This is a genomic window from Acidisoma sp. S159, from assembly GCF_009766125.1.
In the GTDB taxonomy this organism is placed as follows: Bacteria; Pseudomonadota; Alphaproteobacteria; order Acetobacterales; family Acetobacteraceae; genus Acidisoma.
The window spans coordinates 832123-889645 of sequence record NZ_LMUG01000059.1 but is presented as its reverse complement, the minus strand read 5'-3'; the positions used below and the strand labels follow the sequence as shown (position 1 = coordinate 889645).

The window sequence follows — 57523 nt, the reverse complement described above, 5'->3', positions numbered from 1 at the left end:
GCGCGGCAGATGCCGGCCTCGTCGAGGAAAGCCGGATTACGACCAACGATTTGCGCGACCGCCACGCGCCCGGCATCGACACCCCCACGCTCCAGCCCGCCGGCCACCGCCGCGACATGAGTGTGCAAACTGCGCTGCGCGAGCAGGCTGGAGGCGAACAGCGCCAGCAGCAACAGGCCCAGCCAACGGCCGAGCAGACGCAGCGCCAGCACCTGCAACAGGACCATGGCGAGCACGACGATGAGGAGGATGAGCAGCAAAGCCGCCACGCCGCGAAAGCGCCGCCGCGCATCTGACACTACGGGATCGTTCACGCTGGTATCGAGCCGGGCGATCAGCGCACCGACCCAGGAAACGGGATGGCGGATGCGGCGAAACAGCGTGTCCGGATAGCCCAGCGCCGCCTCGAGCGCGACAGCGCCGAGGGTCAGCGTGAGTGCCGTCGCGGTCACGCGGCGCGCCGCGTCCGCACCGGTGGCGGCGGCCACACCACCACCACCGCACCGAGCACGAGGCAGCCGATGGCGATGCCGACCAGCCGTTGAAATCCCGGCGTGATACTGGTCGCCGGGCCTGGTCCCTGCACAAGAGTCACGATGAAGGCGAAACAGAACTGCGTGCCGACGTAGGAAAGGCCGGAGCGGCCGCCTTGAATATGGACGCCGATACCCACGCCCAAGGCCAGCGTCAGGCCATAGAGTGGCAGGCTGTCGCCGGCGAGAGGCAGCAACAGCAGCGCCAGCAGGCCGCCCATGACGCAGCCGAGCACGCGATAGACCGCACGCTGATAGATCGCGGCTATCCCCTCTTGCTCCACGACGGTCGCCGGCATGATCATGACGATGAAGGAAGTGACCGCCGTCGCGGAAATGTCGGTGATGCTGAAGGCGCGCCAGACCAGGGGCAGCGACCCCACCGCGATGGCCGCCCGGCTCGCATGCGCCAGGATGGCGGCATGGTCACGGCGCCAATTCTCATCGAGCAGGCGGCGCAGCGTGAGACGGCTGCCGGGCGAGGGCAAAGGCTGCGGCGGCGGCGCGCTGGGCTGCCGGAACAGCTCGAACAAACCCGAGACGACGATGCCGCAGAGCGTGCCGATGCCGACCTCCGCAATCCGCGTGCTCGCGAAGTCTATCGTGTCGGCGGGTGACGCGAAGGCCGCGGTCATGACCATTGCCGCGGTGACACCGAACAGCACCCAGGCATAGCTCGCGACGCTGACCGTCGATTGGTAGACGCAGACAAAGGTGACGACGACGAAGGTCACCATGAGCAGCGGGACCGAGGCGGATGTATAGCGGGCGAGGCCGAAGCCGAGTGCAGCGCCCGCCAGGGTGCCGAGCATGCGCTGGCCGCCGCGCGGCGCTGATTCTCCGAAACTGGTACGCATGACGAGAAAGCCGCTTAGCGCGGCCCAGGCATTGTCCTCGAGATGAAAGGCGCAGGAGACGGCGGTCGCCAGCAGAACCGCAAGCACAGCTTTGACCGGTTCGCGCCAGGTGCTGAGATCCGCCGCCAATGCCCGCGTTTCCTGCCAAAGCGCGCTCGGGATCGGACGCAGCGCGTCGAGGGCGGGAGAGGACATGGCCGATTAGAAGAGAATGAAGACGCGGGCGTCGGAGCCCATGAAGCGCTCGTCTTCAGGCGGTGGATTATCGAGGGTGAAGCGCACGGGCAAGCGGCGGGCGAGCCGGATCCAATCGACGGTCGGGGAAACATAGGGCAGCAGGCCGGGATCCTCCTGACTGCGGCGGATACCGGGCGCGACCCCTTGCACGCGCGCCCGGAAAAAATGCCAGGGCTGCGTGTCGAGCCAGACCCAGGCGACGGCGCCGGGATGGAGATGACGCAGCACCGATTCCTTGTAATTCGCGACGACACGCCAGCCATCCGCCGCGATCAGGGCGATCATCGGCGTGCTGGCATCCGCCATATCACCGACACGCAAGGTGAGATGTGCCACTCGCCCGGCGACCGGCGCGACTATTTTCGTTCTTGCGAGGCGCCAGAGCGCGATCAGCCGGTTGGCCTCGGCGGCGCCGAGCGCGATCTCGTGCAGCCGCAGCGTTTGTTGCGCCGCGATCACCGCGGATTGGGCAGCGCGGAGCCGGTCGGTGGTGCGCTGTTCGGTCGTCTGCGCCTCCTGCAGAGCCTGCACGGAAGCGAAGCCCGCATGATTCAGGCTGGTGGCGCGCGTGAGGTCGGATTCCGCGAGGCGCAGCTGTGCCAGGGCGCCGGCTCGCGCGTCGGTGGCACTTTCCAGCAAGGTTTGGTCGATTGGCAGCTGCGAACTTGCCTGCGCGGCGTCCGCCGTGGCGCGGTCGAGTTCATATTTGTAGGGCGTGGGGTCGATGGTGAAGAGCGGCGCTCCGGCGGCGACCAGTTGATTGTCCTGGATATCGACGGAAGCGATCGGCCCGGTCACCTGCGGCGCGATGGAAACGAGGTCGGAGGTGAGGAAGGCGTCATCCGTGAAGGCGAAGACATAGCCCGAGCCGATCCAAAGCAGCAGGATCGCGATCAGGCAGCCGAAGATTGTCAGTATGCGGCGGCGATACGGCGAGGCGCGCGGCGGATCCGGCACTACCGACACCGGGGTCGCTTCGGGGATGGTGGTGACGATGGCCGGTTGTTGCGGGTTGTCAGCCATGTCCCTCGACGGCTCCGTCTGCCGGCCGCAGATTATGGGGCCGGCCGTTCATTGCAACGCCTGGTTGAGCAAAGCGTCGATTTGACCGGGATCTTCCCAGCTTAATGTGACGCCGGCGACATCAACGCGCTCCCGCCAGGCTGGCGGCAAGCGAACGGCGTCCTTCGGCGTGGTGACAAGTCTCAACCCGGACGCCGCCGCGCGTTCGAGCAGGCGGGCTAGATCCCGCTCGGCATAGGCATGGTGATCGGGAAAGGCCTGCGTGGCGCGGAGCGAAACGCCCGATGCCCGGAGGCCGGCGAAGAATTTCTCCGGCCGCCCGATGCCGGCGAAGGCGAGATAGTCAGTGCCGGGCGCGAGATCGCCGAGGTCCTGCACGAGCTTCGCCGCGAATAGCGGAATGCCGGATGGCAGCGCCGCGCGGGCGTCCTTGGCATCCTCGCCGATCAGGACCGCCGCTTGGCAACGCGCGGCCGCTGCGGCGATGGGTTCCCGCAGTGGACCGGCGGGCAGTAGTCGTCCATTGCCGAAGCCGGCGCCTCCATCGATCACCAGCAGGCTGCAGGATTTGAGCAGACCCGAATTCTGCAGTCCGTCATCCATGACGATGGCGCTGGCCCCCGCCGCCACCGCGGCGCGCGCGCCCGCCGCGCGGTCAGCCGCGATCCAGGTAGGCGCGCAAGCGGCGAGCAAAAGCGCCTCGTCCCCGACTTGCGCCGCGTCGTGGCGCTCCAGATCAACCCGCAGCGGTCCTTTCTCTCGCCCGCCATAGCCCCGCAGCAACGCGTGAGGCGTGAGCGCGCGGGACTGGAGGCGCTGCAGCAAATCCAGCGCAACAGTTGTCTTGCCCGAGCCGCCGACGCTCGCATTGCCGCAGCAGAACACCGGCACCGGCGCGCGCCACCCTGGCTTGGCGACGCGCCGGGCGGTCATCCAGCCGGTCACCATGGAGCCCGGGGCGAGCAGCCGTGGCAGACAGCCGTCCCGCGCCCAAAATTCCGGCGCCCTCATGCGAGTTACGCCGCGCGTGGTGTCGCGAGGTCGCGCAGCATCGCCGCGACCTCGGCCGGGATGGTCGAGAAACCGTCCAGGAGTTTCGCGCCGCGCTCGCCGCTGGCGGTGGTGCCCCAGGGGTCGCGCAGCCGCGCATCGACCCACGGCGCGATCTCGTTGGCGTTCGGGATCTCGGTAAGCGCGCCGCCCTCCCGCAGCAGCGCCACGGTCTCGGTGAAGTTGGCGGTGTGGGGTCCGATGCCGACGGCGCGGGCGAGGCGGGCGGGCTCCGCCGGGTTCTGACCGCCATGCGGGATCAGGCTGCCACCGACAAAGGCCACCGGCGCCAGCCGATAGATCAGGCCAAGCTCGCCCACCGTATCGGCCACCCAGACTCCACCGCTCCGGGGAGGCGGCGCACCGAGGGAGCGCTGCGGCGCGCCGCCCGCCAGTTCGGCGATGGCCCCGCCGCGCTCCGGATGGCGCGGCACGATGATGGTGAGAATGCCGGGATGCGTCGCGGCGAGGCTCTGATGCGCGGCGAGCACCATCTCGTCCTCGCCACGATGAAGGCTTGCGGCGATCCAGACCGGCCCGCCGATCAAGGTGGAGAGGTGGGACAGTTCCGCCTGATCCACCGGCAAGGGTGGCGCCGCGAGCTTGAGGTTGCCCGGCGGCAAGATCCGCGCATCCGAGGGGGCGATTGAGGCGAAACGCTCGGCATCGCCCGCGCTTTGCGGATGAATGAGCGCGAAGCCGCTGAGCAGTGCCCGCGCGGTTGCCGGCACCATGCGCCAGCGCGACAGGCTGCGCGCCGAAAGCCGCGCGTTGATGAGCATCAGCGGGATGCCGCGACGCCGCGACGCGATGAGGAGATTCGGCCAGATCTCACTTTCGACAAAGCCCGCGGCATTCGGCCGCCAATGGTCGAGGAAACGACTTGCCCAGGCGGGCACGTCCAGCGGCACGAAACGGTGGATGACGCGCTCTGCCAGCCCCATCAGCGGCAGCCTTTGAGCCAGCAGCCGGGCCGCCGTGACGGTGCCCGTGGTGACCAGGAAAGTGCCAGGATCCCGCGCCAGTACCGCCAGCACCGGCAGGATCGAGGCGGTCTCGCCCAGGCTCGCGGCATGCAGCCAGAACAGCAGGCCGTCCGGGCGCGGCAGGCTCTCGATGCCCTCGCGCTCAGGCAGGCGGCCAGCGATCTCCTTACCGACGGCGAGGCGGCGGCGAAGCATGATACGCAGGGCCGGCGCGGCGATCCGGCCGAGGCCCGACCAGGCGCCGAGAGTAAGGCTCATAGGCGGGCCCGATCAGACATTGCAGAGGCGATCGCTCTGGCGGGAGACCGCGTCGATCGCCGCCGCGATCATCGGCACGAATTCGGCCCAACCCTGGCGCGGAACGAGGATCGCGGGACCACAGACAATGGCGCCGCGCCCGAAGGGAAACGGCACGACCATGCTGTCCCAGCTCGGCAGCCGGAAATGCCAGCGGCATTGGGCGGCGGCGGGAACCACCGGCACGCCCGTCGCCGCCGCGACCTGCGCCACGCCAAAGGCCGCGACCTTCGCCGGTCCGCGCGGGCCATCCGGGGTGATCGCAACGTTATGCCCTTCCCTCAGTAACAGCAGCATCCGCCGAAGGCTCTCCCGCCCGCCTGAGGATGAGGAGCCGATGACTGTATCGAGGCCGAAACGGCCAACGACCCGGCCGATAAAACGCCCGTCATTGTGGCGGCTGACAAGGACATGCGTACGCATCCTGATCCCCTCCTGCTGCGAGCGAAGGGCGAGGCGCGGCATCATGGGTAGCCGCTCGTGCCAGAAGGTGAGGATGCAGGGGTGACGGTTTTGGAAAACAGGTTCGAGGTGCTCCAGGCCCTCGAACTGCCACTGCGTGGTGCGCAAAACGAAGGCGAGATAGTTCCCAAGCGCCAGGGCGAAGAACCCCTTCAGCCAGGGGTGCCGCACGATGACCTTGAACGCCTTAGGGGTGCGGAACTTCGTGTTGCGGCTTTTCGCCATGGCGCGGCCGGTAGCATGGCGGGTCCCCGGCGGCAAACGACTGATCTCCCAATTCCTTTGCCACGGGTCATTTCATATCGATGTTGCATCCTTATGCCGCCCGCGAGATGGTGAGGCATGACGGCGAACCGGCGCTTCCTGTCCATACTCACGCTTGGGGCGGTAGTGCTGTCGCTCGCGGCGGTTTGCCGCGGACCGGAATATGACGAGGGCTACACGGCATTCGTGACGGGACGCGAGGCCCGGCCTGATTGGCCGCGGACGCCGTTCCGCGTGGCCGAGATGCGCGCCGCATTCCTCCCCGCACCCACACCGGCGGCAATCCTCGAAATGCTGCGGCAGACCGATGTGCATCCGCCGCTTTATTTCTGGCTTGCCTGGGGATGGCGTCGCTGCTTTGGCCCCGATTTGCGCGTCACGCGAATGCTCTCGGTGCTGCTCAGCCTCGGCGCGCTGGCGCTGGTGGGTGCGACCGCCCGGGTCACAGGATTGCCGCCGGGGTTGCCCATGCTGCTCACACTGGGGTGCTACGGCTTCGTGGGGAGTGGTGTCGTTGCGCGGGGCTTTGCCCTTGCGCAGTGCCTGTCGGTGGCGGGGCTGCTGCTGGCTTTGCTGGCGCGGCGGAAGGACCGTCCGGCGCTGGCCCTTGCGAGTGGCGCGTCGCTGGGGGCGGCCTCATTCACCAACTATCTCGCGGGTTTTCCGGCTGCCGCCGCCTTGCTTTGGAGTCTTTCCCGCCGTCCGCGTGGCTTGCTGCAAAGCGCGGCGATGTTTGGCGGATTGGCGCCCTTCCTCGCGTCCGATTTTTATGTCTTCGTCGCCCAGCGCGGCAGCCGCATCGGCCAATTCGAGCCTTTTGCCTGGGCTCAGCTGCCGGCTGCCTTCGGCCGCGCCATCGGTGGGGCTCTGCTCGGCGGGCTGCCGCTTTATATCGGCGGCGTGTATCGGGTTACGGCCACCGGGTTGCTGGCGTTGCTTTTGGGCACGATGCTTTCCATGCCGGTGCTGCGGTGGCGCCGTGTCGAACCGCGCGACGCGCGCGACCTTTGGGGGATGGCCGCGCTTGCCGCGCCTTTGGGCCTTGTCGCGATGGGCTGGGCGGCGGGATCCATGCCGGTCGAGATCCGTTATCTCACCTTCGCGCTGCCGCCTTTCGCGCTCATGCTGGCGGCCGCGCTGCGCGAAGTGGCCGTCGCTCGGTTGTTGTGCCGCGCGGTTCTGGCGGCGCAGGCGCTCAGCGTCGCTGGTTTGATCGTGCGGCCCGAAACGATGCAGCCGGAGGGGACTGCGGCGCTTGCCGCCGTGCGTGCCGCCGGACCGAATGGCCTGGTTCTCCTCCCGCGGGGCAATGATGGCGTCGGTCTTGTCGCGGCCTTCGCCACCGCCGCACCCAACGGGCTTCGCATCGCGCTGCTCGAACCGGGCACGGCAATAGCCGTGTTGCGTCGCGCAGCGCTATCGGGAGGACGTGTCGTCGTCGTGCTTCTCGCGGTCGATCGAGACAGCCGGTCCGTGAGCGGCGCAATCAGAGCGGCGACGGCCGCCGAGTGCAGGCATCCGGCGGGACCATCGGGCGCCGAGTTGCTGATAGTCTCCCCTGGACTGACCTGCTTTTCGCACCTCTAAATCAAGGCATGGTCGACGCGCGCCGATATAAAGCTTCGTTTATGTCTACAGGCAGGGCACGGTAACGGCGGAAACAACCCCTTGCCTGTGTAAGTTTACCTCTGGCCAGCTATCAACGCCTCCGCCGGCCGCACCACCTACATTCCTTGCAACCAGCGATAGGTTATCCACGCTGGGAGCCAGAACGGAGCGGTCAAGAGCGCGACCACTGTGAGTATAACCCGATAAGCGTCGCACCCCTGGTCGTCCGTTAGAGCTGGCTTGGGCGCCCCCAGCGCGGCTGCAGACGATGAGCGACGGTCGATTTTCGTGTCCACACGTATGGTCCCGTAACGAGCCAGTAAGTCGGTCGCTGCTGAGGCTGTGCCGCGCTCTCGCCACGGTGCGCGCAGTCTGGGGCAACCGCATTAATGTGGCGTTACCGGTGAACGCGCAGCAGTAACCGCGTCAGCCTCGTGGCCGCCTTCGCCACAGCAGCGCCGCACGGGCGGCGAGTGGCGCTGATGGATCCGAAGACTGGGGCCAGGGGGCCGAGTGGTCACTCGAGGACAAGCGACAAGCCCGTCATCCCAGGCTAGGAAGCTTGCCGCTCCAGGCTGTCATAGCCCTTGATGCGGTAGATCAGCATTGAGACAATCCAACCGGCGAAGAAAACGCCGATGATGGCGAAACCCAGATTGCTGAAGTTGCCGTTGAGCCTTTCGACGGCCCGCCAGATCGGGCCCCTCAGCTCGAATTGGCCGGCTAGCAGTCCGAGCACCTCGATGCCGCCGATCAGTACCGCCACCGCGATCGAAACCAGCGTGATGGTGAGGTTGTAGTAGAGTTTCCGGATCGGCTTGACGAAGGCCCATTCATAAGCACCCAGCATCAGCACCCCGTCCGTGCTGTCGACAAGGCACATCCCCGCGGCGAACAGCGCGGGGAAGACCAGGACAGACCATAAGGAGAGGCCTTTCGCCACCTCATGGGCGGAGATACCGAGGAGGCTCACCTCTGTCGCGGTGTCGAAGCCGAGGCCGAAGAGGAGGCCGATGGGCAGCATGTGCCAGCTTGACGTCACCAAGCTGAAAGCCGGGCCGAACAGGCGGGCAAGCAGCCCGCGTTTGTTAAGCAGGAGGTCGAAATCCTCGTCCACGTAGCGCCCGCCATGGCGGACGTGCCGGAAGGTTCGCCAGACGCCTTGCAGAATCACGATATTCATCGCCGCGATCAGGAACAGGAATAGCGCGGAGACGCCGGTCGAGAGAAAGCCGCCGACACTCTTCCAAGCTGCGAACCTTCCCTCGAGTGCTGCCGCCGTGGCGGCGACCGCCGCGGCCACCACCACCACGACCGTCGAATGGCCGAGTGCGAAGAACAGCCCGACCGAGACCGGACGTTTCCCCTCCTGCATGAGCTTGCGAGTCACATTGTCGATCGCGGCGATGTGGTCGGCATCGACCGCATGGCGGAGTCCGAAGCCATAGGCCAGCAGGCCGGTCGTCAGCAGAAAGGGCTGGCCGTGGAAGGCGGCGAAAGCCCAGATCCAGGCGCCAATGTTGACGACGCCAAGCAAGCCGAAGAGGCCCGCGACGCGTCGGCGGAGATTCCCGGTGGCGGGACGATAGGCAATGAAGGCAGACACCGAGATCCTCTCGACACATCAACCGTCCGCGCGGTCAGGCCTGACCACCGGGCCACCTTATGCCGAGGACCAGGGCCGTCTCATTCAGGCGCCCGCGGGAACCATATCGGCCAGCCTAGGGGGGAGTTCACGCGTCACGCAAGGCTCGACCGCCGGGAGGCGGCCCCATGCTGTGCCCCACGCATAGTGCGATGAGGAAATATGCAAGCATGACCCACCGCGCTAACCCCGCGGTAACGCACACACCCTATAAGAGCGGGACTGCCCAAGACGGCCGATATGAGAAGGCCGAGCGGGCTAAAATCCGGCGGTTGAAGGATGACGTTACTACAACCTAACGATTTGCGTGGCGCTCCTTTGGAGAAGGACCAGATCGCTCGCGACGACTGCAGTTATATCCTACCCCGAAACGATGACCATCCTTTAGCCTATGTTGGAATGCAGCGATTGTTCAGAGCTACCCCTTTCTCTCGTGTGCGGGTCGACGAATTCGTTAACGATACATGGCGATTACATTGACACGCCGTAACCATTAGTGGCTCGCGTCAATTTCGTAATGATTATTCGCGCGAAAGTTTATGTTTTGGGCAACCGAGAATGAATCTCGCTCTCTCTTAGGGAGATGGCCAAGCGAGTCGAGATTACGTCTTCACCCTTTCCTCACCGAACGGTCAGGGCGCTGATATCTTTTGAGCTCCTTCAACGCCCCGGACTACGCCGTCGCTGCACTTGATAAGTAACTGGAGACGTGGACTTACTACCGTCACTGCTCAGCAGCTTAGTCGAATAATGACTATTTGCGTTCAGACTTACGATTCCCACTCTCCATGACCGAATCGCCTCCCCTCTTTGGGAGCAACACCGCCAGGTACGATACCCGAGCCTATGTTTTCCTCCCCAAACGACTAAGACCTTCATGACTATACAATGCCTTCCAAACTCAGCACTACTCCGTTGCGTCAATGACGAGTGAATAACCTTGTTGCTCACAGAGAGTAATGTCAATTAACTCCCGGTAATAATCACTAAACGGACTTACTTAAGTAATGATTATGCGCAGCTCGCTTCTAGAGTTGCCGCAAGCGTTTATCTACGCCGGGAAGCATTTCGCTTATCCCACTTATGTGTGGCGGTCATATACTATGGCTCAATTCAGTACTATTGGTGCCAAATGGGCAGCGGGAGAAACCGTTACCTGGAGCTTCGCCGATCAGGCCGAAGATGGGATCAACTTTTCTTCAAACATAACCGACGGCGCCCAGCAGGCGGCGATTGAAGCCGCTTTTAACGAATGGTCGAGCGTCACTGGTATTAAGTTTCAGGAGGAAGCACCAGGCCAAACCTCCGATATCTACTTGGGCTATGCCGACAACAACAGCGCGAGTGGCCTGCTGGGGATCACTAGCCTGGCATGGGACGCGAACGGCATCATCAACGACGGCTCGGTCGTCATCCGCCTCGAAGACCCGAACGAGATGCCGCTCGCCAGCGTGAACGGCGCGCTGCTTTACGAGCGTCCCAGCGGAAACAGTGACACGGACACAACGCTCAACCAACTTGCTCTTCATGAGATCGGCCATGCGCTCGGCTTTGGCGTTTCGAGCGACCCCAACTCTATCGAGAACGTTTTCCTGACCTCGGCCAATCGTGGTTTGAACCAGACCGACATCGATGGCGCGCGATTTCTCTACCCTGCAACCGCCACCGCAGCCAACGCTGTGGCGGCGGCTGCTTCGTCGACTCCGGCCAAGGTCGTCCCGCAGCTGACAAGCTTCACGGTTTCCAACCAAAGCGGGACCTCTATCGTCGCCGGGGACACCCCGACCGTCGGGCTGAGCTATGTGAAGTCGCAGTTCATCGACGGTGGCGCTCTGACGGGCGAGGCCGTGACGGCGAATGGCAATAACGTCTATATTCAGACAGGCGCTGGATCGGACGCCATCAAGGTTCAGGGCGGCCAGAACTTTATCGATGCGGGCGCCGGCTCGAACTTGGTCGATGCGGGGACCGGCGTTTCGCAAATCTCCATGAACACAGGCGGCGTCAATGTATGGGACGCGATCCAGAACCTCGGCGTCGGTGATCTCGTGGCTCTGTTCATGCCGAACACGCTCAGCGCGACGCCGAGTTGGGGTGGCGTGATGGGCATGGGTGGTTTGGCCGGAGAGACCCTCGCGATCAAAACGGATACCGGCATCAGCGCCATCACCTTCAGCGGCGCCCCATCCTCTGCCGGCTACCAGGTCGGTGTCGTCAATCTCGGAGGCGAGCCCGTGGTGCTGGTCGATCGTGTCGCTTAGGGCAACCCACCATCAATGAGGTGATCGCCGCGACGGTGCGGCGTTCGTCTCGCGGATTACTTCGTCCAGCGCAGAACCAGCGGGTCCAGACGCCGCGCGGTATCCAGAAGCCCGGCCCTCGTCTCGGGGCTCATTGACGGGATTGGATGGCGCGGCGCGTCGCAGGCGATCACGCCGCCCTCTTTCATCAGCGCCTTGCAGGCTAGCAAGCCGCATTGGCGGTTCTCGTAATTGATCAGCGGCAGCCACCGGCCGTAGCGCTCCACCGCCGCTTCCCGGTTGCCGGCCAGATAATCATGAACGATGGGCTTCAGCCCGTCCGGATAGGCGCCCGCCGTCATGGCGCCGGTCGCCCCCGCATCGAGGTCGGCCAGCAGGGTGATGGCTTCCTCGCCGTCCCAGGGTCCCTCGATCGCGTCGCCGCCCAGCCTGATGATCTCCCGCAGCTTCTGCGCGGCATTCGCCACCTCGATCTTGAAGTAGGAGACCTGCGCGATCTCCTTCGCCATGCGCGCAAGGAAAGGCGCGGAAAGCGGCGTTCCGGCGGCGGGCGCATCCTGGATCATGATCGGAATGGTGATCGCGTCCGAGACCTTCTGGAAAAAGGCGAAGATCCCAGCCTCCGGCACGCGGAAGGTCGCGCCGTGGTAAGGCGGCATGATCATCACCATCACCGCACCCTGATCCTGCGCGCGCCGGCTACGCTCGGCGCAGATGCGGGAGCTGTAATGCGTCGTGGTGACGATCACCGGCACCCGCCCGCCAACATGCTTGAGAATGCGGCTGGTGAGCAGTTCGCGCTCTTCATCGGACAACACGAATTGCTCGGAGAAATTCGCGAGGATGCAAAGCCCGTCCGACCCGGCGTCGATCATGAAATCGATGCAGCGCATCTGGCTCGCCAGGTCGAGCGCCCCTTGCTCGTCGAAAGTCGTTGGGACAACGGGAAAGATGCCGGTGTAGCGGCGCTTCAACTCAGCCATGGATCTCGCTCCTCGGACGGGCCGCTACATTGGCACGACCGACCGCCAGCCCGCGAGGGCAAGACAGGCGACCGAGACAGGGCGGCTCTTTTACAGCGGGTGCATGCTGCACGGCGGCCGCCCGCAAGGCAACCGCGGCTATGGCGCTGAACGCTAGCGAATGGCCGGCAATGAAGCGCGAGGCCAATCCCGCCGAGGAAGTCTTTGCATCGCGGCCGTTGACCTTACCTGGCATCCGGGCGACCAATCATCCGCTTAGTCCAGTTTCCGGAGTCCCTCATCATGCGTCAGTCTTCTTTGACAGCCGCCGGCATGCTTGGTTTCCTCGCGCTCGCCGCACCGGCGATGGCGCAGGAATCCTACCTCCCCAAGGGTCTCAGCCGAGTCGATCTGAAAATGGTGCAGGAGGCGGCGGGAAATCTGGCGCCCGAGGGGCCCCGCGAGGGCAGTTGGTCAAACCCCAAAAACGGCCATAGCGGAACGGTGACGTATGTGAAGTCGACGAAGGAGAAGGGCATGAACTGCCGGCTCTTCCGCTACACTTTCGTCACCGGACACACCACCGACCGCACGCCGTATCACCTCAACTGGTGCCGGACGACCCAGGGCAACTGGGCTATCGTGAACTAACGGATACTGCGGTTTCGCCTCACGCTTCGGGCAGGCGCATCCATCCGGGAATCTCGGCCTCCAGCCGCGCCTCGCCAACGCCGAGCATCCCGCCGGTCCGCAACGCTTCCAGCCGCAGCACGGCCATGCCGCGATCGCCCTGACCCGAGCGCAAAGTCCCGACCTCCAACCCGTCCCGCATCACGGGCGTTCCGCGTGGCGGAAGCGTGCCTTCGATGCGAACCGGCACGAGGCGGCGCTTGAGCAAGCCGCGATAGCGGGTGCGAGCCGTCAGCTCCTGGCCCATGTAGCAGCCCTTGGTCCAGGATATGCCATTCAACTCGTCGAAGCCGGCCTCCAGCAATACAGTCTTCTCGCTCTCCAGGTCGCGGGAACCGTCCGGAAGGCCGAGCGTGAGGCGGTAATGGTCCCATTCCTCCGCATCGGCATTGGTCGGCAGCGGCGTCTCGGCGAGGATGCGCCAGCCGGCCTCGGGCAGGCGCGGATCGGGGGCGAGGGCACGAATGTTTGGCGACGCATCAGGCGCGGCACCCCAAGCGACCTGAACCGCGAGCGGCAGGGCAGTCACGGAGACCTTGGCGCGGAGGCGGTAACGCAGCAGGCGAGCGGCGATCATGTCGCGCTGGGCTGATTCCACATCAAGCAACAGGCGATCGCCCGCCGCCAGGACAAAGAAATCGGCAAGCCATTTGCCTTGAGGTGTGAGCAGCGCCGACCACAATGCCCGCCCCGGCGCCGCCAGCGCGATATCCTGCGAGACAAGCCCCTGAAGGAAGGCGACGCGATCCTCCCCGGTTACTTCGAGAACCGCGCGATCGCTCAAGGTCGCGAGCTTCATCATAGCTTCTTTTCCCATCCGCGCGCCGCCTGCTGCCAATAGCTTAGCGTGTGGCCAGCGGCCTTGGCTGCCGCCCAACGCTGGCGGGCCGCGGCGACCGCGGTCTCGTCATTGCCGTCGAAGAGATCGAAGACTCGGTCGTATTCCGCAAGCCGGTCGCTCGACATGCCATCGATGAGGAAAAGGAAGCGCGCCTCATTCGGCGCCTCATCCGCCTCGGTCAGCCAGATCGGCTGGCGCGTCGGCTTACCGGTCGCGGCGCTGCCATGCGGCAGCCAATCCGGATCCGGACAGAGCCAGAGCGCGGAGTCGAGCGCCGCCAGCCGCTCCGCGCTGCCGCAACGGATGACGGCGCGCTGCTTCGCGGCAAGGGTGCGGCCGAGCAACGGCGGCAACGCCTGGTCGGTAGTGGTACGCGTGAGGTGGTAGAAGCCGATCTCCGCCATAAGCGTTGTTTAGCTGCGATCGGGGTTTGTCTGAAGCGTCACGGCAAACCGCATCATCCGAGTCGCAACATCCCTCACGGATGCTCCGGATCCTCGTAGCGCGCGGCCACGAGTTGATCGAGCAACCGGACGCCGAAGCCCGTCGGCCCGGCGCTATACCGCGCATCGCCTTCATCACGCTGCTCGGTGCCGCCGATGTCGATATGCGCCCATGGCGTATCGCCGACGAATTCGCGCATCAGCGCGGCGGCCTGGCTCGCGTCGGGGATGAGGCGTCCGGTATTGCATTGGCGCAGATCCGCGACCTCGGAGTTGAGCGCCTCGCGATGGGAGGCTCCGATCGGCATGCGCCACAGGCGCTCACCCACAACCTCCCCCGCCGCGCCGAGATGCGCCGCCAAGGTCTCATCATTGTCGTAGAGGCCCGCGCGCTCATGCCCCAGCGCGACGGAAACGGCATGGGTCAGGGTCGCGAAATCGACGATGGCGCGCGGGGTGTAGGTCGCGACGGCATAGGAAAGCGCGTCGGACAGCACGAGGCGCCCCTCGGCGTCGGTATCAATGATCTCGATGGTGCGCCCGGCGTGGCTACGCAGGATATCGCCGGGCCGATAGGAGGTGGCGCCGATCATATTCTCCGCCAGCGCCAGAACCGCGATGGCGGGCGTTGGTGACTCGCGGCGCGCGAGCGTGACCATGGCGCCGACGCAAGCGGCGGCGCCCGCCATGTCGCCTCGCATGTCCCACATGCGATCCGCCGGCTTGATGGAAATGCCGCCGGTATCGAAGGTGATGCCCTTGCCAACAAAGGCGAGCGGCGGCAGGTCGAGCTTACCCTTCCACCGCATCACCACGAGGCAAGGCGGGTTCACTGAACCGCCGCCTACGGCCGCGATGAGACGCAGACCCTTCGCCGCGAAATCCTCCGCCGGGATGACATCGAGTTTCAGGCCCAGATCGGTCAGCGGCCGCAGCCGCTTCACGAAAAGCGCCGGCGTGAGAGTGTTGGACGGTTCGGCCACCAGATCCCGGGCGAAACCGACACCTTCCAGAACCGCCAGCGCGCGCCGCCAATGTTTGCCTTCCTTCCTGGCATCCTCGACGACGAGATCGATGCGCCCGATCACCATCGCTTCCGGATCCTCAGCGAAGCGATTGGTGGGAAAGCGCCAGGAGCGCAGCGCGGCGCCCACGGCAATCGCTGTCGCCATTGCGCGCGGCAGGCCGCGACCATCGATCGCGAGACGCGGCGCGCGCGGCAAACTCGACGCCGCCTGAGCGCCGGCGGCTTCCGGGTCAGCGGGATCGAGCCCAACCAGGATCGTAGCCGTGCGCCCAACACCCCAGAGTGTCAGCACCTGACCGGGCACCGCCGTAAATCCTGCCGCCTTGGCGGCAACCGCGTATTCAGGTGGCACGCCGCCGGGCGCGACCGGCAGCACAAGCGGTACCTCGGCCGTCAGTTCGGCAGCAGCGAGCAGGAAGAGCGAAGGCTGCGGCATTCAGCCCTCGTAGTGGTCCCGCACCAGCCGGTCGAGCAGCCGCACGCCGTAAGCGGTGGCACCCTTCGGCGTGATTGCCGTATCCTTCGAGGACCAGGCGACACCGGCAATGTCGAGATGCACCCAGGGCTTGTTATTGACGAAGCGCTGGATGAATTGCGCTGCTACAACCGCGCCCCCTTGCCGTCCGCCGATGTTCTTCATGTCAGCGATGTCGGATTTGATCGCCTTGTCATAGGCATCCCCGAGCGGCATGCGCCAAGCCTTCTCGCCCGTCGCGAGCCCCGCCGCCGAAAGTTTTTGCGCCAATTCGTCGTCATTGCTGAATAGTCCGGCATGTTCCTGGCCGAGCGCCACGATGATGGCGCCCGTCAGCGTCGCGAGGTCGATCATGAAGGCCGGATCGAATTTTTCCTGCGCATACCAAAGCAGATCGGCCAGCACGAGGCGGCCTTCCGCGTCGGTGTTCAGCACCTCAACGGTCTGGCCGGAATAGGTCGTAACCACATCGCCCGGACGCTGCGCGGTGCCGGAGGGCATGTTCTCGACCAGTCCCACCAGCCCGACCACATCGGCCTTGGCCTTGCGCCCGGCGAGTGCCGCCATGAGACCGATCACGGCGCCCGCGCCTGCCATGTCCCATTTCATATCCTCCATCCCGCCGGCCGGCTTGATGGAGATGCCGCCGGTGTCGAAGGTGACACCCTTGCCGACGAAGGCGAGCGGCTTGCGCGGCTTACCCTTGCCCGCGCCGTTCCACTGCATGATGACGACGCGCGGTTCCTGGGCGCTGCCCTGCGCCACACCCATCAGGGCGCCGAAACCAAGCTTGTCGAGTTCCTTCGGCCCTAGAATCTCGACCTTCACGCCGAGCTTCGTCAGGGCCTTGCAGCGCTCGGCCATTTCCGTCGGGTTGAGCACATTGGGCGGCTCGCTGACGAGATCGCGGCTAAGAAACACTCCCTCGGCCACCGCCTGAAGCGGCGCATAGGCGGCCTTCGCCTTGGGAGCATCATCAACAAGGATCGTAAGACCGGCGAGCTTGGGTTTGTCCTCCGCCTTTTCCTTCGTGCGGTAGCGATCGAAGCGATAGGCCCGTAACGCGGCGCCAAATGCCAGATGAGCGGCGTCCTCGCTGCGCAAGCCCTCAGCGGAGACGGCGGCAGTCGCCTCCTGCGACAAAGCGGAGGCAATGGCGCCGCCGGCTTCCTCGGCGACGCTGGCCGTGACTTCGGCTCGCTTGCCGAGACCGATGAAAACGACTCGGGTGAAACCGGCGGCGGGGGAGAACAGCAGGCAGGTCTTGGCCTTCTGGCCTTTGAAGGCGGCGGCCTCCAAGGCCCGCGTGACGCCGCCCGCGCTCGCCTCATCCAGCGTCTTTGCGATGCCGGACAGCGCCTCTTCCTCGGCAACGAGGAGCGCGAGCGCACCCGACTTGGGCAGGGCCGCCCGCGCGAAGGCCATGGTCAGCATCGATGTCACTCCAGAAACCGGGATAGAGGCGTTCAGCGAGTCCGAAGCGGCAAGTTAACGGTTAATGCGCGCTTTGCCAGGGCCGCCCGCGCGTCTATCACACGCGGATGAAATATCGCTATTCGGACGAGTCGCTGCTGGAACTCGCGGCGGAATTGGCCGTGCGCGCCGGCCGGCTCATCCTTGAGTGCCGCGCGCGGGGAATTGCGGTCACCGCGAAGGCGGATCGTTCCGTCGTGACGGATGCCGACAACGCCGCCGAGGCGCTGATTCTGGAGGGACTACGCCGCGCCGATCCGGGTGTGCCGATCATCGCCGAGGAAGCGACGGCGGCGGGCGAGGCGCCCGAAACGGCCGGCGAGTATTGGCTGGTCGATCCGCTGGACGGCACGCGGGAATTCGCCGCCGGGCTCGATGATTTCGCGGTCAACGTCGGGCTGGTGCGGGACGGGCGGCCGGTGCTCGGCGCGGTGGATGTGCCGGCGCGCGGTGCGGTGTTCTGCGGCATGGTCGGCGGCGCGGCCTTTCGGCGCGACGCCGCAGGCACCACAGCGATCACCGCACGCACTGTGCCGGATCGCGGCCTCACTTTGCTGGTATCCCGCTTCCATGGCAGCTCGGTGGTCGATCTACCGCCCCGCCTGCGCGGTCACGCGGTTTACGACAGCATTCGCATGGGTTCGGCCGCGAAATTCTGTGTGCTGGCCGAAGGCGGCGGCGACTTCTATCCGCGCCGCGGCCGGACGATGGAATGGGATACCGCGGCGCCACAGGCGCTGGTCGAAGCGGCCGGCGGCGCCGTTCTGCGCATGGATGACGACACCATTCTGCGCTACGGCAAGCCGGGCTGGGAGAACCCTTCCTTCTACGTCGTCGGGCGACCGTGACCTTCGCGACCCGCCTGCTGCCGCCAGATGCCGCCGGGCTGCATGAGGCCGCCAATATGGTGCGCGGCGGGCTGCTGGTCGCCTTCCCGACCGAGACCGTCTATGGCCTCGGCGCCGATGCGACGCAGCCGCAGGCCGTCGCGATGATCTTCCAGGCCAAGGGGCGGCCGCATTTCAATCCGCTGATCTGCCACTACTCCACTGCTGCCTTCGCCTTCGATGACGTGGAGGCGAGCCCGTTCGCCGAGCAACTCGCCGCCGCCTTTTGGCCGGGGCCCCTGACCCTTGTTCTGCCGCGCCGCGTGACCTGTCCCGTGGCTTTGCTAGCTGGGGCGGGGCTCGAAACCTTAGCTGTGCGCGTGCCGGCTCACCCCTTGGCACGGGCTTTTCTGACGGAGGTCGGCAAGCCGGTCGCCGCACCCTCGGCCAATCGCTCCGGCAGCGTTAGCGCGACGACCCCGGCCCATGTGCTGGAGGGATTGGCGGGGCGCATCGCCGCCGTGCTGGACGGGGGCGCATGCCCGGTCGGCGTGGAATCCACTGTGCTGGATCTGAGCGGCGACCGCCCGTTCCTCCTCCGCCCCGGCGGCACGACGCGGGAGGAGATCGAGGCGGTGGTGGGACCGATTGGCGTTGGCATCCCGCACGCGGTCGCGGAGGCGCATCGCAGCTTGCGCTCGCCGGGGCTGCTCGTTTCGCACTACGCGCCAAACATGCCGCTGCGGGTGGGGGCCACAAGTGTTGCGGCCGAGGAGGCGCTTCTTGCATTCGGGCCACCGCTGCCGGGCGCTGCGCTGACCTATCAATTGAGCGAAACCTCCGACGTGACGGAGGCCGCCGCGCGGCTATTCGACGGTCTGCGCTGGCTCGACCGGGAAGGCAGTGCCTTGGGGCTGCGGCGGATCGCGGCGATGCCGGTGCCGGAAGTCGGCCTAGGTGCCGCCGTCAACGATCGGCTGACCCGCGCGGCGGCACCGCGCGACTAAGGCACGGACGAGCGGCTTGTCACCCTGCCGCCAGCATCTCCAAGATCGCTGCCGCACAGATCCGCGGCGCCTCTTGCGGAATGTTGTGGCCCACTCCCGAAACCACGCGACGGTCGTAGCGGCTCGTGAAATGACGTTCGTGACCTTCCGAGCTGGACGGCGGCGCCACGTCATCATCCGCGCCATGGAAGGTGATGGTCGGCACGCCAATTTTCGGCAAAGCCGCTAGCCGATCCTCCATCGCCTGATAGGCCGGATCGCCCGCAACAGCGCCGAAACGATGACGATAGGAGTGGATCACCACATCCACGAAATCCGGATTCGCGAAAGCTGCGGCACTAAGATCGAAGGTCGCGTCGTCAAACTCCCAACTCGGAGACCACAGACGCCACAGCAGCTTCGCCAAAGCCTCGCGGTTCCGCGCGAGACCAACGCGCGCTCGCTCACTTTGGAAGTAATACTGGTACCAAAGCCGCCGCTCCTGCAGCGGATCCTCCGGCTCGAGCGCCTTGGCGATGTTTTGGATCGCATAGCCGCAGGCATTCACCAGCCCGATCACCCGCTCCGGGTGCAGAGCCGCGAGTATCGTCGCGCTGCGCCCACCCCAGTCGTAACCGGAAACCAAAGCGCGATCGATGCCCAGCCCGTCGAGCAGATCCAGCGCGTCCTGCGCCAAAGCCGCCTGCTGTCCCGAGCGCATCGTCGCCGCAGAAAGAAAACGCGTCGGACCGTAACCACGCAGATACGGCACGATCACCCGGCAGCCGCTCGCCGCAAGCTCCGGCGCCACCTCCGCGAAAGCCTGGGGCGCATAGGGAAAGCCGTGCATTAGCAGAACCGCAGTGCCGTCAGACGGCCCCGTCTCCTCATAGGCAATGTCGAGAACAGCCGTCCGCAGCGTCTTCAGTGCCATGCGCCCACGCCTCTAGCCGCGGTGAACGATGTAGCTTTCCTCGAGCAAGGTCGCGATGGCAGCACCATGCGCCGCGTCGCGCGCCTCGATCATCACCTCCAGCTGCGCCGCCTGTACGGTCGGCGAGGCGAAGAGCCGGTGATGTGAAACGTCGATGATATTGCCGCCCTGATTGCCGATGAGCGTCGCGATATCGGCGAGCATGCCCGGACGATCCGGAATCTCCATGATGACGCGCACCAGTCTGCCGTCCCGAAGCAGATTGCGCAGGAGGGTATTCGCCAGGATCCGCGCATCGATATTGCCGCCGCAGATCGGCAAGGCAACCTTGCGGCCGGCGAAACGATCCGGATAGGTCAGCACCGCGGCGAGCGCCGCAGCACCCGCCCCTTCGGCCACGACCTTCGCACCCTCCGCCAGCATCGCGATGCCGCGCTCGACCGCCGCTTCGGGCACCAGCAGGATCTCGATGCCCATCTTGCCGAGCAATCGCACCGGCAACTCGCCCACATCCCGCACCGCGATACCCTCGGCGATCGTCGCACCACCGACCGAGACCGGCTCGCCTGCCAGGCGCTGCTTCATGGCGCGATAGCTATCGACCTCGACGCCCAGCACCTCGATCCCCGGCTTGCGCGCCTGCACCGCGATGGCGCAGCCCGTCAGCAGCCCGCCGCCGCCGACCGGCACCACCAGCACGTCGAGATCGGGAAAATCCTCGATGAGTTCGAGGCCGAGCGTGCCCTGCCCGGCGATCACGGCGGGGTCGTCATAGGGATGGATGAAGACCATCCCCTCGCGTCGTTCGAGGTCATGGGCATGCTCGGCCGCTTCGGCCAGCATCTCGCCATGCAGCACCACCCGCGCGCCCCAGGCCGCCGTGCGGGTCACTTTGCTGACCGGCGTGAAGCGCGGCATCACGATGGTCGCCTTGATGCCGAGCAGATGGGCGTGCCGCGCCACCGCCTGCGCATGGTTGCCGGCGGACATCGCAACGACGCCGCAAGCCCTCTCCTCGGGCGTCAGTAAGGCGAGCCGGTTGGCCGCCCCGCGCTCCTTGAACGCCCCCGTAGCCTGAAGGTTGTCGAGCTTGAGGATGATCTCCGCCCCCGTCGCGCGGCTCAGCGCATCGGAGCGGATCGCGGGCGTGCGGAGGACTTTGCCGGAGATGCGTGCCGCCGCCGCCCCGATATCGAGGATCGTGAGAGACATAGACCGAGGCGCCGTCAGCCGAAACGGACGGAGAGGATCTCGTAAGAGCGGTCGCCGGAGGGCGCCGGCACCGAGACGGTGTCGCCCTTTTTCTTGCCGATCAGAGATTTCGCCAGCGGCGAGGAGACCGAAAGCAGGCCTTGCTTGATGTCCGCCTCGTACACGCCAACGATCTGATAGGTATATTCCTTCTCCGTCTCCTCATCGACGAGCTGGATATGCGCGCCGAACTTGACGTGATCGCCAGACAGCGAAGTCGGATCGATGACCTCCGCCGCCGAGGTGACCTCCTCGAGCTCCTGGATACGGCCCTCGATGAAGGATTGCCGCTCGCGCGCCGCGTGATATTCGGCGTTCTCGCTCAGGTCGCCGTGGCTGCGCGCCTCGGCGATGGCGCGAATGACGGCCGGTCGCTCCTCACTGCGGAGAAGGCGAAGTTCGGCCTCTAAGCGCGAGAGGCCGGCCCCGGTCATCGGAAATTTCTGCACGCGTTAACCCCGCAGTCCTCGTCCGTCAGGACATCTGTTGCTCAGGAAGCCCGCAGACCGGATGGCCCGGTCGCCGACATCCCATCCCTACATGCCGAAAGCGGCCGAAGCCCGGCCGCGTCCTGCCCGCATCCCTCTAGAAGGGGGAACGAAAGTAGGACTGGAGCGGCGCGACTTCAAGCGGCCCGGCCTTGAGGGCTGCCACGGCATGAACCGCGGCTCTGGCTCCCGCGATGGTTGTAAAATGCGGGACGCCCTTGGTCAGGGCACTGCGGCGGATGTCAAAGCTGTCGGTCACCGACTGCGGCGTGGAGGCCGTATTGATGACGAGCTGGATTTCGCCACTCTCGATCGCGTCCACGCAATGCGGCCGCCCCTCCAGCACTTTGGACACGGTGCTGACCTCCAGCCCCGCTTCTCGAATGCGGGCGGCGGTGCCCCTGGTGGCGACAATGCCGAAGCCCATCTCCGTCAGCCGGCGGGCCAGCGGCACCATGGCCGACTTATCCGCCTCCTTCACCGAGAGGAACACGCTGCCCTGCATCGGTAGGATGACACCGGCGCCGAGTTGCGCCTTGGCGAAGGCGCGGGCGAAGCTGGTATCGAGCCCCATGACCTCGCCGGTCGATTTCATCTCAGGGCCGAGGATGGTGTCGACATTTGTGAAGCGCGCGAAGGGGAAGACCGCCTCCTTCACGGCGACATGGCGGCCAATCGTCTGGTCGTCGAGCGCGAAATCCTTGAGCTTGGCACCGGTCATGACCTGGGCGCCAATCTTGGCGAGCGGCACGCCCGTCGCCTTGGCGACGAAGGGCACGGTGCGGGAGGCGCGGGGATTGACCTCCAACACGTAGATCGTGTCGTCCTTGATGGCGTATTGCACGTTCATCAGGCCGACGACGTTCAGCGCCCGGGCGAGTGCCACCGTCTCGGCGCGCAGTTCCTCGACGATAGCGGGTGAGAGGGAATAGGGCGGCAGCGAACAGGCGCTGTCGCCGGAATGGATGCCAGCTTCCTCGATATGCTCCATGACACCCGCCACGAAGACGTCCTCACCGTCGCAGATGCAATCGACATCGACCTCGATCGCGTCATTGAGGTAGCGGTCGATGAGCACCGGATTGTCGCCGGAAACGCGCACAGCCTCCCGCATGTAGCGGGCAAGCTGCGAGCGGTCATGCACGATTTCCATGGCGCGGCCGCCGAGCACATAGCTCGGACGGATCACCACCGGGAAGCCGATGCGTTCGGTGATCGCCTCCGCTTCCTCGGTCGAGCGAGCGATACCATTTTCTGGCTGAAGCAAGCCGAGGCGGTGCAGAAGGGTCTGGAAGCGCTCGCGATCCTCGGCGATGTCGATGGCGTCCGCGCTGGTGCCAAGCACGGGAATGCCGGCGGCGGAAAGGCGCTGCGACAGCTTCAGCGGTGTCTGACCACCATACTGCACGATGCAGCCCAGCACCGTGCCGTTCTCCTGTTCGCGCCGGATGAGTGAGATCACGTCCTCGGCCGAAAGCGGCTCGAAATACAGACGGTCGGAGGTATCGTAATCGGTGCTGACGGTTTCCGGATTGCAATTGACCATGATGGTCTCGAACCCGGCATCCTTCAGCGCATAGGCAGCATGGACGCAGCAATAGTCGAATTCGATGCCCTGGCCGATGCGATTCGGCCCGCCGCCGAGAATGACTACCTTCTGCCGGTCGGTCGGATCGCTCTCGCAAACCGGCGTGCCGAAGCCCGTTTCATAGGTGCTGTACATATAAGGTGTGGCGGAGGCGAATTCGCCCGCACACGTGTCGATGCGTTTATAGACCGGGCGCACTTTGAGCTTCTCGCGCAGGGCTTCGACCTGAGCGGTGGTCATGGCGGAAAGATGCGCAAGTTGATTGTCCGAGAACCCCAGCGCCTTGAGGCGCCGCAGCGATAGGGCCGTGGTCGGCAGGCCATGTTCCTTGATCTTGTCCTCGGCCGCGACGATGCGGGCAAGCTCGCGCAGAAACCATGGATCGAACTTGCAGGCATCGTGGATGTCTTCCACCGACAGCCCGGCACGCAGCGCTTGCGCCGCCATCAGCAACCGGTCGGGACGCGGTTGCGACAAAGCGGCGCGGAAAGCATCAGCGGTGCCATCGCCCGGCGCCTCGATCGGATCAAGGCCGGAGAAGCCGGTCTCCATGCTCCGCAAACCCTTCTGCAGGGCCTCCGCGAAGCTGCGGCCGATCGCCATCGCCTCGCCCACCGACTTCATGCTGGTGGAGAGCATGGCCGGCGTGCCGGGAAACTTCTCGAAGGTGAAGCGCGGGATCTTGATGACGACATAGTCGATCGTCGGCTCGAAGCTCGCCGGTGTGGTGCGGGTGATGTCGTTCTTCAGCTCGTCGAGCGTGTAGCCGACCGCGAGTTTCGCGGCGATCTTGGCGATCGGAAAGCCGGTCGCCTTGGATGCGAGGGCGGAGGAACGCGACACGCGGGGGTTCATCTCGATGACCACCATGCGGCCATCGGCGGGGTTGAGACCGAACTGCACGTTGGAGCCGCCGGTATCGACGCCGATCTTGCGCAGGCAGGCGATCGAGGCATCTCGCATGCGCTGATATTCTTTGTCGGTCAGCGTCAGCGCCGGGGCAACCGTCACGCTGTCCCCGGTATGGACGCCCATCGGATCGACGTTCTCGATGGCGCAGACGATGATGCAGTTGTCGGCGCTGTCGCGCACCACCTCCATCTCGTATTCCTTCCAGCCGAGCACGCTCTCCTCGATGAGGACCTCGGTGGTGGGGCTGGCTTCGAGACCGCTCGAGACGATGCGCTCGAACTCCGTCTTGTTATAGGCGATGCCGCCGCCGGTGCCGCCGAGCGTGAAGCTGGGGCGAATAACGGCGGGCAAACCGACCTCGGCGAGCGCCTCGCGCGCTTCAGCGAGCGTACGGGCGATCGCGCTTTTCGGGCTCTCGATGCCAATTTCGGTCATCGCGTCGCGGAACTTCAGGCGATCCTCGGCGCGGTCGATAACATCCGCCTTGGCGCCGATGAGTTCGACGCCAAGCCGCTCCAGCGTGCCAGATTTGGCAAGGCTCATCGCGACGTTGAGCGCAGTCTGGCCGCCCATGGTCGGCAGCAATGCATCGGGCTTTTCGCGCAGAATGATGCGCTCGACGATCTCGGGCGTGATGGGTTCGACGTAAGTCGCGTCCGCTAGGGACGGATCGGTCATGATCGTGGCGGGATTGGAATTGACCAGGATCACGCGATAGCCCTCGGCCCGCAGCGCCTTGCACGCCTGGGCGCCGGAATAGTCGAACTCGCAGGCCTGACCGATGACGATGGGGCCGGCGCCGATGATGAGGATCGACTTGATGTCAGTGCGTTTCGGCATTTTCAGGCCTTCTCGTCCATCATCGCGACGAAGCGGTGAAACAGGTGGTGGCTGTCACTCGGGCCGGGACTCGCCTCGGGATGGTATTGCACCGAGAAGGCGCGCTGCGCTGGCGCCGCTATGCCTTCGTTGCTGCCGTCAAAAAGGCTGACATGGGTGACGGTCACACCTTCGGGCAGCGATTTGTCATCGACCGCGAAGCCATGATTCTGGCTGGTGATCTCGACCTTGCCGGTCGCGAGATCCTTAACCGGCTGGTTGGCGCCGCGATGGCCGAGATCGAGTTTGTAGGTGCGCGCACCGAGCGCCGTGGCGAGAAGCTGATGACCGAGGCAAATGCCGAAGATCGGACGCTTGGCCGCCAGCACGCCCTGAATCGCCGGTACCGCATATTCGGCGGTCGCCGCCGGATCGCCGGGACCGTTCGAGAGGAAAACACCATCCGGCTCGTGGCGCAGAATGTCCTCCGCCGTCGCGGTGGCGGGCACCACGGTCACCCGGCAACCGGCCGCCGCGAGGCAGCGCAGGATATTGCGCTTGGCACCGTAATCGACGGCGACGACATGGTGACGCGGCGCGGTCTGACGGCCCGGCGTGGTCTCCTCGCCCCATTCCCACAGCGTCTCGTCCCAGCTGTAGCTCTGCGTACAGGAAACGGTGCGCGCGAGATCCATGCCTTCCAAACCAGGCCACGCCACGGCCTGGCTTCGCAGCGCGGCGATGTCGAAACGGCCGTCGCGCGGGAAACACAACACGCCAGTCGGCGCGCCACCGTCGCGAACGCGAACGGTCAGCGCGCGCGTGTCGATGCCGGAGATGCCGGGCAGATCCATCGCGCGCAGCCAGTCAATCAAGCTTCGCGTCGCCCGCCAGTTGCTCGCCTCGGTGATATCGAGTGCGGTGATAAGGCCGAGCGGTCCAGGATTGCGCGCCTCCTCGTCTCTGAGATTCGCGCCGATATTTCCAATATGCGGAAAGGTGAAGGTAACGATTTGCCCGGCATAAGAAGGATCGGTGAGTGTTTCCTGATAACCGCTCATGCCTGTGTTGAAGCAGACCTCACCGACACGCGCCGCGCCGTGTGCGGTGTTTGCGCCGAAGCCCCTGCCCCACCACAGAGAGCCATCGCCCAGCACTAGTACCGCGGTCGCGCCTTCGGGCAGCGCATCGGCGTCCGGCACGGCAATCGCCCGCTCGGCTTCCTCGGCGTTACCGGGCATGTCGGAGAGCGACAGGCCGGTTGCCGCGATGATGGCGCGCCAATGGCGCGAGGGAATGACCCCGGACTGGCGCCATTTGCGCAGCGCCTCAGCGCCGACATTGGTAAGGCGAGCGGCGGCGTCAGGACCACCAAGCCGATCGATGATATCGCTGGTCGAGAGGGGCATGTAAATCGCATATGGGAAATTTCTTCCCAACGCAATATGATTGACGCTCTCGTGAAAAAACTTCCCTCTGCGCAAATGAGGGGCTAGGGGCGGGTCGTTCCGGGCGCCACATTAAACGCGCTAAGGTATATGCTCGTGAGCCGGCACCCACCCCGGCCCTCCCTGAGAGGGAGAGGGAGAGGGAAGTAAGTAGCTAGGAGTAAGCATGGCGCTGCGAGAGACTCTGACCGACGCGATGAAGACAGCCTTGAAGGCTGGCGAGACCGAGCGGCTTTCGGCCATCCGCCTTATCCTGGCGAAGCTCAAGGACACCGAAATCAACGCGCGCGGCACCGGCAAGACGATCGAGGACGCCGATATCCTCCTCATGCTCCGCGGCATGATCAAGCCTCGGCAGGAGGCCATCGCGCTCTATCGCCAAGGCAATCGGCCCGAGCTTGCGGAAAAGGAAGAGGCCGAGATCCGCGTGATCGAGGGGTTCCTCCCCGCCGGATTGAGCGAGCAGCAAACCACGGCCGCGGTCGATGCCGCCATTGCCAGCACCGGCGCCTCGAGTTTGCGCGACATGGGGAAAGTGATGGCCGCATTGAAGGCGGAGCACGGTGCGGCGCTCGACATGGCGCAGACCGGCGCGCTTGTGAAAACGCGTCTGGCGGGCTGAAGCGCAAGCATGGCGCTGCCGCCCGCATTCCTCGATGAACTTCGCCAGCGCACACCGCTGCCGGCACTCATCGGCCGGCGCGTAAAGCTCACGCGTTCGGCGCGGGATTGGCGCGGCTGCTGCCCCTTCCACAACGAAAAGACGCCGTCCTTCTACGTCTATCAGGACCACTACCACTGCTTTGGCTGCGGCGCGCATGGCGACGCGATCGGCTTCGTCATGCAGAGCCAGGGCGCCGGATTCGTGCAGGCGGTCGAGGTTCTGGCTGCGGAAGCCGGCCTCGATGTGCCGCGCGCAACGCCGGAAGCCGCGGCGGCGGAACGTCGTCGCAGCGATCTGCATGATGTGCTCAAGGCGGCCGATGCCGCGTTCCAGCACAAGCTGCATATGCCTGAAGGCCGCGCGGCACTCGACTACTTACGCGGTCGCGGTCTGTCCGATGAGACGATCACCCGCTACGGCCTCGGCTTTTCCGGTAGCGGGCGTGGCGCGCTGGCATCCGAACTTTCGGGCCAGGGGATCGAACTGCGCCAATTGGTCGATGCCGGCCTCATGAAGCAAGGCGAGGACGGACGCACCGTCGATCTCTTCTTCAATCGCGCGACCTTTCCGATCCGCGATCCGCGCGGCCGCACGATCAGCTTTGGTGGTCGTATTCTCGGTGACGGCCAGCCGAAATACCTCAACGGGCCGGAAACCGCGCTCTTCTCCAAGCGCCGCACCCTCTATGGCCTCGATCTTGCGAATGCTCTCCGGCGTGAGCGCGGGCGCGGCGCCTCGTCGCAAGAAGGACATAAGGGACTGATCGTCGTCGAAGGCTATATGGACGTTATCGCGCTGGCGCAGGCGGGTTTCGCGGCCGTCGCACCGCTCGGCACCGCGCTCACGGCGGAGCAGCTCGAAGCTTTGTGGGAGCAGGATGACCGTCCCATCTTCTGCTTCGACGGTGACGCGGCGGGCCGCCGCGCGGGCATTCGCACCGTGGGTCTCGCATTGCCGATGCTGGCGCCGAACAAAAGTCTCGGCGTGATCGTGCTGCCTGAGAGCGATGATCCGGATAGCGTCATTCGTCGTGGTGGCCGACTGGCCTTCCAGGATGAACTGGCGCGGGAGGATCTCGGCAACGCGCTGTACGGCCTGCTCAAGGATGATGCGCGTCCCGCGACACCCGAAGGCTGGGCCGCTTTCCGCAACCGGCTGGTGGCGGAGGCCGGACGCATTCCGGATCGCTCCCTGGCGGCGGAATACCGCTCGCTCTTCCTCGACCGGTTCTTCGCCGAACGCCGCCGCGCGGCGCCCTCGAACCGTGGCGCCAACGCTGGCACAGGCTTCGGCCTGCGGCGTGAGCGCCCGCAGGCGCCAGTCGCGCTGGGCGCCCGGCCGAGGGCCAGCGAACTCGCGACACAGGAGGAACGTGGCCGGGGATTGGTGGCGATCCTGCTGGCCCACCCGACCCTGCTGCCGGACCTCGAGGAATCCTTCGCCCTGATCGACCTGCCGCCTACCCTCGCCGCCATCCGCGATGGCATGGGAGACTGGCTTGCAACCCACCCCACACTTGACAGTCAGTCGTTGAAGAACCATCTCGACAGCCTTGGGCTCGCGGGCGCGGTTTCCGCCGCCCTTGAGTCGCGCCCGCTCCCCGTAGGTGCAATGGCAGAGGCGCTACCAGCGGAGGCCGCGGCGAAGTGGCAAGAAATCTTCGGCCACATGCGCCTCCATCATGCGGAGAGAGAACTCGAGGAGCAACAGATGGCGTTTGCTCGTGAGGGCTCTGAGGAAGCACAGAACCGTCTGATTGCGATCAAGGGGTCTGTCGATCGGCTACGTCGTGGAGAGCCCGACAGCACGGGCTAAGCACCGGCACGAACGTGCGTTAAGTCTAGGTCCCGCGACGCGCGGCGCGGGGCGGTAATGGTAAAGGGTCGATTATGGCAACCAAGCCGTCTGTGACAACCGAGGCCGCTAGCTCGGATCAGGACAGCGAGAATACGCTTCTGGACACGCAATCGGCCGCTGTGAAGCGGCTGGTCGCGAAGGGGAAGGAGCGTGGCTACATCACCTTCGACGAGCTCAACGCCGTCCTGCCGTCCGAGCAGAACAGCTCGGAGCAGATCGAGGACGTGATGTCGATGCTTAGCGAAATGGGCATCCAGGTGGTGGAGAGCGAGGAGGAAGAGACCGAGGCGCCGGTCGTTAAACCCGCCGAGGAAGAGGAAGAAGAAGAGAAAGCCGGCAACATCAACGAGGAGACCGCCGGCCGTACCGACGATCCCGTTCGGATGTATCTTCGCGAGATGGGCAGCGTTGAGCTGCTGTCCCGCGAAGGCGAAATCGCGATTGCCAAGCGTATCGAGGCCGGCCGCGACATGATGATCGGCGGCTTGTGCGAAAGCCCGCTGACCTTCCGCGCGATCGTTGCCTGGCACGACGCGCTGAAGAACGGGAAGATGTTGCTCCGCGACATCATCGACCTCGAAGCCACCCAGGGCATGGGCAATCCGCCAGCGGAAACCGAAGGCGAGGCCGATCCCGCGGAGCCGCCCGCGCCACCGCCTTTCGCGGCGATTGAGGAGAGCGATGACGACGAAGGCGAAGGGCCGAGCCTTTCGCTGTCCGCGCTCGAAGAGAAGCTGAAGCCCGATACCCTCATCATCTTCGAGGAGATCGAGGCGCTCTATAAGAAGCTGTCGAAGGTGCAGAACCGCCGGCTGGAAACCATCACCAGCGGCGAGGAAGTGAACTCACGTTCGGAGCGCGGCTATACGAAGCAGCGCGAGGAGCTGGTGGTCAAGGTCAAGACCGTCCGCCTGCATAACAACCGGATCGAGGAATTGGTCGCGCAGTTCAAGCAGCTCAACCAGCGGCTGACGGCGATCGAGGGCCAGATTCTGCGCCTCGCCGAATCCACCAAGGTCGGGCGCGAGGAGTTCCTGCGCGAATACCGTAACCACGAACTCGACCCGAATTGGATCGAGCGGGTGAGCGCGCTGACCACCAAGGGTTGGAAGCTCTTTATCTCCAAGCATGGCGAGCAGGTGCAGGAACTGCGCATGCAGGTCGGCGCCATCGCTGCCGATGCCAGCCTGCCGATCGAGGAATTCCGCCGCGTCTACATGACCGTCAGCCGTGGCGAGCGGGAAAGCGCGCGGGCGAAGAAGGAGATGATCGAGGCCAACCTCCGCCTCGTGATCTCGATCGCCAAGAAATACACCAATCGCGGCCTGCAATTCCTCGACCTCATCCAGGAAGGCAATATTGGGCTGATGAAGGCGGTCGATAAGTTCGAATATCGCCGCGGCTACAAGTTCAGCACCTATGCGACCTGGTGGATCCGGCAGGCGATTACCCGCTCGATCGCCGACCAGGCGCGGACCATCCGCATCCCGGTCCATATGATCGAGACGATCAACAAGCTGGTGCGGACCAGCCGCCAGATGCTGCACGAAATCGGCCGCGAGCCGGCGCCCGAGGAATTGGCGGAAAAGCTCGGCATGCCGCTGGAGAAAGTGCGGAAAGTCCTCAAGATCGCCAAGGAGCCGATCAGCCTCGAAACCCCGATCGGTGACGAGGAAGACAGCCACCTCGGCGATTTCATCGAGGACAAGAACGCGGTGATCCCGCTGGATGCCGCGATCCAGGCGAATCTGCGCGAGGCGACAACGCGTGTATTGTCGAGCCTCACGCCACGCGAGGAGCGTGTGCTGCGGATGCGCTTCGGCATCGGCATGAACACCGACCATACGCTGGAAGAAGTCGGCCAGCAGTTCAACGTGACGCGCGAGCGTATCCGCCAGATCGAGGCCAAGGCGCTCCGCAAGCTCAAGCATCCCAGCCGCAGCCGGAAACTGCGCAGCTTCCTCGACGACTGAGGCTGGTAGCCGCCGGCCACTTTGCGCCAGCCGTGAGAAGTTCTGGCGGGTCTCGATGGCTTCCTATTGAGGCTTCGTTCAGACGACTCGGGCTATGGTGGCAAGCTTGCAAAGCACGACGCTAGGCATGAGCGACAAGAGGCGACGACGGGCGATGGAGCGGCGGAACGTGGTCGGAGCGGCGAAGCTACACGACGAAATGTCGAGCATAGGGGCTGATAGTGTGACGCGGGCGCGGGTGACGATCACCTTCCTCTGCATGCTCGAACGCCCGCAAATACCGGCGCCGCCGCTACCCGCGAATGCGCAGGTCATCCAGTGGCGGGCGCCGAAACCGGAAGGCTATCTGGCACTGCAGGAAGCGGTGGGCGGGGAATATCTCTGGTGGCTGCGGCGCGCAACGCCACGCGCCGAGCTGATCCGCATCCTGGAGAACCCCCAGGTTGCCGTGCATGTGCTGCAAATCGACGGCCAGGATGCCGGCTATTACGAGCTTGATGCGTCGCGCTGGCCTTTCATCAACCTCAGCTACTTTGGTCTGATGGCGAATGCGATCGGGCATGGTTTGGGGCGAGCTTTCCTTCGCCACGCCGTGGACAATGCCTGGTCCGGCCCCATTCGCGGTGTCACGGTCAATACCTGCACCGCGGATCACCCGCGCGCATTGCCGCTCTACGAGAGTGCCGGGTTTCGCCGGATGAAGGTGACGCAGGAGGACTGGGATATTCCAGATCGTCTCGGCTTCAAAATTCCTGACAGGCTGCGCGCCTGACCTCCGCCTCTATGAGAATTACGATCTTCGCGCCGGGATCCTTTCCTGCGGCAACGGGCGCAATCGTCTACGACACACGTCTCGTCACGGCTCTTCGCGGCTTGGGGCATGATGCCTCGCTCGTCATGCTCGCTGGTTCACATCCGACAGCCGACGACACGGCGCGGGCGTCCGCAGCCGAGGCGTGGCACGCTCACGGCGACGCCGACCTCCGCATCATCGATGGCTTCTGCCTGTCCGCGTGGGAAGGGCTGGAGGAGGCGCTGAGCGCCCGTGGCGTCATTGGCCTCATCCATCACCCCCTCGCCCTGGAACCCTTCCAGGAAGCCGTCAAAGTGGCGGAATACGCCCGGGTCGAGCGCCGACTGCTGCCGCTGCTGAACGGCATCCTGGTACCAAGCCAGGAGATGCGGAACCGCATGCTCTCGGCCTATGCCGTCGAAGCCGGGCGCATCTCCGTTCTGATGCCGGGGACCGATGTCACGCTGCCTCGCAGCCCGCGCGAGCCGGCGGCGACATGCCGCATCTTGTCGGTTGGCAGCTTCATTCCGAGAAAGGGTCACGACACCCTGCTCAAAGCGCTGTCCCGTCTCGTCGATCTTGACTGGCACTTGACGATCTGTGGCGACCAGACCGCCGATCGCGCTTGCGTCGTCGAACTCGGTGCCTTGAGAGAACGGCTCGGGCTGACCGAGCGGGTAACCTTCCTCGGTGCGCTCAGTCCGGCACAATTCGATGAGCTTTGGCAGGCCAGCGACCTTTTCGCCTTGGCGACGTGGTTTGAAGGCTACGGCATGGCTGTCGCTGAAGCGTTGAGGCGCGGTCTCCCCGTCGCCGTCACAACCGCTGCCGCAATTGGCGCGCCGCTCTCCCCCGATACCGCGATCATCGTCGAGCCCGGCGATCACGAGCAGCTTTCGAAAGCGCTCCGCCGCGTCATCTATAGCCCGGAGCTGCGGCATATCATGGGGCATGCGGCCTGGTCGGCGACGCGTAGCCTGCCAAGCTGGGAAAATCAGGCGCGTCATCTGCTCGACATCGTGACGCCGGCCGCGCCAACGTCCCTGTCCTGATCGCAACGCAAAAGGGAGGCTTCGGCCAGTGGCCTGCCTCCCAATGCTTTTCAGACATCAGCCGCCACTGCGAAAATCGACAGCGGCTCATCAAACTCAAGACAAAGCCTGACCGGCGCGAATAAATGCCGGTCAGGCTTTTGTCGTGGCTACTCCGCCATCTCCGACTCAGGCTCGTGCGGGATCTCGACCTCGGTCTCGGGAGTCTCGATGATCGGCAGCTCCTGCTTTGGCTGACGCGGACGGCGCGGCCGCTTTACGCGCGGCGCGGCGGCTTCGGCTTTCGGTGTGGACGTTCGCCGGGCAGCCGCAGGCTTCGCGGCCTTGCGCGCGGTTCCGGTGCGCGTGCCAGTGCCGCGCGCGCTCTTGCCGCGAGTGGCGGGCGCTTTGCGAGCGGCGGGCGCCTTGCGAGTGGCAGTTTTGCGAGTCGCTGTCGTCTTGCGCGCGGTGGTGGCCCGAGTGCCAGTCTTGCGTGCGGCGGTGCGCGTCGACTTGCGAGCCGTCGCCGTGCGGGTCGCGGCGGCGCGCGCCGTGGTCTTGCGAGCGGCGGGCTTACGGGTCGCGGCGACCTTGCGAGTCGTCGCGGTCTTGCGCGTGGCAGCCGGCTTGCGGCCGGGAGTCTTCCGCGTCGCGGTAGCGGCGCCACGGCGTGTCGCGGCGGTGGCACGCACGGGCTTGCGGGTCGCGGCGACCTTTGTCGTCTTGGCGCGGCGCGTCGTCGTCGCTTTCGCGGCTGTCACCCGACGCGTTGTGCCGCGCGCCGTTGTCGCCTTTGTCGCGGTCTTGCGCGCGGCGGGTTTGCGGGTGGTCGCGCGTGTCGCGGTCTTTGCAGCGGTAGAGCGGGCTGCCGGCTTCCGCGTGGTCTTGGCGCCGGCTTTAGCGGCACCCCGGCCAGTCGTCTTGGCCGTGCTCTTGGCGGCGCCACGAGCCGTCGCGCGCTTCGGCGCTGCACGACGTGTTGTCGCTCTTACCGCCAGCGCTTTGGCACGGGGGGAAGCTTTGCCGCTTCCCTGATTCTCTTCACTCACGAGCGTCACTCCTTCGGTTGCAAGTAGATCGTCGGCTTTCCGACGAATGGCTGTCCGACATCCGCCGTTCGATTGCTTCGCGCTAATCCCTGTCGGTCCAGAACTGGCACGTGGGAAAGCTCGAAAGAACTTCCAGCACTGTGGAACGCGATTATTCAGGTCCCTCGGTATTTCGTCTGCTAGGCTTCGTCACGTTCAGAGTCGGATCCTCAACACCCGGGGCGGTACCGCCCGCCCGACTCGTGCCGCGTGTTTCAGATCTCGCTATTCCAAGTCTCTAATGAAGCTGTCAACAAAAAGGCGTCGTTACCGACGAAGTTTTGCAATCTTTTCTTGGCCGAGCCATCTGACGGGCGCCAAACGCCAGCCCAGCCAAGCTCTCTTTAAATCGAAACCCTTTGATCTCAACAGCGAATTTGTAGAATTCAAGGTAAAGCGATAAACGCGATCCGACAATCTCGTCCCACGCTGGGAAAATGGGGCCGCCGCGCCGCGATTCGCCCCGACAACAGGCCCGATAAACAGCGCCGAGCCAGTAATCCACCGTCCACCTTTCGTTAAGCAGCCGATTCTTGTAGGGTGGGAGCCGGACAAAACAGGCCCAGCGCCGGACAAGCTGCCGCGTCTGACGCCTCCAAGACAAGCGATCACGATGATTGGAACCGACATGCCGAAAGGGGACGAGCCTATCCGCTGGCGCCCGGATCGAGCGCCACGGTTTCCGCCGTGGCCACTTCCAAGCATCCCCACGACCATGTTCCGCGGCGCCAAAGGCCGCTGCCCATCGTGCGGGGAAACCAAACTGTTCAGCAGCTATCTGAGGGTCGTGCCAGTCTGCGCGGTCTGCTCCGCCCCCCTCGGCACCTATCCATCTGACGACGCGCCGCCCTACATCACGATGGTGATAGTGCTTCACCTCATCATCCCGATCATCGTCGTGCTGGAGGAAACTGTGCAGCCGCCCTTCTGGCTCGACGGGATTATCTTCCTCCCGCTCGCCGCGATCCTCACCTTGCTGCTGCTGCCAGTCGTGAAAGGTGCCACCATCGGACTTCTTCTGCGTCTCCAAGTGCAGCGGGGACAGGATGGGCATTGAAGCGCAGCCGCATCTCCTTCGCGTCCTGTTGAGCGACGAAACCTTGGGAAGCCTGCCGCCGCTGATCGAAGCGGACCGCGCGCAGGCCGTCGCCGACCTCGAACTGCAGAACGTCTTCGCGCCGCGCGGCGCAGGTGCCGGCCCCTTCATCCTCGCACTCTCGGTGCGTGACGGCCGCCTGATCTTCGACATTCGCGACGCCGCGATGCAGCCCGTCACCGCCATCGGCCTGGCACTCGGACCGCTACGGCGCCTGATCAAAGACTATGTGATGCTCGTCGATAGCTACGCGGTCGCCATCCAGGAAGGCCGGGAGGCGCGCGTGCAGGCAATCGACATGGGCCGACGCGGCTTGCACAACGAGGGCGCGGCGCTGATCGCCGCACGTCTCGACGGCAAGGTCGATCTCGACCAGGATACTGCGCGTCGCCTCTTCACCCTGATCGCCGTTCTGCATCATCGCGTCGCCGGTCCAGCAGCATAAAGTCCCGCCCATGAAAATCGACGGCACGCCCTATCGCAGCATCTGGCTCGCCGAAGACGGCTGGTCCTTGCGCATCATCGACCAGACCAAGCTGCCCTGGTCCTTCGAAATTCTGACACTGGAAACGGTGGCGGAGGCGGCTCACGCCATCCGCAGCATGCAGGTGCGCGGCGCACCGCTGATCGGCGCGACCGCCGCCTATGGCCTGTGCCTGGCGCTGCGCGCGGATGCCAGCACCGATGCGATGGAGCGCGACGCAGCGACATTGGCGGCGACGCGGCCGACCGCCGTGAACCTCAAATGGGCGCTCGACCGCATGCTGACGCGGCTGCGCAATACGCGGCCGGCCGAGCGAGTCGCCACCGCCTATGCCGAAGCCGCCGCCATCGCGGAGGAGGATGTCGCGCAGAATGCCGCGATCGGGCGGCATGGACTCGAACTCATCAGAGCGCGGCAAAAGCCTGACAAGCCGGTGCAGGTGCTGACGCATTGCAATGCCGGTTGGATCGCGACGGTGGATTGGGGAACGGCGCTGGCACCCATCTACCAGGCTCACGATGCCGGCATCGGCGTGCATGTCTGGGTCGATGAAACCCGCCCGCGCAATCAGGGCGCGGCGCTGACGGCTTGGGAACTCGGCCGCCATGGCGTGCCGCATACCGTCATCGCCGACAATGCCGGTGGCCATCTGATGCAGCATGCCGAAGTCGATCTCGTGATCGTCGGCGCCGACCGGGTAACGCGGCGCGGCGACGTCGCCAATAAAATCGGCACCTATCTCAAGGCGCTTGCCGCGCATGACAATTCGGTGCCGTTCTGGGTCGCCGTTCCCTCCACCACGATCGACTGGACGATCGAGGATGGCGTGGCCTCGATCCCCATAGAGGAGCGTGCGGAAACGGAAGTCACGATGATGACGGGACCGACAGCGGATGGCACGCTCGCCACCGTGCGCGTGACGCCGCATGGCAGCGGCGCCGCCAATCCCGCTTTCGACGTGACACCGGCGCGGCTGGTTTCTGGCCTCATCACCGAGCGTGGGCTTTGCGACGCGACGACCGAAGGCCTTGCCTCACTCTTTCCCGAGCACGCATGAGCCACATGAACTGGCGTGCCGCCGTCGCGCTCGCCGCGGCGCTTGTGCTCAGCGCTTGCGCCGTCAACAAGCACCCGGCACCGGTTGCCGGACGCACGGCGCCCGCGCCACCGACCTTCTCCTCCTGTGTTCAGCAAACGGGCGATCCACAGGAACCGCCTTTTATTCGGCAGTGCTACGAACCCTTCTCGCGCGCCTCAGCCGTCGCCATCGCCATGCGCGAATGGCGAGCCTGGGGCAGTGTCGTCTATGACGCAGACCCGAGAAACGAGCTGCCGCCTGACCCGAATACCAAGGCCGAACGGCAGGACGGCTATTGGCAACGCGTTGGAGAATATTGGTGGCTCGGCCTGAACCAGAACGATCCCGCGACAGCCTGGACCGGCAAGCATGACGAAACCGGCGCGGATTTCGCGCCCGAGGGCGACAGCCAATATGCCTGGTCCGCCGCTTTCATCTCTTATGTAATGCGCATGGCCGGGGCTGGCCCGTCCTTTCCTTATGCAAGATCGCATGTCGATTACATCGACATCGCGGCGCAGGAGACCGCCGGTACGGCGCAGGGCTATTCGATCGAGGCGCAGCCGCCCGCGACTTATCCGCCCGCGCTCGGCGATCTCATCTGCTTCGGGCGCGGTCGCGCGGAGAGGCTGCGCTACACGGATCTTCCGACCGGTCACTTCCCTGGCCATTGCGGCATTGTCGTAAGCGGGCAGCCCGGCCAGATCAGCATCATCGGTGGCAATGTCGAGGATGCGGTGGCGCTCACCCATGTTCCGCTGACGGCCCAAGGAACGCTTGCGACTCCTGACGGCGTGTCCATCGACCCACGCTATCCGTGGCTGGTGGTGATCCGCGTTCTATACGCGCGGTAACGCGACGACCGTTGACCGTGTTCGGCAAAGGCCGAGCACGGCGGCTAGCCGGAGATGGTGGACGCTAGAGCGGCTTGCCCTCGCTGCTTGCCCAGGCGGCCATCAGCGCGTTGCTCGGGCGGTTTTTGTCCGCGACCTTGCGCGCCGTCTCTGCGCCCGCGACAGGCAAACCTCTGGGATCGAGCAGGCCGACCTGCACGAGAACCGAGGCCTGGTCCCAATAGATATGCTCGTGAAGCAGCTTGTCGCCCTCGAACCGGATGACGGCGATCGCTGGAATCTCGACCGCACGGCCAGTGGGTTCGACGCCCGGCAGCATCCAGTCGATGACTGTCGTATGCGTGAAGCCGATGATGAACTCATCGACGATCTGGCTGTCGCCGACGGTGCGGCTGATCGGCGTCAGACGAAGGTCCGGCGGATTGCCTTGGATGAAGTGAAATTTGTAGAAGCGCTTGAGTTCGTCGTGCCCGACGCCGCCGGTCATGGTCGGGATGTGGTTGACGTAGGGTGTGGCGACCATCGTCGCCATCGTCGCATCGACATCCCGCGTCTCGAACTCGTAGCGGCAATGCGCCTCCCAAAGCGCGACCAGATCGGGTTTCGTCATCTGCGGTTCCTCTCCCAATTCCGCGTGTCGCTGAGCGGGTCACCTGCGTATCGCTGAGCACTTCCTCGCCACAACCCATCGTCATGCTCGGCGAAGGCCGAGCATGACGGTACTGGCTAGGTCCCAGCCTGTACTAGTCCGCGCGTCGCCGACCCGCCACACCAAGCTGGCTATCGCTGCTGCCAAGGCAGCCCGTCTGCCTTCCAGCCCGCAACGGTTCCGCGATGTCCTTCGGGTCCCACCGGCCCCTCGAAACCATCGGCCACATTGTAGACCTCGGGAAAACCCGCCGCCCGTGCGGCCTGCGCGGCGGCCAGGCTGCGCGCGCCACTGCGGCATATAAAGAAAACCCGGTGTTCGGGGGTGAGGCCCGCGGCACGCAAATGCTCGACGAAGGCACCGTTGCGCTGCATCGACGGATAGACCTGCCAAGGGATCAGCACCGGCTCCTTACCAGCCTCCTCCAGGTTCGGCAGGCCGACGAAGTTCCATTCGGCATCGGTCCGCACGTCGCATAGCGCGGCTTGCGGATCGCTCTTGAGGGCATCCCAAACCTTGCCCGGCTCGATGTCTTCGATCATGTCTCTTCTCCTCGCGTCTCGGTGGCCAGTGAAGGCCCCGCGGCATCGGGATGGCAAGAGCGAGGACCGGCATGTCCACTGATCGTCTGACGCCGAGCGACGCCGCGATCGCCGACGGCCTCGTCGGTGCCATCGGCGGAACGCCGCTGATCCGCCTGCGCCGCGCATCTGAGGCCACCGGCTGCACCATTCTCGGCAAGGCGGAGTTCATGAACCCTGGCGGTTCCGTGAAGGATCGCGCCGCCCTCGCCATCATCCTCAACGCCGAACAGCGCGGCCAATTGCGCACCGGCGGCACGATCGTCGAAGGTACCGCCGGGAATACCGGCATCGGCATCACGCTCGTCGCCAATGCGCGCGGCTACAAATCCGTCATCGTGATGCCGGAGACCCAGAGTCAGGAGAAGATCGACTTTCTCCGGATGATTGGCGCCGATCTGCGTCTGGTGCCCGCCAAGCCTTTCAAGGACCCGGGCAACTACGTCCATGTCGCGCGTCGCCTGGCGGACGAGCTCGATGCCGTCTACGCTGACCAATTCGACAATCTCGCCAATCGCCGTGGCCATGCGATGACGACCGGCGTCGAGATCTGGGCGCAAACCAACGGCCGCATCGACGCCTTCACCTGCGCCTGCGGTACTGGCGGCACGCTCGCCGGGGTGTCCGATGCGCTCAAGCTGCGCAGTTCGCGCGTGAAGATTGTCTTGGCTGACCCCACAGGCAGCGGCCTCTATGGCTGGGTGAAATCGAACGACCTCTCGGTCGAGGGCAGTTCCATCACCGAGGGCATCGGCCAGTCCCGCGTGCCCGGTAACCTTCGCGACGCCCAGATCGACGATGCTCTACGCGTCACCGATGAGGAGGCGCTGGAGCAAGTGTACGACCTTCTACAGTGTGAGGGGCTCTCGGTCGGCGGCTCGGCCGGCATCAATGTCGCCGCCGCCATCCGCCTCGGACGTCAGATGGGGCCTGACCATGTCATCGTCACCATTCTCTGTGACGGCGGGGCGCGCTATCAGTCCAGGCTCTTCAATCCTGACTTCCTGCGCGGCCGGGGACTGACGCCGCCGTCCTGGATGAGTTGAGATCGGGTGCGGTACGCGAGCAATTGTCTTCCACATCCGACCCGCCCACTTGCTATTATTGACCCGTTATCTTCCTCCGACTGATGGAACCTAGTTTGTCCGCATCACCGGCCTTCGGCCTGACGAAGGAGCCCGGCACCGCCGGCTCGGCCACCGACGAAGAGCACGGGCGCGGTGGCCTGGGCGAAGCGCTCGGGCTCACGGTCGGCGAGTCCGACGATACGGAACTGCGGCGGCATGACATGCCGCTACCGCGCTCGACCCAATCCGTCTGCCTCGGCATCCTGACGACCATCGCGATCCTGGCGTGTCTCTATGTCGCCCGGGACATCGTGCTGCCGGTGGTCCTCGCGATCGTGCTCAAGCTGCTGTTCCAGCCATTGGTAAAGCTGCTGGAACGGGTGCATGTGCCGAAGGCGGTCGGCGCGCTGTTCTCGATTGCACTGCTCCTTGGCGTCTTCGTCGGCCTTGGGATGCTGCTGTCGAGCCCGGCTTCCCGCTGGGCCGGGCAGTTGCCTCAGGCCTGGCCGATGCTGCAGAAGCGCTTCGCCATGCTGAAAACGCCGGTGGATCATATTCAGCGCACGCTCGAGAATATGGGTGTCCATTTCACCGGGCCGGGATCGGATTCCTTCTTCGCTCATCCCGTCGGCATGGTGACGGCGGTCTTCAGCGGCACCGGCACTGTCGCCTCCCATCTCTTGGAGACGCTGCTCGTCCTCTTCTATCTCTTGGTCTTCGGCGAAACCTTCCTGCGCCGCCTGGTGGAGGTACTGCCCCGCTTCGACGACAAGCGCGAGGCGGTGGAAATCTCCATGCATATGGAGAAGGACCTCTCGGCCTATCTCCTGACCATCACGATCATCAACGCCGTGGTTGGTTGCGCGACCGGCGCGGTGATGTGGATCTGCGGCGTGCCGGGCGCGATTCTTTGGGGCGTCGTTGCCTTCTGCCTCAACTTCGTACCGATCCTCGGGCCGTTCTGCGGCATCCTGGTTTTCCTGGCGGTCGGCATTGTGACCTGGGGATTCGAGTGGTTCTCGATCCTGCCGGCGGGCCTGTATTTCGGGATCCATGTCGCGGAAGGCGAGATCATCACGCCGATGCTGCTGGCGAGTCGCTTCACCATAAATCCGGTCGCGGTGATGCTGTCCTTGATCTTCTGGTATTGGATGTGGGGTGTCGCGGGCGCCATTCTGGCGGTGCCGATGCTCGCCATAATGAAGATCGTTTGTGATCGCCTGCGCCCCTTCCGCGCCTTCGGCCATCTGCTGGAAGGCTAGCCGCCCGCGATGCGGCGGCATGGCATGAAGGTTTGCCGCGCTTAGCATGGAGCAGTTCGACGCCATCGTGCTCGGGGCCGGCGCGGCCGGCCTGATGGCGGCGATGACCGCGGGGCAGCGCGGCCGGCGCGTGCTTCTGCTCGACCATGGCGCCGAAGCGGGTGCCAAGATCATCATATCCGGCGGCGGTCGCTGCAACTTCACCAATCGCGAGACGCCGCCGACGCGCTTCCTCTCGGCCAATCCGCATTTCGCCAAATCGGCGCTCAGCCGCTACCCGCCTGCCGCCTTTATCGCGCTGATCGACCGCCACGGGATTGCCTGGCACGAGAAGACGCTGGGCCAGCTGTTCTGCGACGGCTCAGCGCGGCAGGTGGTCGCCCTGCTGCTCGCCGAATGCGCGGCGGCGGGCGTCGTGCTGCGGCTGGGTCAGCGCGTTAGCGATCTCGGCCATGACGGCCAGGCATTTCGCGTCGAGACCCCAAGCGGTGGCGTGACGGCGGCTGCCCTGGTGGTGGCGACTGGTGGCCTCTCGATCCCGAAAATGGGCGCGACCGGCTTCGCTTATGACATCGCGCGAAAATTCGGCTTACCTATCGTCACACCCGAACCGGCGCTCGTGCCGCTGACCTTCGCGGAGCCAGAGCTTGGCCTGATGCGCGGCTTGAGTGGCGTCTCCTGCGAAGCGATCGCCCGCGTCGGCAAAACCGCCTTTAGGGAGGCGCTGCTCTTCACCCATCGCGGCCTCTCCGGCCCCGCCATCCTGCAAGCCTCGAGCTACCTCGGCCCGAACGGCAACCTGTCGCTCGACCTCACGCCGGAGCGGGATGCGCGGGCCTGGCTGTTCTCGCTGAAGCGCGAGCGGCCACGGATCGAGCTGCGCACGGCCTTGGCGGAGGCCCTGCCCCAACGCCTCGCCGCGGCCCTGGCGGAGGGCGCGACACGGCCGATGGCGGAACTCACCGACAAGACGTTGTCGGCGGTGGCAGAGCGACTGAAGAACTGGCGCCTGGTCCCCTCGGGTTCCGAGGGCTTCGCCAAAGCCGAGGTCACGCGCGGGGGTGTCGATACCAGCGCGCTCTCATCCCAGACGATGGCGGCGCGCAATGTGCCGGGCCTCTACTTCATTGGTGAAGCGGTGGACGTGACCGGCTGGCTGGGCGGCTACAATTTCCAATGGGCCTGGGCGAGCGGATGGGTGGCCGGCCACGCAATCTAGATTTGGCTCACCAGGTCTGGGCTAACACCTAGTGATGGCAGACGAATTATATGAGCGGGACATTCTGATTTGGTCGGAGCAGCAATCCGACCTGCTATGGCTATGCCGTGGCCCAAGCCCGCGCCGGACACCCCTCCTCACCAGACCTCGCTCCGCGATGCCCCTTCTCCCTCGACGATCTCCTTTCGCTGAATGTCGAGCCTTCGGCGCCGGCGGCCCGGTTGCATGAGCCGGGCCAGCCCTAAACGCCCTCAGCCCTTCTTGAACCCACCCTCGAAAACGCTCTCGCTGATCGGCTTGCGGGGGCTCGGCGCCTCACGGGCCTGAAGTTGCTCCGGCAGAACCGACTTGTCGCACTGGCGGCCGATCGCGACGGCGGCTTCCACGCGATGGCCCTCAGGCACGTCGAGCTCGGCGAAGGCGCGCGGGATGTCGAAGCCGACCATGCCGTGCGTGTGCCAGCCGATCCGCTGCGCCTCCAGCGCCATATAGGCCCAGGCCGCGCCCGTATCGAAGGAATGGCTATGCGAAGGCACCGGCTTCTCGCTGCTCGGGGTCGTCATGAGGGAATTGGAGACGACAATCACCAGCGCCCCCGCTTCCTTGGCCCAAGACTGGTTGAAGGGGATCAGCAGCCCAAGCAGCTTCTCCCAATGCGGCGTGCCGCGCCGGGCATAAACGAAGCGCCACGGTTGGGAGTTGTAGGAGGACGGCGCCCAGCGCGCGGCCTCGAAGATAGTCATCAGATCGGCTTCGGAGATCACCTCCCCGGTGAAGGCGCGGGGCGACCAGCGCTCTAGGAATTGGGCGCTGATCGGATGGTCGGCCGTGCGGCCGTTGGCGGTCGTTGTCATTCTTTCTCTCCTGGGTCTCGGCGGAGTAATAGGTTGGGTGGCGAACGCCTACTATCGAGGCTGGGCGTTCCGCAGAGCCTCCGCCTCGGCGTAGAATTTCTTCTCCCACGCCGTATGGTTCTCCGCCCCTTCCCGAATGAAGGGCGTGAAGATCGCGACACTGAGCAATAGCTTGTGGAACAGCACGGCCGGGAACCGCAGCGGCTTGTCGAAATCGACAAACAGCACCACGCGCGTCTCGTCGGAATGATTCCAGGCCTCATGCTCGAAGGCATCGTCGAAGATCAGCGCGCGGCCCTCCTGCCAATGGCAGATCTGCTTGTCGACGCGGATCGCGATCTTGTCGGGATAGGGCGGCACCTTGAGGCCGAGATGCAGGCGCAGGACGCCGTTATAGGGGCCGCGATGGGCCGGCAGATGCTTGCCCGGCTCGAAGATCGAGAACATCGCCGTCCGCAGACCAGGTATTTTCTGGACGATGCGCCAGGTTTCCGGACAAAGCGCGGTGTTATTCGCGGAGGTATGGCCATAGCCGGTGAGGAAGAACGTCTTCCAGCCGGCATCGGTGCTGATCGTCGCGACATCGGTCGAGATGTCATGAAAGCTCGGCAGGTCCTGCTTGCGGACCAGGACATGATCGAGTTCGGTGCGGATCAGGGCCCATTCCCGCTCGATCTCATGCGCCCAGGCGAAAGTCGCGAGGTCATAGACCGGCGGATTGCCGACCTTGGAGCAGCGGAGGTTCATCCGCTCCACCCAGGCGACCACGCTCATGACGGCACGCGTGGTCAGGCTGGGACGCCCCATGGGCTTGATGCCCTCGGTCCCGAAGGCCTGCTTGGCATCGCCCGACGGATTGGTGTTCACCCCGTCCATGGTCGTCTCCACTGAGTGGCGCAAAGCGAAGCTATGGCGCAGCTACCTCGCGGTGGGAAGTAGCGCGGCGCTAGGGGCAGAGGGTTGATCCGCTTCGCGTCGATGTCGTAACATTACAATCAGCGAACGACACGAAGTGATGGCGGGAGACTGAGAGCGATGGACGGGCTCACTTTGGCTGCCGAAGCCATCCGGCCAAGGGTCGCCGCGATCGGAACCTGCCGGATATTCTCGCCGCTTAGCTACCTGGAGCGAGACAACCAAATCGACCCGGTCCGAGACCCGGTCAGGTGGTACACCCACAGCATCCCCGAAGCGATCCAGAAGATCAGGATCCTCAAGGGCGAAGTGGCGATCACGCCCAGCCTTGTCCCGCTCGTGGCCTATGAGGCCGATCACTTCGAGACTGACCTCTTCCGGCCGGATTACTATGAGGCGTCCGAGGTTTTCGTGGTCGAGGTCTCCTCGATTAACACCGTGCAGTGGCGAAATTTGGAGCTGCAGCGATGGTGTTTAAAGGCTGCCTTCGAAGCTGGGGGGGTCGATTACAGCAGACTATTACGGCTGTTGAAGGCACCGCCTGAAAGCCGTGAACTCTCGGACATTCCCGAGGCGTTGCGGTCTCTCGCCACCGAAGCGAGGCAAGTGACGCAGACGCCGGACGCCATGATGACCGGGCTGTACCAGCTCCGGGAGATGCTCCGGCGCCCACTCGTTCTCGTCCCCACACTCAACGTGGACGGCTCGGACGGGAAGCCGATCCGTGAACGGGCACAAATCAACGACGTGCTGCGGCGTTTCTCCGAAGCGGCCGGCGAGACATTCTTCGATCCCCTGCCGATCGCTCGCGGCTACGGCATCACCGAGGCGCTTACCGACGGCAGCAGCCACTACGCGAGACCGTTCATGGAGGTGCTCAAGGACCGGCTGCATCGCGCTATCATGGAGCGGCTTACGGCTGGGATGTCACGAGGCGGCACAGGCTCAGCTTCTCGTCGCGACGCGGCTCTTTTGGTGTGACTCCGCCGCGAGGGCGATAGCTGGTAAGGTCGCGGCTGCGAAACCGCTAGCGGCGCAAGATCACCCGTTTCATCCGGGCTACCAGGCCGTGACGGCGGGTGATCAGGCTGGGGCATCCCAGGGGCTTGATGCCCCCGGTCTTGAGGCTCTGCGTTCCCTCGGGCAAGGCGGGCGTGATGTAAAGCGCGTCCATGATCACCTCCACTTAACGGGATCATAGCTCGGCCAGACCGCGCCGCGAGATAGCGGCCAGCCTCCAATCCTAAGTGCGCCGCGGATTTAGAGAAAAGAAATATCCACGTGTTAGCACAACTAACACTAACATCTGGAAACCTTGAAATGTCCTCGACAGTCAATAAAGGCAGTCCCTATAGTGGATTTCAGCCGCCGGGTGGCCACGTCGACACACCGGCTGTGTTTAACATGTCGCTCACTAACAAGAAGCAGCCATCCCCGCCCGACTTCGACGCCGCTGTCCACAATTGGTATGACGTTAACAAGAAGGCCGTCGAGGCACATGTAATGGGTTATCCGGGCAATAAATGGAACTATCTCTACCCTCTCGATCTCAGCAAAATGCCGGGAAAGCCTTACGGCGACACCTACATCTCTTGGGCTAACTCCGACTGGGCATTGCTGGCAAAAGAGAAGAAACATGGACCCCATGCATATGATCAGGGGTTCGCGGTCGCGCCAGAGGGTGGGGGAAGTTATAGTGCCCGTTTAAATGGTGTTCCGGTGAACTCGGACTCGGAGTACGCGGCAGCGCTTTATAAATTCATGACAGAAAGCCCAGCAGCCTACCTGCCGCTGGCGACGTCGCTAACTAGTTCGCTCACTTTTGATGCGCCGCAGGTGCAACAGCCGGTACCAATACCGCCGCCCCCTGCCCCCGTTACACTCAGACCGACCATTACGCCCAGACCAGTCCAAGCTGTGCCCATACCTTCAACGCCGCTCCAAACATTTAATTCTAATGTCGCTTATATCCACGGGCAGGGTGCGAACTTCTTTAGCCTTCCCGACGTAGTAGCCCCAGTTAATCTCCCTCAATCTAATCTCCCTAAAATGATAGCCGAACAGCAGCAGTATTTTGCGCAAACGAGATCGGGCTACGTCGTACAGGATTACGACCAATGGCAGCATGGGAAGAACGGTCTCTACCTGCCGTATGAAGGCGAGCCTCTTTACAATAGCAGTACTGTGCACGACCAGGTTGCCGCCAGACAGCAGATTCCTTTTGCGCTCGCGCAGGCCGCATCGGATTACATGAGAAGATACATCAAACAATAGAACCACCGAAGGCGACTATCCTGCCGAATAGTCAGCAGAGATAGTCGCCTTGCTTGTGGCTCAAGAACACCCGCTCGTCGCCCCGCACGTCACGCATTTCAAGCACGTCCCATTCCGCACCATCGTGAAGTTGCCGCAATCCGGGCAGCTGTCGCCCTCATAGCCCTTCACCTTCGCCTCCCGCACCCGGCTCATCCGGTCATCCGCCGCGGCCACTGGCGCCGAAACCGTCGTCGCCTGCAACGGCCCGCGCACAAAACCACGGCTCACGTCACGCTGGATATCCGCCAGCCGGGAGCGCGCCTCCTCCGCCAAAGGTCCAGGTCCGCGCGGCAGATTGCCCTCGCCGATCCCCGTGCCCATCGCATCCGGCAGCAGATCCGACGCATCGACATGCGCGAGATCGTTGCGCGCCAGATAGGACACCGCCAGCTCGCGGAAAATGTAATCGATGATCGAGGTCGCCATGCGGATGGCGTCGTTGCCCTGCACCATCCCCGCCGGCTCGAAACGCGTGAAGGTGAAAGCCTCGACGAATTCTTCCAGCGGCACGCCGTATTGCAGCCCGATCGAAATGGCGATCGCGAAGTTGTTCATCAGCGAGCGGAAGGCGGAACCTTCCTTGTGCATATCGATGAACACCTCGGCGAGGCTGCCATCCTCGTATTCGCCGGTCCGCAGATAGACCTTGTGGCCGCCGACGCTCGCCTTCTGCGTATAGCCCTTGCGGCGGCCCGCAAGCTTGCGGCGCTCGGCGCGATGGATGACGCGCTCGACGATACGCTCCGCCATCGCGACCGCCTGAGCCGCCGGCGCCATCGCGATCAGCTCCTCCGCGTCATCATCCTCATCGTCGATGAGCTGCGAAGACAGCGGCTGGCTGAGCTTGGAGCCATCGCGATACAGCGCATTGGCCTTCAACCCGAGGCGCCAGGACAGCAGATACGCCATCGAACAATCCTCGACCGAGGCCGAGTTCGGCATATTGATGGTCTTCGAGATCGCGCCGGTAATGAAGGGCTGCGATGCCGCCATCATGCGGATATGGCTGTCGGCCGAGAGAAACCGCACACCGATACGGCCGCAGGGATTGGCGCAGTCGAATACCGGCAGATGCGCGGGGTCGAGTTCCGGCGCGCCCTCCAGCGTCATCGCGCCGCAGATATAGGTATTCGCCGCCTCGATCTGCGCGCGGGTGAAGCCCAGCGCCGTCAGCAGATCGAATTTCGGCGTCGCGATAGCCTCCGCCGTCATGCCGAGGGCGTTGATGAGGAATTCCTCGCCCAGCGTCCATTTGTTGAAGACGAACTTGATGTCGAAGGCCGCGACCAGCGAGGACTCGACCTTGGCGAGATCCGCCGCGCCGAAGCCCTTGGCGGTCAGGCTTTGTTGGTTGATGGCCGGCGCGCCAAGCAGCGTGCCATGGCCGACGGCATAGCGGATGATGCGATCGACCGCCGCCGGCGTATAGCCGAGCGTCGCGAGGCCGGTCGGCACGATGCGGTTGATGATCTTGAAGTAACCGCCGCCCGCCAGTTTCTTGAACTTCACCAGCGCGAAATCAGGCTCGATGCCGGTGGTGTCGCAATCCATCACCAACCCGATGGTGCCGGTCGGCGCCACGACACTGACCTGCGCATTACGATAGCCATGCGCCTCGCCCATCTTGAGCGCTTCGTCCCAAACATCGGCCACGGCATTGGCAAGACCGGCATCGGGGCATTGCGCGCGCAGGAAAGGCACCGGTGCCACCGTCAGCCCCTCGTAAGCCTCCACGCCGCCGCGCGCCGCGCGCCGGTGGTTGCGGATGACGCGCAGCATCGGCTCGCGATTGGCGGGGAACTCGGCGAATGGCCCGAGCTGGGCTGCCATCTCGGCGGAGGTGCGATAGGCGACGCCGGTCATCACCGCGCTGATGCCGCCCGCGATGGCGCGACCGCCATCGCTGTCATAGGGCAGCCCCGCCGCCATCAGCAGACCGCCGAGATTGGCGTAGCCGAGGCCGAGGGTGCGGTAATCGTAGGACAGCCGCGCGATCTCCTTCGACGGAAACTGCGCCATCAGCACCGCGATCTCCAAAACCACGGTCCAGAGGCGGACGCCATGGGTGAAGGTCGCGGTGTCGAAATGGCCGTCGTCGCGCCGGAAGGCCAGCAGGTTCAGCGACGCAAGATTACAGGCGGTGTCATCGAGGAACATGTATTCCGAGCAGGGGTTGGACGCATTGATGCGTCCGCCCGCCGGGCAGGTGTGCCACTCATTGATGGTGGTGTCGTATTGCACGCCGGGATCGGCAGAGGCCCAGGCGGCTGAGCTGATCTTGTCCCACAGTGCGCGCGCCCGCATCGTCTTGTGGATCTTGCCGTCGGTGCGGCGGATGAGGTTCCAGTCCTTGTCGTCCAGCACGCGCTGCACGAAGTCATTGGTCAGCCGCACGGAGTTGTTGGAGTTCTGGCCGGCGACGGTGAGATAGGCGTCGCTATCCCAATCGGTGTCGTACGTGCGGAAGTCGAAACTCTCCTGCCCCTGGCGCGCTGCGTCGATGGCGCGGCGGATATAGTTCTCGGGGATCGCGCAATCCTTGGCCTTGCGCACGGCGGCCTTCAGCGCCGGGTTCTTCAGCACGTCATAGGCCGCGTCGCCCAGATCCGGCGCCGCCGCGCGGGCGGCGAGGATGACGCCATCGAGCTGGCGCTTCGTCATCTTGGAGCCCGCAACGAGCGCCGCGACCTTCTGCTCCTCGACGACCTTCCAATCGACATAAGCCTCGATATCCGGATGATCGACATCGACCGACACCATCTTGGCGGCGCGGCGCGTCGTGCCGCCCGACTTGATGGCGCCCGCCGCGCGGTCGCCGATCTTGAGGAAGCTCATGAGGCCGGAAGAACGGCCGCCACCCGACAGCTTCTCGCCATCGCCGCGCAGCTTGGAGAAGTTGGAGCCGGTGCCGGAGCCATATTTGAACAGCCGGGCCTCGCGGACCCAGAGATCCATGATGCCGCCCTCATTCACCAGATCATCCGAGACGGATTGGATGAAGCAGGCATGCGGCTGCGGGTGCTCATAGGCGCTGGTCGACTCGATCACCTTGCCGGTCGCGGAATCGACGTAGAAATGGCCCTGCGCTGGACCGTCGATGCCATAGGCCCAATGCAGGCCGGTATTGAACCATTGCGGCGAATTGGGCGCGGCCATCTGGCGGGCCAGCATGAAGACAAGCTCGTCGCGGAAGGCTCGGGCATCGCCCTCGCTGTCGAAATAGCCGGCCTTCCAGCCCCAATAGGTCCAGGTCCCGGCCATGCGGTCGAAGACCTGCTTCGCCGAGGATTCGCCGACGAGCCGCTCGGTTTCCGGCAGTCCGGCGAGGGCCTCCTCATCGCGCACATGGCGGCGCAGCCAACCGGGCACGCCGGGTTCCTCGACGGGCTTGAGCCGCGCCGGGATGCCGGCCTTGCGGAAGTATTTTTGCGCCAGGACGTCGCAGGCGACCTGGGACCAGGCGCCCGGAACCTCGATATCAGCGGCGCGGAAGATCACCGAGCCATCGGGATTTCTGATCTCGCTGGTTGTCGTAGTGAACGCGATCTCGCCGTAGCGGCCCTCTTCCTCGGTCGTGAGTTCGCGGTCGAAACGCATGGGCCATGTCCTTTATCGAGCGGTTGGCGGGGCGTCTCACGGACTCGCGAGCGACGCGGCGATACCATATCTTGTGGCCCCGAAGGCCAATTGGCAACTAGTTATAGTGCATGGCGATATGCGGAGGCAGCACGCGATTATCGCGACCGCTTCCCGGAATTTCCACTGGAAACCGCGCCTGAGGTGTTTTGTGAAGACTGTGTGGCACCAGCGCCACCCGTTTTACGCGAGTGTGCATGGTGGCTCAGCGCGCGAAACAATCAATCACGTCATCCTCGGCGAAGGCCGAGGATCCACGCGTTCGCCGGGCGTCGCTAAGGAAGAAGGCGTGGATGGCACGCCTTCGCGTGCCATGACGGGAATGCGAGACTCGCTGTCCGCTGGGCTAGCACCGGGCGGATGAGCCCACGCGTGTTAGCTACGCTCGATCAGCTCGATCTTGTAGCCGTCCGGGTCCTCGATGAAGGCGATCACGGTGGTGCCGAACTTCACCGGCCCTGGCTCGCGGCTGATCTTGGCACCGGCCTTCCGCAGCTTTTCGCAGGTCGCCTTGATGTCCGATACGCCCAGCGCGAGATGGCCGAAGGCCGTGCCCATGTCATAGGTCTCGGTGCCGTAGTTATAGGTCAGTTCCAGCACCGTATGGTCACGCTCATTCCCGTAACCAAGGAACACCAAGGTGTATTTCCCGTCGGGCACGTCCGCCCGCCTAAGCTCCTTCATGCCGAGGTTCTCGGTATAAAACTTGATGCTGCGGTCGAGGTTGCCGACCCGCATCATGGTGTGGAGATAGCTGAATTCCTGCGTCGCGCTCATGGGGCATGTTCCTTCTGGCTGCCGGCTGCCGCGCCGGTCTCGTGAGTGTCGAGGCCGAGCAGGAAGAGCCCAGCCGCATTCGCGGCGGCGATGGTGCCGGCGCGGTCCATGAGGATGGTGCCACCGCCCTCGAAAGCCAAGCCTCGAAGTCCGGCTTCTGCCGCGCGCCGCACGGTCTCAATGCCGATGGTCGGCAAATCCGCCCGGCGTTCCTGCCCCGGCTTGACCAGCTTCACCAGCACGCCGCCCGGTCCCGGACGCGCCAACGGACCGCAGCGGGAAAGCATCGCGTCGGTGCCCTCGGCCGCTTCGACCGCGAGCACGAAACCATCCTGCACGACGCAGCCTTGGCCGATATCCGCCGCACCCATGGCCCGCGCTACCGCGACGCCCCGCGCCACATCGGCCAGCGCCGCGTCATCGGGCGCGATTTCGGTCAGCAGCCCGGTATGGCCAATCAGATCATCCAGCACATCGTGCGCGCCGAGGATGCGGAAACCCTCCTCCCCCAGCACGCGGATCACCGCCTTCAACAACCCGTCATCGCCCGCGAAAGCCGCCCTGCCGACGCGGGCGAGCAACCGCATCCCATCGGCTTCCGGGCGGATCTCAAAAAACGACGGCCGCCGCACAGGCCCCGCCATGACGAGGTCGGTGCAACCCTCGGCCTTCAGGCGCCGCAGCATCCGCGCCGCCGCGCCGACTCGCAGGATGACATGAGGAAAGGGCGCGAGCGCCTTAGGATCGGCATGCCCCTCGAGGCCCACGATGAAAACCTGGCGCCCCGCGGACTGGGCCGCTGTCGCGATACGGAGCGGCAAGGTGCCGCCGCCCGCGATAATTCCGAGCGTGCTGGAGGCTGCGGCCACCCGCTCAGGCCGCGTCGTCAGCCTCGACCAAGCGGGGTTCGCGCCGGATCAGGCCGCGCTTGCTCGGTTGCTCGATGAAGGTGAGGATTTCGGCGACAATCGGGTCGTCGCCATAGCGCATGCGCGTCTCGCCGACGCGGGCCGCGAAAACGCCCTCGTGCTGGAATAACAGGCGGAAGGCCGCGCGCAGCCGGCGAATGGCCGCGGAATCGAGCCCTCGTCGTCGCAGCCCAACGATGTTGAGACCAGCGAGCCGCGCCCGGTTGCCCATCACCATGCCGAAGGGAATGACATCGGCCTCGACACCCGAAACGCCGCCGACCATGGCACCCCGGCCGATCCGCACGAACTGGTGCAACGCCGCGCTGCCGCCGATCACGGCCCCATCCTCGATCGTCACATGCCCGCCCATCACCACGTTATTCGCGATGATGACGCCGTCCCCCAAAACGCAGTCATGGGCGATATGGACCACCGCCATCAGCAGGCATTCGGCGCCGACCCGGGTGATGCCGCTGCCCGTCGCGGTGCCACGATGGACGGTACAATGCTCGCGGATGCGGGTGCGCGCCCCGATCTCGCAACGCGTCGGCTCGCCGCGATACTTGAGGTCCTGCGGCGGCAGTCCGACCGAGGCGAAGGGATAGAGGGTCACGCCCTCAGCAAGCCGCGTATGGCCATCGACCACGGCATGGGAGACCAGGCAAACGCCATCCCCCAGCACCACATCGGGGCCGACATGGCACCACGGCCCGATCTCGACATTCTGGCCGAGGACGGCGCCGTCGGCGACGATGGCCGACGGGTGGATTGAGTTCACGTTCCCTGCTTATCCATGATCATGGCAGCGTAGGTCGCCTCCGCGACGGAAATCCCGTCGACCCGCGCCACGGCATGGAATTTCCACACATTGCCGCGATTGCGCAGCTTGACGACATGCACATGCACCTGATCGCCAGGCACGACCGGGCGGCGAAATTTCGCGCCCTCGATGGACATGAAATAGACGACTTTCCCGCGTGCCTCCGGCCCCAAGGTTTCAACCACCAGCACGGCCGCGGTCTGCGCCATGGCCTCGATGATGAGCACTCCCGGCATTACCGGATGGCTGGGGAAATGGCCCTGGAAAAACGACTCGTTGATCGTTACGTTCTTGATCCCGATCGCCGAGGTGTTCTTGTGCATCTGCACCACTCGGTCGATCAGCAGGAAGGGATACCGATGGGGAATCGCGCCCATGATGCCCGCGATATCCACGGTTTCACCGACCTCACCGCTCGTCACGGGCGAGCCGTGGTCAATCTGTGCATCCATCGGCTCAGTCCGCACCCGTTCCGCTTCCGGCCGCACCGCTCCGCTTCACGAGCCGGCGGATGAACGCGACCTGACGAAAAAAATCCTTTATCGGCTCGGCGGGCGTGCCCACGACCTCAGCACCGGCTTCCAGGTCGGCCATCACACCGGCCTGAGCCCCGATCCGGGCCCCGCGACCGATCTTCAGATGTCCCGCCATGCCGACCTGCCCGCCGACCACAACATGATCGCCGAGCGTGGTAGACCCTGAAATGCCGACTTGAGCCACAATGATACAGCCGCGTCCGACGCGGACGTTGTGCCCGATCTGCACTAAATTGTCGAGGCGAGTGCCTGCCCCAATCACGGTGTCTTGCGCCGATCCCCGGTCGATCGTGGAATTGGCCCCGACCTCGACGTCATCCTCGATGATGACCCGGCCGAGCTGCGGGACGGTCTTGAACCCGCTGGCCGCGGCGTCGAAGCCAAAGCCTTCCTGGCCGAGCCGTGCCCCGGGATAGATATAGACTCTTGCGCCGATCAGGCTGTAGCTGATCGAGGCACCGGCGCCGATGCGGCACTCCGCGCCGAGCACCACCCCCTCCCCGATCGCCACGAGCGGCCCAATACGGCAGCCACGCCCAATTTCCGCCCGCGCCCCGATCACCGCCAGCGGTCCGATCTCCGACCCTTCGCCAATGATCGCCGTGGGATCGATGACCGCCGTGGGGTGGATGCCGGGCGTTGCCACTGGAGCTGGATGGAACAGCGTCGCGACCTCTGCCCAGGCGCGGACAGGATTGGCGGTCGGGAGCGCGACCGTGCCGGCCGGCACCCGAGCCACCATCGCTGGCTCTAGCAGGACCGCACCCGCTCGCGTTGCCGCCAAGGCATGCTCGTATCGCTGGCTATTCAGGAAGCTGACATGCCGCGGACCCGCAAGCTGTAGGGGCGCTACACCGACGAAGGACTTGCCCTCCAGTGCCGTCAGCTCAATGCCCGCTGCTTGCGCGACTTCCGCCAGCGAAAAGGGGCCGCATCTCGCGAAGAAGCGCGGATCCCCCGTGATCGACTCGATCAACCGCTACTGACCCTGCGCCGCCTGTTGCTGCTGCTGCATCATGGCGGCGGTGACATTGGCGAAAACCGAATCCGGCGGCACGGTGACCGCGGGTAGCACGATGTTAAGTTCCTTGGTCACCTCATCGCTGATGTCGAAGGCGTTCATGTTCAATGCCACCTGCGCCCGGTGCAGGACGAGGTTCATGCCGCGGCTCTGCGCGACCTGGCGGATAACGGCGATCAGCGTCCGTTCGATCTGGCCCAGAGACACCTGCGCCGCCGCCTGGATGCGCGCCTCGCGATTGCGGAACGTGGTCTGCGCGGTAGCGATACGCTGCTGCAGGCTCTGCTCGCGCGTCCGTATCTGATCGGAGGAGAGATGCGCCCTGGGATCGGCCAATGCGCTCTGCAGCTTACGCCAGCTGTCCTGTTCCTTCTGCACATCCTGGGCCAGGGCGGCACGCCGCTTCTGAATCTCCTTGTCAACCGCCTGACCGGCGGTCGACGCCTGCAATACCTCGGGCACGCCGATCACACCGATGATCGCCGGTGGCGGTGTCTCCCCCTTCGACAGGGGCGGAAGCTGCGGGATTGGCGCGTTCATCTGCGCCTGCACAGCCTTCATCGCGGCAGGATCCACAGGCGTCGCGGCCGGCGGGGAGTCAGCCACGGACCGGCGATGCACCGCGCGCGGTTCGGCGGCAGCGCGTGGCGCCGCCGGCTGGCTGGGAACGAACCAGCCAGGATTGGCACTTTGCGCATGCAGGGTGGCAGGGGCAGCCATAAGCGCGGCCGCCATCAGGCAGACGCGTCGCAGAGAAATATATTGCACTAGAACCTCGTGCCGAAGCCGAATCGGAAAACTTGGGTTTGATCGTCTTTGTATTTGACGATCGGGTCGGCCAAATCGATGTTGATGAGGCCGAAGGGGGTGTTCCACGAGAAGCCGACACCGGCGGCGACGCGGGGCGAGGAGGTGTCGTAGACCGGTCCGAATTTCGCATCAACGCCCGTCAGCACGCCGATGTCCGCGAAGACGCGTCCCGAGAGGCCAATATCTGGCGAAATCGGCAGCGGAAAATGCAGTTCCGTCGTCTGCGTCGCAATGAAGCGGCCGCCGAGGCTATCGCCGGTCTTGACGTCATGCGGACCCGCGCCGCCTTCCTCGAAGCCGCGCAGATTCTGACCGCCCATGAAGAAGTTGTCGATGATCCTCTGGTCGCCGCTGTAGTTCCAGAGGTAGCCGACACCACCAGTGATCGCGACGCTCCAGAGGTGATTGCCACTGAAATAATCGAGCGGGATGTAGTAGCCGGCATCGAGCTTGGCGCGCACATAATCTGAATTGCCACCGAGGCCCGCGACATCCGTGCCGAGCCGCAGGATGTAGCCGGAATGCGGATCGATCGTACTGTCTCGGTGATCCCATACGAGCGATTGCGAAATCTGAGACAGCAACGACCAGCCAGACTCGTCCACCACATAAAGGCTGGCGCCCGACTGCACGTTGAAGACATCGCGATCGATCAGCGAGTAGCTCACAGTCTGAGACATATACTGATTGAAGGCATAGCCAGTGCGAACCGTGAAGCCGGTGCGGCTTTCCTCGTATTGCGAAATATCGCGGTTATCGTTGGTGATGTTGAAGAGATCGCCGCCGAGCAACAGATTTCTGTCAAGGAAGTAAGGATCGGTCGCCGATAGATCGATCTGGCTGGCCTTCTGCGCCAAAACGCCGGAGATCGAGGTGTCGATACCAGTGCCGATCAGGTTCTTCTCGGACAGCCCGAGATTGATCAGCGCTCCGTCATCAGTCGAGTAGCCGCCACCGATGGTGAGCGAGCCGGTGGACTGCTCCTGCACCGCTGTTGTCAGAACGATCTTATCGGGCGCCGAACCGGGCTGCGTGCCCAGCTCCACGCTCTTGAAATAACCGAGGTCGATCAGCCGCTGGCGCGAGCGCCGGATCGCATCGGCATTGAAGGCATCACCCTCAGCGAGCAGGAACTCGCGCCGGATAACCTTATCCTCGGTGCGGGCGTTGCCGCTGATATCGATCTGCTCGACGAAGACGCGCGGCCCCTCGACCACGTCGAAGGTCAGATCGACGACATGGCGGCCGCGGCTGTCCACGCGTTTCTTGAGAACGGGGTTGACCTGCACGAAAGCATAGCCTCGGCTTTGCACGTCGGCCGAGATCGCGTCGGCGGTCTGATTGATGGTGTCGCCGTTGAACCAGTCGCCCGTATCCATCTTGAGGTCGCCACGCAAAGTACTGCCGTCGAGATGCGGCAAATGCGAGACGATCTTGATGTCACCCACGCGATACCGCGCGCCTTCATTCATCACGAAGGTCACGAAGAAGGACGAGCGGTCGGGCGCCAGCTCGGCTTCGGTATTGAGCAAGCGGAAATCGGCAAAGCCCTTCCGCAGGTAGAAACGCCGCAGCAGGTCACCATCGAACTCGACACGGGTCGGATCGTAGGAGTCGCTGCTGGATAGGAAACGCCACCAGTCGCTCTCGCGGCTATTGATGACGGTCCGCAGGTTTCCTTCGCTGAAGTGGTTATTGCCGACGAAAGCGATCTTGCTGATGTAGGTCGCCCGGCCGTCATGGATTTTGTAGACGACATCGACCCGGTTTTCGCTGAGCTTGATGATCTGCGCCTGCACCGTGGTCGAGTAGTAGCCCTTATGGGCATAGGCATCCAGAATCCGCTGCCGATCGTCCTCGGCGGCTGCGGCGGTATAGACTGACCTTGGCTTGAGCTGAACGACGCCCTGTAGATTGGTCTTGGTCAGCTGATGGTTGCCCTCGAACGCGACCTGACCGACGAGAGGATTCTCAACGACATTGACGACGAGGTTGTTTCCCTGCCGGGTAATGCCAACATTGCTGAATAGGCCAGTCGCATAAAGTGTCTTAAGGCTTTGGTCGACCAGCTTGGGGTCAAACACATCGCCGGATGACAGCAGCATATAGGACTGGATCGTCCCTGCTTCGATCCGCTGATTGCCGGTGACGACGATCGCGGCGATGCGGTCGCCCTGAACTTGTCTCGGCGGCGTGGTTGTCTTCGCTCGCGCAGGCCGTGTGGCCGAGGGCAAGATCTGAGACGACGCGGCGCCGGCGACAAACGTGGGCAACAGGCAGGCTGTGGCTAACAGCGCAGCACGAGTGCGTAGCAAAGACGCGTCTCCCTCAGTTCCGGCGAGGCGCCGGGCAGAAAATCCAGGCCGCATGCGCGGCAGGCGCCGAAACGGCAGTCAGGGCGAACAGCTTACGCCGCCTAGCTCAGGCTCCGTCGCCGCAGCAAGCTATTTTCTCGCCCGATGACTTTCTCGCCAAGCGAAGGGTCCTCTTACGTCATCCCGCGAGATGCGTCACCCAGCGGACGACACCGAGTTGCGTGACGTCGTTCCAGGTGGCGAAAACGAAGAGGCAAAGCAGCAGCGCGAAGCCAGCGCGGAAGCCGTATTCTTGTGCGCGGGAGGAGACGGGGCGGCCTCGGATGGCCTCGGCAAGGTAGAAAACGAGATGGCCGCCATCCAGCACCGGGATCGGGAAAAGATTGATCAGCCCGAGATTCACCGAGAGGATCGCGATGAAGGACACCAGGCTGGCGAGCCCCAGGGCCGCCACCTGACCAGACAGCGCCGCGATTCGCAGCGGTCCGCCGAGCTGGTTGAAGCCGGTGCGATGAACGACGATCTGCCA

The 57523-nt window shown here is 64.6% G+C and carries 51 protein-coding genes (2 of these 51 running past the window's edge); 20 read left to right on the top strand and 31 right to left on the bottom strand.

The features are described from left to right. The 6 genes in view from cbiB to GSQ92_RS20850 are tightly spaced (at most 48 nt apart) and all read right to left on the bottom strand, a layout consistent with a single transcriptional unit that may run on beyond the window. Window positions 1-488, bottom strand: partial view of an adenosylcobinamide-phosphate synthase CbiB gene (cbiB, locus tag GSQ92_RS20875; RefSeq protein ID WP_371418041.1) — the beginning only. 523 nt of this gene lie to the left of the window's left edge; the window shows 488 of its 1011 coding nt (coding positions 1-488); its start codon is at window positions 486-488; its stop codon lies beyond the left edge, outside the window. Beyond that, the gene (locus tag GSQ92_RS20870) at window positions 449-1585 is read right to left on the bottom strand and encodes an FUSC family protein (protein ID WP_158804407.1); all 1137 of its coding nucleotides are present in this window, start codon (window positions 1583-1585) and stop codon (window positions 449-451) included. The genes cbiB and GSQ92_RS20870 overlap by 40 nt, the downstream gene beginning before the upstream one ends. 6 nt (window positions 1586-1591) lie before the next feature. After that, complete coding sequence (locus GSQ92_RS20865; protein ID WP_158804408.1) at window positions 1592-2650, bottom strand: HlyD family secretion protein; 1059 nt, start codon at window positions 2648-2650, stop codon at window positions 1592-1594. Between the two features lie 48 nt (window positions 2651-2698). Continuing rightward, the gene (lpxK, locus tag GSQ92_RS20860) at window positions 2699-3661 is read right to left on the bottom strand and encodes a tetraacyldisaccharide 4'-kinase (RefSeq protein ID WP_158804409.1); all 963 of its coding nucleotides are present in this window, start codon (window positions 3659-3661) and stop codon (window positions 2699-2701) included. A 5-nt stretch (window positions 3662-3666) separates the two neighbouring features. Next, complete coding sequence (locus GSQ92_RS20855; RefSeq protein ID WP_158804410.1) at window positions 3667-4944, bottom strand: 3-deoxy-D-manno-octulosonic acid transferase; 1278 nt, start codon at window positions 4942-4944, stop codon at window positions 3667-3669. A 12-nt stretch (window positions 4945-4956) separates the two neighbouring features. Next, complete coding sequence (locus GSQ92_RS20850) at window positions 4957-5706, bottom strand: lysophospholipid acyltransferase family protein (RefSeq protein WP_158804411.1); 750 nt, start codon at window positions 5704-5706, stop codon at window positions 4957-4959. An 81-nt stretch (window positions 5707-5787) separates the two neighbouring features. On the opposite strand from GSQ92_RS20850, the gene GSQ92_RS20845 reads away from it, so the two are divergent. Continuing rightward, complete coding sequence (locus GSQ92_RS20845) at window positions 5788-7296, top strand: glycosyltransferase family 39 protein (RefSeq protein ID WP_159013886.1); 1509 nt, start codon at window positions 5788-5790, stop codon at window positions 7294-7296. Window positions 7297-7870: 574 nt separating this feature from the next. On the opposite strand, the gene GSQ92_RS20840 is transcribed toward GSQ92_RS20845, so the two are convergent. Next, complete coding sequence (locus GSQ92_RS20840) at window positions 7871-8923, bottom strand: HoxN/HupN/NixA family nickel/cobalt transporter (RefSeq protein ID WP_159013885.1); 1053 nt, start codon at window positions 8921-8923, stop codon at window positions 7871-7873. Between the two features lie 1142 nt (window positions 8924-10065). Here GSQ92_RS20840 and GSQ92_RS20835 point away from each other — a divergent pair. Beyond that, complete coding sequence (locus GSQ92_RS20835; RefSeq protein ID WP_158804414.1) at window positions 10066-11223, top strand: matrixin family metalloprotease; 1158 nt, start codon at window positions 10066-10068, stop codon at window positions 11221-11223. 56 nt (window positions 11224-11279) lie between these two features. Here the strand turns inward: GSQ92_RS20835 and GSQ92_RS20830 are convergent, their stop codons facing one another. Then, window positions 11280-12206: a dihydrodipicolinate synthase family protein gene (locus GSQ92_RS20830; protein ID WP_174246690.1), complete on the bottom strand. Its 927-nt coding sequence runs from the start codon at window positions 12204-12206 to the stop codon at window positions 11280-11282. A gap of 282 nt (window positions 12207-12488) precedes the next feature. Here GSQ92_RS20830 and GSQ92_RS20825 point away from each other — a divergent pair, with 282 nt between their 5' ends. Then, window positions 12489-12836 carry an RT0821/Lpp0805 family surface protein gene (locus tag GSQ92_RS20825; protein ID WP_158804415.1) on the top strand — a complete coding sequence of 116 codons (348 nt, stop codon included), beginning with the start codon at window positions 12489-12491 and terminating at the stop codon, window positions 12834-12836. A 19-nt stretch (window positions 12837-12855) separates the two neighbouring features. Here the strand turns inward: GSQ92_RS20825 and GSQ92_RS20820 are convergent, their stop codons facing one another. The 4 genes from GSQ92_RS20820 to GSQ92_RS20805 all read right to left on the bottom strand — a co-directional run bounded on the left by GSQ92_RS20820 (window position 12856) and on the right by GSQ92_RS20805 (window position 17095). Continuing rightward, entirely contained in the window at window positions 12856-13692 is an 837-nt protein-coding gene (locus GSQ92_RS20820; RefSeq protein WP_254065783.1) for a folate-binding protein YgfZ, read from the bottom strand. Continuing rightward, window positions 13674-14120: a DNA polymerase III subunit chi gene (locus GSQ92_RS20815; protein WP_158804416.1), complete on the bottom strand. Its 447-nt coding sequence runs from the start codon at window positions 14118-14120 to the stop codon at window positions 13674-13676. Before GSQ92_RS20815 ends, GSQ92_RS20820 begins: the two co-directional genes overlap by 19 nt. Window positions 14121-14194: 74 nt before the next feature. Next, window positions 14195-15622, bottom strand: a complete 1428-nt coding sequence (locus tag GSQ92_RS20810; protein WP_158804417.1) for a M17 family metallopeptidase — start codon at window positions 15620-15622, stop codon at window positions 14195-14197. After that, on the bottom strand, window positions 15623-17095 hold the full coding sequence (locus GSQ92_RS20805) for a leucyl aminopeptidase (protein ID WP_158804418.1): 1473 nt from the start codon (window positions 17093-17095) through the stop codon (window positions 15623-15625). Between the two features lie 107 nt (window positions 17096-17202). On the opposite strand from GSQ92_RS20805, the gene GSQ92_RS20800 reads away from it, so the two are divergent. After that, window positions 17203-17982 (top strand): 3'(2'),5'-bisphosphate nucleotidase CysQ, encoded by a 780-nt coding sequence (locus GSQ92_RS20800; protein ID WP_158804419.1) that lies wholly within the window; start codon window positions 17203-17205, stop codon window positions 17980-17982. Next, window positions 17979-18968, top strand: coding sequence for an L-threonylcarbamoyladenylate synthase (locus GSQ92_RS20795; protein WP_158804420.1), 990 nt, complete (start codon window positions 17979-17981; stop codon window positions 18966-18968). Before GSQ92_RS20800 ends, GSQ92_RS20795 begins: the two co-directional genes overlap by 4 nt. A gap of 19 nt (window positions 18969-18987) precedes the next feature. Here GSQ92_RS20795 and GSQ92_RS20790 read toward each other — a convergent pair whose 3' ends face one another. From GSQ92_RS20790 to carA, 5 genes are all read right to left on the bottom strand, one after another. Next, window positions 18988-19881: an alpha/beta fold hydrolase gene (locus tag GSQ92_RS20790; protein WP_158804421.1), complete on the bottom strand. Its 894-nt coding sequence runs from the start codon at window positions 19879-19881 to the stop codon at window positions 18988-18990. Between the two features lie 12 nt (window positions 19882-19893). After that, the gene (locus tag GSQ92_RS20785) at window positions 19894-21093 is read right to left on the bottom strand and encodes a threonine ammonia-lyase (protein WP_158804422.1); all 1200 of its coding nucleotides are present in this window, start codon (window positions 21091-21093) and stop codon (window positions 19894-19896) included. A gap of 14 nt (window positions 21094-21107) precedes the next feature. Further along, a complete protein-coding gene (gene greA, locus GSQ92_RS20780) occupies window positions 21108-21581 on the bottom strand; it encodes a transcription elongation factor GreA (protein ID WP_158804423.1) in 474 nt (157 codons plus the stop codon). Window positions 21582-21717: 136 nt separating this feature from the next. Continuing rightward, the gene (carB, locus tag GSQ92_RS20775; protein WP_158804424.1) at window positions 21718-24960 is read right to left on the bottom strand and encodes a carbamoyl-phosphate synthase large subunit; all 3243 of its coding nucleotides are present in this window, start codon (window positions 24958-24960) and stop codon (window positions 21718-21720) included. A 2-nt stretch (window positions 24961-24962) separates the two neighbouring features. Further along, window positions 24963-26348 carry a glutamine-hydrolyzing carbamoyl-phosphate synthase small subunit gene (gene carA / locus GSQ92_RS20770; RefSeq protein WP_159013884.1) on the bottom strand — a complete coding sequence of 462 codons (1386 nt, stop codon included), beginning with the start codon at window positions 26346-26348 and terminating at the stop codon, window positions 24963-24965. Window positions 26349-26553: 205 nt separating this feature from the next. On the opposite strand from carA, the gene GSQ92_RS20765 reads away from it, so the two are divergent. The 10 genes from GSQ92_RS20765 (at window position 26554) to GSQ92_RS20720 (ending at window position 37305) form a co-directional block, all read left to right on the top strand. After that, window positions 26554-27009: a GatB/YqeY domain-containing protein gene (locus GSQ92_RS20765; protein ID WP_158804426.1), complete on the top strand. Its 456-nt coding sequence runs from the start codon at window positions 26554-26556 to the stop codon at window positions 27007-27009. 9 nt (window positions 27010-27018) lie between these two features. Then, complete coding sequence (dnaG, locus tag GSQ92_RS20760; RefSeq protein WP_158804427.1) at window positions 27019-28866, top strand: DNA primase; 1848 nt, start codon at window positions 27019-27021, stop codon at window positions 28864-28866. Between the two features lie 74 nt (window positions 28867-28940). Next, window positions 28941-30881, top strand: coding sequence for an RNA polymerase sigma factor RpoD (rpoD, locus tag GSQ92_RS20755; RefSeq protein ID WP_158804428.1), 1941 nt, complete (start codon window positions 28941-28943; stop codon window positions 30879-30881). A gap of 127 nt (window positions 30882-31008) precedes the next feature. Further along, window positions 31009-31653, top strand: coding sequence for a GNAT family N-acetyltransferase (locus GSQ92_RS20750; RefSeq protein ID WP_254065785.1), 645 nt, complete (start codon window positions 31009-31011; stop codon window positions 31651-31653). An 11-nt stretch (window positions 31654-31664) separates the two neighbouring features. Further along, entirely contained in the window at window positions 31665-32726 is a 1062-nt protein-coding gene (locus tag GSQ92_RS20745) for a glycosyltransferase family 4 protein (protein ID WP_158804429.1), read from the top strand. 288 nt (window positions 32727-33014) lie between these two features. Further along, entirely contained in the window at window positions 33015-33740 is a 726-nt protein-coding gene (locus GSQ92_RS20740) for a hypothetical protein (RefSeq protein WP_158804430.1), read from the top strand. Window positions 33741-34508: 768 nt separating this feature from the next. Further along, the gene (locus GSQ92_RS20735) at window positions 34509-34850 is read left to right on the top strand and encodes a DUF983 domain-containing protein (RefSeq protein ID WP_158804431.1); all 342 of its coding nucleotides are present in this window, start codon (window positions 34509-34511) and stop codon (window positions 34848-34850) included. Continuing rightward, window positions 34840-35334 (top strand): UPF0262 family protein, encoded by a 495-nt coding sequence (locus tag GSQ92_RS20730; protein WP_158804432.1) that lies wholly within the window; start codon window positions 34840-34842, stop codon window positions 35332-35334. Before GSQ92_RS20735 ends, GSQ92_RS20730 begins: the two co-directional genes overlap by 11 nt. A 10-nt stretch (window positions 35335-35344) precedes the next feature. Continuing rightward, window positions 35345-36430 carry an S-methyl-5-thioribose-1-phosphate isomerase gene (gene mtnA, locus GSQ92_RS20725; protein WP_158804433.1) on the top strand — a complete coding sequence of 362 codons (1086 nt, stop codon included), beginning with the start codon at window positions 35345-35347 and terminating at the stop codon, window positions 36428-36430. 5 nt (window positions 36431-36435) lie between these two features. Continuing rightward, a complete protein-coding gene (locus tag GSQ92_RS20720; protein ID WP_158804839.1) occupies window positions 36436-37305 on the top strand; it encodes a DUF2272 domain-containing protein in 870 nt (289 codons plus the stop codon). A gap of 64 nt (window positions 37306-37369) precedes the next feature. On the opposite strand, the gene GSQ92_RS20715 is transcribed toward GSQ92_RS20720, so the two are convergent. Continuing rightward, window positions 37370-37915, bottom strand: a complete 546-nt coding sequence (locus GSQ92_RS20715; RefSeq protein ID WP_158804434.1) for an ester cyclase — start codon at window positions 37913-37915, stop codon at window positions 37370-37372. A 170-nt stretch (window positions 37916-38085) separates the two neighbouring features. Then, complete coding sequence (locus GSQ92_RS20710) at window positions 38086-38496, bottom strand: rhodanese-like domain-containing protein (RefSeq protein ID WP_158804435.1); 411 nt, start codon at window positions 38494-38496, stop codon at window positions 38086-38088. Window positions 38497-38567: 71 nt separating this feature from the next. On the opposite strand from GSQ92_RS20710, the gene GSQ92_RS20705 reads away from it, so the two are divergent. The 3 genes from GSQ92_RS20705 to GSQ92_RS20695 all read left to right on the top strand — a co-directional run bounded on the left by GSQ92_RS20705 (window position 38568) and on the right by GSQ92_RS20695 (window position 42083). After that, entirely contained in the window at window positions 38568-39581 is a 1014-nt protein-coding gene (locus tag GSQ92_RS20705; RefSeq protein WP_158804436.1) for a cysteine synthase A, read from the top strand. A 95-nt stretch (window positions 39582-39676) separates the two neighbouring features. Beyond that, on the top strand, window positions 39677-40864 hold the full coding sequence (locus GSQ92_RS20700) for an AI-2E family transporter (protein WP_158804437.1): 1188 nt from the start codon (window positions 39677-39679) through the stop codon (window positions 40862-40864). Window positions 40865-40910: 46 nt separating this feature from the next. After that, on the top strand, window positions 40911-42083 hold the full coding sequence (locus tag GSQ92_RS20695; RefSeq protein WP_158804438.1) for an NAD(P)/FAD-dependent oxidoreductase: 1173 nt from the start codon (window positions 40911-40913) through the stop codon (window positions 42081-42083). A gap of 251 nt (window positions 42084-42334) precedes the next feature. Here the strand turns inward: GSQ92_RS20695 and GSQ92_RS20690 are convergent, their stop codons facing one another. Together GSQ92_RS20690 and GSQ92_RS20685 are read right to left on the bottom strand one after the other, a co-directional pair. After that, on the bottom strand, window positions 42335-42937 hold the full coding sequence (locus GSQ92_RS20690; RefSeq protein ID WP_158804439.1) for a nitroreductase family protein: 603 nt from the start codon (window positions 42935-42937) through the stop codon (window positions 42335-42337). 51 nt (window positions 42938-42988) lie between these two features. Beyond that, a complete protein-coding gene (locus tag GSQ92_RS20685; RefSeq protein WP_158804440.1) occupies window positions 42989-43813 on the bottom strand; it encodes an aspartyl/asparaginyl beta-hydroxylase domain-containing protein in 825 nt (274 codons plus the stop codon). Between the two features lie 159 nt (window positions 43814-43972). Here GSQ92_RS20685 and GSQ92_RS20680 point away from each other — a divergent pair, with 159 nt between their 5' ends. After that, on the top strand, window positions 43973-44833 hold the full coding sequence (locus tag GSQ92_RS20680; protein ID WP_158804441.1) for a hypothetical protein: 861 nt from the start codon (window positions 43973-43975) through the stop codon (window positions 44831-44833). Between the two features lie 46 nt (window positions 44834-44879). Here GSQ92_RS20680 and GSQ92_RS20675 read toward each other — a convergent pair whose 3' ends face one another. Next, a complete protein-coding gene (locus GSQ92_RS20675) occupies window positions 44880-45026 on the bottom strand; it encodes a hypothetical protein (protein WP_158804442.1) in 147 nt (48 codons plus the stop codon). Window positions 45027-45172: 146 nt separating this feature from the next. Between GSQ92_RS20675 and GSQ92_RS20670 the strand changes: the two genes are divergently transcribed. Continuing rightward, a complete protein-coding gene (locus GSQ92_RS20670; RefSeq protein ID WP_158804443.1) occupies window positions 45173-46126 on the top strand; it encodes a hypothetical protein in 954 nt (317 codons plus the stop codon). Window positions 46127-46186: 60 nt separating this feature from the next. On the opposite strand, the gene GSQ92_RS20665 is transcribed toward GSQ92_RS20670, so the two are convergent. The 9 genes from GSQ92_RS20665 to rseP all read right to left on the bottom strand — a co-directional run. After that, a complete protein-coding gene (locus tag GSQ92_RS20665) occupies window positions 46187-49765 on the bottom strand; it encodes a vitamin B12-dependent ribonucleotide reductase (protein WP_158804444.1) in 3579 nt (1192 codons plus the stop codon). 414 nt (window positions 49766-50179) lie between these two features. Then, window positions 50180-50581: a lactoylglutathione lyase gene (gene gloA, locus GSQ92_RS20660; RefSeq protein WP_158804445.1), complete on the bottom strand. Its 402-nt coding sequence runs from the start codon at window positions 50579-50581 to the stop codon at window positions 50180-50182. Further along, window positions 50578-51450, bottom strand: a complete 873-nt coding sequence (locus tag GSQ92_RS20655; RefSeq protein ID WP_158804446.1) for an LpxI family protein — start codon at window positions 51448-51450, stop codon at window positions 50578-50580. Before GSQ92_RS20655 ends, gloA begins: the two co-directional genes overlap by 4 nt. A gap of 4 nt (window positions 51451-51454) precedes the next feature. Next, window positions 51455-52270 (bottom strand): acyl-ACP--UDP-N-acetylglucosamine O-acyltransferase, encoded by an 816-nt coding sequence (lpxA, locus tag GSQ92_RS20650; protein ID WP_159013883.1) that lies wholly within the window; start codon window positions 52268-52270, stop codon window positions 51455-51457. Continuing rightward, window positions 52267-52764, bottom strand: a complete 498-nt coding sequence (fabZ, locus tag GSQ92_RS20645) for a 3-hydroxyacyl-ACP dehydratase FabZ (RefSeq protein WP_158804448.1) — start codon at window positions 52762-52764, stop codon at window positions 52267-52269. Before fabZ ends, lpxA begins: the two co-directional genes overlap by 4 nt. 4 nt (window positions 52765-52768) lie before the next feature. After that, on the bottom strand, window positions 52769-53824 hold the full coding sequence (lpxD, locus tag GSQ92_RS20640) for a UDP-3-O-(3-hydroxymyristoyl)glucosamine N-acyltransferase (protein ID WP_254065787.1): 1056 nt from the start codon (window positions 53822-53824) through the stop codon (window positions 52769-52771). Between the two features lie 3 nt (window positions 53825-53827). Then, complete coding sequence (locus tag GSQ92_RS20635; protein WP_254065788.1) at window positions 53828-54637, bottom strand: OmpH family outer membrane protein; 810 nt, start codon at window positions 54635-54637, stop codon at window positions 53828-53830. After that, window positions 54637-56994: an outer membrane protein assembly factor BamA gene (gene bamA / locus GSQ92_RS20630; protein WP_254065789.1), complete on the bottom strand. Its 2358-nt coding sequence runs from the start codon at window positions 56992-56994 to the stop codon at window positions 54637-54639. Before bamA ends, GSQ92_RS20635 begins: the two co-directional genes overlap by 1 nt. 178 nt (window positions 56995-57172) lie before the next feature. After that, window positions 57173-57523, bottom strand: the 3' portion of a protein-coding gene (rseP, locus tag GSQ92_RS20625) for an RIP metalloprotease RseP (RefSeq protein WP_174246691.1). It continues 762 nt past the right edge of the window; the window shows 351 of its 1113 coding nt (coding positions 763-1113); its start codon lies off the right edge, out of view; its stop codon occupies window positions 57173-57175.

Excerpts from the sequence above, each read along its gene's own strand:
- GSQ92_RS20865 (WP_158804408.1), bottom strand. The coding sequence starts at position 2,650 with ATGGCTGACAACCCGCAACAACCGGCCATCGTCACCACCATCCCCGAA.
- GSQ92_RS20810 (WP_158804417.1), bottom strand. The coding sequence starts at position 15,622 with ATGCCGCAGCCTTCGCTCTTCCTGCTCGCTGCTGCCGAACTGACGGCC.
- mtnA (WP_158804433.1), top strand. The coding sequence starts at position 35,345 with ATGAAAATCGACGGCACGCCCTATCGCAGCATCTGGCTCGCCGAAGAC.
- carB (WP_158804424.1), bottom strand. The coding sequence starts at position 24,960 with ATGCCGAAACGCACTGACATCAAGTCGATCCTCATCATCGGCGCCGGC.
- GSQ92_RS20665 (WP_158804444.1), bottom strand. The coding sequence starts at position 49,765 with ATGCGTTTCGACCGCGAACTCACGACCGAGGAAGAGGGCCGCTACGGC.
- GSQ92_RS20695 (WP_158804438.1), top strand. The coding sequence starts at position 40,911 with ATGGAGCAGTTCGACGCCATCGTGCTCGGGGCCGGCGCGGCCGGCCTG.
- GSQ92_RS20825 (WP_158804415.1), top strand. The coding sequence starts at position 12,489 with ATGCGTCAGTCTTCTTTGACAGCCGCCGGCATGCTTGGTTTCCTCGCG.
- GSQ92_RS20790 (WP_158804421.1), bottom strand. The coding sequence starts at position 19,881 with ATGGCACTGAAGACGCTGCGGACGGCTGTTCTCGACATTGCCTATGAG.
- GSQ92_RS20730 (WP_158804432.1), top strand. The coding sequence starts at position 34,840 with ATGGGCATTGAAGCGCAGCCGCATCTCCTTCGCGTCCTGTTGAGCGAC.
- GSQ92_RS20870 (WP_158804407.1), bottom strand. The coding sequence starts at position 1,585 with ATGTCCTCTCCCGCCCTCGACGCGCTGCGTCCGATCCCGAGCGCGCTT.
- gloA (WP_158804445.1), bottom strand. The coding sequence starts at position 50,581 with ATGAGCGCGACGCAGGAATTCAGCTATCTCCACACCATGATGCGGGTC.
- GSQ92_RS20800 (WP_158804419.1), top strand. The coding sequence starts at position 17,203 with ATGAAATATCGCTATTCGGACGAGTCGCTGCTGGAACTCGCGGCGGAA.
- GSQ92_RS20680 (WP_158804441.1), top strand. The coding sequence starts at position 43,973 with ATGGACGGGCTCACTTTGGCTGCCGAAGCCATCCGGCCAAGGGTCGCC.
- GSQ92_RS20690 (WP_158804439.1), bottom strand. The coding sequence starts at position 42,937 with ATGACAACGACCGCCAACGGCCGCACGGCCGACCATCCGATCAGCGCC.
- GSQ92_RS20715 (WP_158804434.1), bottom strand. The coding sequence starts at position 37,915 with ATGACGAAACCCGATCTGGTCGCGCTTTGGGAGGCGCATTGCCGCTAC.
- GSQ92_RS20720 (WP_158804839.1), top strand. The coding sequence starts at position 36,436 with ATGAACTGGCGTGCCGCCGTCGCGCTCGCCGCGGCGCTTGTGCTCAGC.
- GSQ92_RS20685 (WP_158804440.1), bottom strand. The coding sequence starts at position 43,813 with ATGGACGGGGTGAACACCAATCCGTCGGGCGATGCCAAGCAGGCCTTC.
- GSQ92_RS20735 (WP_158804431.1), top strand. The coding sequence starts at position 34,509 with ATGTTCCGCGGCGCCAAAGGCCGCTGCCCATCGTGCGGGGAAACCAAA.
- fabZ (WP_158804448.1), bottom strand. The coding sequence starts at position 52,764 with ATGGATGCACAGATTGACCACGGCTCGCCCGTGACGAGCGGTGAGGTC.
- GSQ92_RS20710 (WP_158804435.1), bottom strand. The coding sequence starts at position 38,496 with ATGATCGAAGACATCGAGCCGGGCAAGGTTTGGGATGCCCTCAAGAGC.
- GSQ92_RS20845 (WP_159013886.1), top strand. The coding sequence starts at position 5,788 with ATGACGGCGAACCGGCGCTTCCTGTCCATACTCACGCTTGGGGCGGTA.
- GSQ92_RS20835 (WP_158804414.1), top strand. The coding sequence starts at position 10,066 with ATGGCTCAATTCAGTACTATTGGTGCCAAATGGGCAGCGGGAGAAACC.
- GSQ92_RS20820 (WP_254065783.1), bottom strand. The coding sequence starts at position 13,692 with ATGGGAAAAGAAGCTATGATGAAGCTCGCGACCTTGAGCGATCGCGCG.
- GSQ92_RS20670 (WP_158804443.1), top strand. The coding sequence starts at position 45,173 with ATGTCCTCGACAGTCAATAAAGGCAGTCCCTATAGTGGATTTCAGCCG.
- GSQ92_RS20855 (WP_158804410.1), bottom strand. The coding sequence starts at position 4,944 with ATGAGCCTTACTCTCGGCGCCTGGTCGGGCCTCGGCCGGATCGCCGCG.
- GSQ92_RS20785 (WP_158804422.1), bottom strand. The coding sequence starts at position 21,093 with ATGTCTCTCACGATCCTCGATATCGGGGCGGCGGCGGCACGCATCTCC.
- lpxK (WP_158804409.1), bottom strand. The coding sequence starts at position 3,661 with ATGAGGGCGCCGGAATTTTGGGCGCGGGACGGCTGTCTGCCACGGCTG.
- carA (WP_159013884.1), bottom strand. The coding sequence starts at position 26,348 with ATGCCCCTCTCGACCAGCGATATCATCGATCGGCTTGGTGGTCCTGAC.
- GSQ92_RS20750 (WP_254065785.1), top strand. The coding sequence starts at position 31,009 with ATGAGCGACAAGAGGCGACGACGGGCGATGGAGCGGCGGAACGTGGTC.
- GSQ92_RS20830 (WP_174246690.1), bottom strand. The coding sequence starts at position 12,206 with ATGGCTGAGTTGAAGCGCCGCTACACCGGCATCTTTCCCGTTGTCCCA.
- GSQ92_RS20815 (WP_158804416.1), bottom strand. The coding sequence starts at position 14,120 with ATGGCGGAGATCGGCTTCTACCACCTCACGCGTACCACTACCGACCAG.
- GSQ92_RS20745 (WP_158804429.1), top strand. The coding sequence starts at position 31,665 with ATGAGAATTACGATCTTCGCGCCGGGATCCTTTCCTGCGGCAACGGGC.
- GSQ92_RS20765 (WP_158804426.1), top strand. The coding sequence starts at position 26,554 with ATGGCGCTGCGAGAGACTCTGACCGACGCGATGAAGACAGCCTTGAAG.
- GSQ92_RS20805 (WP_158804418.1), bottom strand. The coding sequence starts at position 17,095 with ATGCTGACCATGGCCTTCGCGCGGGCGGCCCTGCCCAAGTCGGGTGCG.
- GSQ92_RS20675 (WP_158804442.1), bottom strand. The coding sequence starts at position 45,026 with ATGGACGCGCTTTACATCACGCCCGCCTTGCCCGAGGGAACGCAGAGC.
- rpoD (WP_158804428.1), top strand. The coding sequence starts at position 28,941 with ATGGCAACCAAGCCGTCTGTGACAACCGAGGCCGCTAGCTCGGATCAG.
- GSQ92_RS20705 (WP_158804436.1), top strand. The coding sequence starts at position 38,568 with ATGTCCACTGATCGTCTGACGCCGAGCGACGCCGCGATCGCCGACGGC.
- dnaG (WP_158804427.1), top strand. The coding sequence starts at position 27,019 with ATGGCGCTGCCGCCCGCATTCCTCGATGAACTTCGCCAGCGCACACCG.